Raw genomic sequence first — 57,671 nt, 5'->3', positions numbered from 1 at the left:
CAGCTCCGCGGTCGCGGCCTTCGTGAAGGTGACGACGAGAATGCGCTCGACGCTCAACTGCTTCTCCAGCAGCAGGCGCACGTACAGCGCGCAGATGTTCCAGGTCTTGCCCGTTCCGGCAGACGCCTCGATCTGATTGACGCCATCGAGCCCACAGGCGAAGACGTCGAGTTCCTGCACGGATTCGTGATTCACAACGTCGGTCATGGTAGTCATGCGCCGCTCCGCAGATGCTCTCGAAGCGGTTCGAATACGATGCGCGCGAGCGCGGCGAAGCGTTCGTCGAGCGTTAAAGATTCGCCGCGAAACGCGATGCGATACGCCGGATCGTCGGCCTCGGCGCGCGTGCGCTCGGACTCCCATGCCGCTTGCGCACGGGCCTCGCCTTCTGTCAGCTTGAGCCACGCGCTCTTCGGAAAGAAACGCAGCGGCATGCGTCGCCCCGCGCGATAAAGCGCCGCGAGCGTGCCGAGATGCGCGAGCGGATCGGCGACGGGCGCGAGTTCGAAATCCGCCGACTGCGCGCCGCGACCATGCCAGACGGTGCGGCGCGGACCGTCCGGCAGCGCCGCGCAGTAGGCCAGATGCGCGAGCCACGCCGACAGGTAATCGCGGGCGCGCGGCTGGTCGTAGCGGTAGATCACCTGCCCTTGCGGCGTCAGGCGATTCAGCGTGCCGGCGAGCGTGAACGGCCGCTTGTCGACGAGGGCGTCGTCATAGGTTGCGAAGAGTGCCACGCCTGCGGTGTCGGGCCAGCGCGGCGCGATGTCGAGCACGAACGGCAGCCGCGTCACGCCTTCCGCCACCGACACGCGGATGCGGTCCGCCAGATGCGCGAGCGCGTGCATCTCGCGCGCCTGCCAGACCGCGCCCGTCGCGCCGCCCGGCATTTCGGGGCTCGTGCGCGCGACGTGGCGGGCGCGTTCGCGGGCGCGCGCGGCGGCATCGTCCGTGGCATCGAGCAGCGACGGCAGCACGCGGGCCGCGAGCGCATCGCGGCCCGCGAAGCCCAATTCGAACGGCTCGGTGATGTCGAGCTCCGCATCGGCATCGACGAGCGCAATACCCAGGCGATCGCGCAGCAGCGCCCGCGCCGGGTGCCGCCAGAAACGCACGAAGTCGTCAAAGGCGACGATGTCTTCGTCCTCTTCCGGCGGCAGCGGCGTGTCGAAGAACGGCGGGCTGCCCTGCGTGCGCCCTGCCGCGAGCGCGCGCGCCAGTTCCGCCCGCTCGGGCTCGTACGTGAAAAGGCGGCCGCCCGGCTCGAAGTACTCGGGCGCGAACGGCTGAAGCGGATGTTCGTGGACGAACAAGGCGCGCGCCTCGCGCAGGGCTTCCGGAGCCGCATGCTTGCCCGCGACCGCCTGCGCCAGATAATCCAGCAGTTCGTCGATCAGCGCGGCAGGCGGCAGCACGGCGTTGTCGCGAATGCTGCGCCCCGTGTACGCAATCAACAGCCGGTCGCGCGCGGCCAGCATCAGGTCGAGGAAAAGATTACGCTCGTCGTCGCGCCGCTGACGGTCGCCGAGCTTGCCGAAGCGCGCCATCAGATCGAACTCGTCGGCGCGCGCGAGGCTCGGCAGCATGCCGTCGTCCATGCCGAGCAGGCACACGACGCGATAGGGCAGGCCGCGCAAGCTCGTGAGCGACGAAAACGTGACGCCGCCCCACGGCACGCCGCCGCGCGCCGGATCGTCGAGCGTATCGGTGAGCGCGGTGCGGATCACGGCGGCGGGCACTTGCGTATCGCCCGCGCCTTCGTCGATAGCGGCGATCAGCGCGTCGATGGCGTGGCGCACGTCGCCGATGGTGTCGTTGAACGCGACGCCTGCGTCGAAGAAACGCTCGAGCGCGCCTTGCAGCAACTCGCCCCACGCACGCGCGTTGCGCGGCGTTTCGATCTCTTTCGCGAAGGCGTCGATGTCGTCGATGAAGCGCGTCAGACGCCCGAGCAGTTCCGCCTCCGAGCCTTGCGCGCCTTCCACCGGCAGCCAGTCCGCGACCGGCGCGCCGCCGCCGGGCAGCGCGTAGCCGAGGTAGAGCCGCGTGAGCGCGTCCGCGAACGTGTGGCGCGCGGCGGGCACATGCTCGCTCGTGACCTCGTCGGGCCGCAAGCCGCGTCGGGCGCCCGCCTGCGCGAGCCATTCCTGCGCCGTCTCGAGCGATGCGGCGTCGATGCCGTAGCGCGTGGCGATCGCATCGACACGCAGCCATTCGATCAACTCCGGCGCGCCGACGCCGCGCTCGGCAAGCGCGAGCCAGTCGAGCATCGCGCGCGCGACGGGGTTCGCCTGCGACGGCGGCAAGCCCGTGATGCGATACGGAATGCGCCGCCGCTCGTTGCTGGCCCCGGCGGGCGCGGTGCCGAAGATGCCGTCGATCAGCGGCCCCGCCACCGCGAGATCCGGAAACGCGACGAGCACGTCGGACGGTTCCAGGCCTTCTATCGAGTCGAACCAGTCGAGCAGGCGGTCGTGCAGCACTTCCAGTTGCCGCGAGAGGCTATGGCAAACGTGCACTTCTACGCCCGTATCGACGATTGCTTCCGGCTGCGGCGAAGCGTTGTCTTCATCGAGCGTGAGGATGCCGTTCTGCACGCGGGCGAGCCACGTCGGCGCGGGGTTCTCTTCGAACAGTTCGCGCTCGCTGGACGCGGCGCTCTCCGTCAGCTCGTTGAGCATATGCAGCTGTGCTTGCGTCTGCCGGCCCCACTCCGCGAGCAATGGATGACCGACTTCCTGAAAATCCGCCTCGCCCTTCAGTTGCAATTGCTCGACGCGCGCCTCGCTCACGATATCGAACCAGAATTCGCGGCACGGGTTGAGCGCGTAGATGCGCACGTCGATCCAGCGCGACAACTCGCGCAAGAGCGCGATATGCAGCGGCGGCATGGTCGGCAGCGCGAAGACGCTGATGCGCCGCGGCCACTCGGCGCGCATCGCGGTATCGAGATCGAAGCGCGGCGCTTCGGCCAGAAAGCGGTAAGCGGGCGGCGTCGGGTCGTGCTCGTGATCCGGCGCTGCGAGGTCTTCCAGCAGCGCGCGCCACAGCGCTGCCTGCCAGTGTTCGTCCTGGCGCTGGATGTCGCTCGCGCCGGCAAGACGCGGCCCGCGCGCCTCGATCTGCGCGCCGCCGCCCGCGAGAATCGAGCCGCCCGCCTGCCAGTGCGTGAGCCATTCCGGGCGATACGTCAGATAGTGATCGAACACCGTCGCGATGCGGCGCGCGAGTTCGTAGCGCATGGAATCGTCGGCGGCGTTCAGATATGTCGACAGGCGCGGCGCCTCGCGGAACGCGGGTTCGTCGAACAGGCGATAGCAGCGCCACGCCAGCCGGTCCGGCGCGAACGGCGAATGCGCGGGCACCGGCAGCACGCGGCCGATTTGCGCCCAGAGCCACTGCGCGAGATAGCAGAACTGCACGTTCGCGCAGATGCCGAAACGCTCGGCCATGTCGAGTTCCAGGCGGCGGCGCACGGCTGCGCTCGGCACGATCACGGCCTCGCTCGCGAAGGGATCGCTCTCGCGCATGGCGAAGGCGTCGAGGTCTTCGAAGAGCGCGGCGGCAAGCGTTTCGTGACGGTTCGAGTAGAAGAGTTCGAGCATGAAAGGCGATCGGGATGCGCTCTGAAAGCCGCGAAAGGCAAAGCTTTGTCAAATCAAGCGCCAGCATAACAAAGGGTCGCGCGTGCCGAGAACTCGGCCATTCGGCCGAGGTCCGAAGGCCCGGTAAGTTGGGTTAGACTCGACAACGCCCTTGCCCGCCCCGCGAGCGTCCAGACAGGAAGTCGATGCGTTACTCGTTCGAAATCAGGAAGTTCATCTATAGCCAGTACTTCTTTGGCGGCTTGCGCTGCGCGCTCGGCATCTCGCTGCCAGCGGTGCTCATGCTCACGGTGTTTCACAACCGCGAGCTCGGCTTCACCATCGCGACGGGCGCGCTCGGCGCATGCGTCGTGGACATGCCCGGCCCGCTCAAGCACAAGCACAACGAGATGCTGGCGTGCACGTTCATCGGCTTCTTCTCGGCCCTTGCCACCGGCATCGCGACGGCGAATCCGCTTACGCTCTGGCTGACCGTGGTGCCGCTCACCTTCGTGCTCTCGCTGATCGTGGTCTACGGCAACCGCTGGCCGCAGATCAGCTTCGCCACGCTCTTCATGATGATCGTGACGCTGGAAGAGCATTTCACGCCGATGCAGGCGCTCATCAACGCGTCGTGGATTCTGCTAGGCGGGCTCTGGTACACGTACTGGGCCACGCTCGTGTCGCATCTGCTCGTCTACCGGATCGAGCGGCAGGCGCTCGCGCAGAGCATCTTCAGTTGCGCGGAATACCTTCAGGCGCGCGCCGAGTTCTACGACAACGACGCCGATCTCGACGAGTGCTACAGAAAGCTGATCGAAAAGCAGATCGCGGCGGTCGAGCAGCAGGAAGGCGCGCGCGACATCGTGCTGCGCAATCTGCCGAAGGTGAAAAGCGGCAAGCTGGATGCGCGGCGCGCGCGGCTTTTCAATCTGTTCATCAACATCGTGGATCTGCACGAATTCTTCGTCGGCGCGCACACGGACTATCCGCTTGTGCGCAAGACGTTCGCCGGTTCGGACGTGCTCGTGTTCTATCGCGACCTGATGCGCAAGGCGGGCGAGGACTTGCAGGAGATCGGGCTCGCGGTGCTGCAGAATCGTCCGGCGCCGAAGCAGGTCAGCACGAAGGCCGAGCTGCGCGCGATCGAATACGAACTGGAACTCATGCGCAAGCACGCGCTGCCGGAGAAAAATCCGGAAGCGTATGCCGCGGCGACAGCGGTGTTCCGGCGGCTCTGGAGCGCGACGCGTCTCATCGACAAGATGCGCCGCCGCACGCGCGACGAGGCGAGCCCGACCGAAACTGAATTGCAGATCGACCACGCGCTCTCGCGATTCATCTCCAGCCGGCGCGTGCCGTTCAGGCAGATCTTCTCGAACCTGACCATGGCATCGCCCAGCTTTCGCCATGCGCTGCGCGTGACCATCGCGGTGGGCGTCGGCTTCTGGCTCGGCAGGCTCTTGCCGCTCACCAATGCGTACTGGATCGTGATGACCACGGTCATCATCCTCAAGCCCGGCTATTCGCTCACCAAGCAGCGCAACACGCAGCGGATTATCGGCACGGCGATCGGCTGCGCGGTCACCATCGCGCTTATTCTGCTCGTGAAGGACCCGCACATTCTGCTGGTCGCCATGTTCGCGTCGATGGTGATGAGCTACAGCCTGCTGCTTTTCAATTACGCGGGCAGCGTCGTGTTCACGTCCAGCTACGTGCTGCTGATGTTCCACCTGCTCGCGCCGGGCAGCTTGCGGCTCATCGGCGAGCGGGCCATCGATACCGTCGTCGGCTGCGCGATTGCCATCGCGGCGAGCCACCTGTTCCCGTACTGGGAATATCGGCTGATGGGCAAGCTCGTGAAGGACCTGCTGGGCGCGACGCGGAATTACCTCGAAGCCAGTTGGGGCTGGAAGGCGAAGGCGGCAGCGGGCGCAGCACGCGCGGCGGCCACGGCAACCGCCGCAGCAACGACCAGCGCGCCGAGCGCCGTCTTTGCCGACGGTCAGGCGCGCGCCGCGTTCGCCTCGTCGATGCAGCCGGCCTCCGTCTCGGCGGAAGCGGCCAGCGAGCCAGCGCAAGCCACCACGACGGCAGAAGCCGAAGCCGTCGCGGCCAGCGCGATCAAGGCCGCGAGCGCAACGGCCGAGCGGCTGTCGTCGGCGGGCATCGGCGAGAGCACGGCTGCGACCGCGAGCAAGGGCGCATCGGCCGCCGCCACGGTCGTCGCGTCCGCGCTCGACCGCGACTACGGCTATCGCCTCGCGCGCAAGAACGTGCACGTGGCCTTCGCCAACCTCGCGCAGGCTTTTCAGCGCATGATGCTGGAGCCGAAGGCACAGCAACGGTATGTCGCCGAACTCAACGATCTGCTCGTGCAAAGCCACGTGCTCGCGTCGCAGATCACGGCGGCCGCACCGCTCTTGCAGTCGCTCAACGGGGCCGACGGCCAGTCATTCGAACCGGTGCAGCGCGCGTTCGCCGTCGTGCGGGACAACTTGTCGGAAGCGCAGGCGGTCGTCTCGGAAGAAGACGGCGCTGCATCGCCCGATGCGATCAAGACGCTCCGCCGCGATCTGGATTCCATGGTCGCCGCAGCGGAACGCGCGCAGAGTCTGCCCGCCGATGCCATTCAGGATCTGAAACTGCTCGCGCATCAATGCAAGCAGATGCTCACGGCGTCGGCGCTCATCCGCAAGGACGCGACGCAGATTCACCTGCCCGCGTGATCGCGAACGCCTTACTGCGAGGCGCCGGTGGCCGGCAGTGCCGGACGCGCGTCGCTCGCGGCGGCGGGCGGCGCGTTGTGCTCGTCGAACTCGCGCTTGTCGCGGATCGCGTTGAAGAGCAGCGTGAAGATCACGAGCAGCACCACGACCACGATGAACACGGTGATGCCCAAGGTCGGATTCTTCTTGCGCGGGAGGTGCGGGCGATCTTGGCGGGGGTTGTCGGTCATGGCGGCGCAGCGGCTCGTTGCGGTTATCGAGATAAAGCCAGCATCGTACCCGCACTGCTTTTCAGTTGGATTGCGACCGGCCGCGGTCATTTCGCTGCGCGAACGAGGCCCGCGAAATTCACTGCTGCATCGCCCGGCTTGTAAGAGGCGCGCCCGAATGACCATACTCAACGCGATTCCATGCGCGTCCGATTCCGGCGAGGGCTTGAAGGGGCAAGACCGGAATACCTAGTGACCGGACGTGTTGCGCCGCCCTCCCCGGGCGGCTTTTTCTTGCGCGTTTTTTATGCGACGCGGTCAGGCGTCGGCGGCGGGCCGCACCGGCAGCGCCGTCGAATATTTGATCTGCTCCATTGCGAAGCTCGAACTCACATCGTAGAGCGGCACCGCGCGAATGAGCTGTTTATAGACGCGGTCGTAATCGTCGATGTCGGATACCACCACGCGCAGCAAGTAATCCGTCTCGCCGCTCATCCGGTACACCTCGACCACTTCCGGTATATCGCGCACGGCGCGCGTGAATTCGTCGGCCCAGCTTTGTGTGTGCTGATTCGTGCGCACCGCGACGAACACCGTCGTGCCGACGCCGAGCTTCTTCGGATCGCACAGCGCGACCTGGGCGCGAATCACGCCCGTCTCCTTCAGACGCTGCACCCGCTTCCAGCACGGCGTCTGCGACAGATTCACCCGCGACGCCAGTTCCGCAATAGGCATCGTCACGTCGCCTTGCAGCAGTTCCAGCAGCTTGCGGTCGATGAGGTCCATTCCCATACTGCACCCCCGATAGGAAAATTTTCTATTTTTGCTTCTCCGAGCGGAATTATATGGAAACCGTTTCCGGATGCAAGCCGGTATAAATTCGTGATCGACATCACCGGCACGCACGTCATCATGGAACTCGAATTAGCCACTCAACGCAGCGTGCATTTTCCGGCTGACCGGAACGCTGCCGTCGGCCGCCTCTGTCACGAAATCGATACCGCGCTCGATGCGGCGCAAGCCGATGGCGGCATCTCGTTCGGCGTGCGCGTGCATGCGGCACTTTCCAGAGCGATCGCCGATCCGGCGCTTCTGCGTGCCGATCAGCGCGCCGGCAGTCCGCAGGGCTATCAGCGTCATCTGCTCGCCGCCGATCCGCTCGGCCGTTACGCGATCGCCGCGCTCGTCTGGGAGCCGGGGCAGTCGAGCCCCGTGCATGCGCATCGGACATGGTGCGGTTATGCGGTCATCGACGGCGCGCTCGCCGAGACGCAGTATCGTTGGGACGCGAATTCGCATCGCGCCATCGAGACGCGCCGGCATCCGCGCGAAGCGGGCGCGGTGTCGTATGCGGACGCGGGACGCGGCGCGATTCATCAGCTCTGCAATCCCGCCGATGCCACGACGCGCGCCGTATCGATCCACATTTACGGCGTGGCGGGCGAGCACATCGCCACGCACGTCAACGATCTTCTCGCCGCCTGAGCGACCGGGTCGACTCAGCCCTTGCCGGGCTCGGGCGCCGTCGTGATCTGCGGCGGAATCGGCACCGAGAGGTCCGTGGCGGGCGGCGCGGGCCGCGGCTCGTGCGACACGTCCACGGCCTTGACCGTCGCCACCGGGCCCGACTCGGCATCGGCGAGCGGCGGCTCTTCGTCCAGCCAGATGCGCTTGGCCTTTGCGGCGTGCGCCGCATCGCCCGCACCGTGCACGCCGTTTTGCGCCATCTGCACCTGCATCTGCGGCACGGGAATCTCCATGCCGGCTGCGTCCATTTTCCGCTTGATGCGCAAGTTGAACGCACGCGCGACGCTCCATTGCAGAAGCGGCCGCGTCTTGATTTGCCCTTTCACGACCATCCAGTTCGGATCGAACCGGTCCAGTCCCCACACCTCGACCGGCCCCAGCATCTCGCGCCGATAGCGCAGATCGTCCATGAGATCGGCGCCGACCTCGCGGATCATCTCCGTCACTTCGTCGACGTCCGCCGAGAACGGCACGCGCACTTCGAACACCGCGTACGCGAAGTCGCGCGACAGGTTCTTCACCGTCTTGATCTGCGAAAACGGAATGGCGTGGATCGCGCCCTGCCCGTCGCGCAGCCGCACGGTGCGTATCGTCAGGCTCTCGACGATGCCCGCGTGCCCGCCTTCCACTTCGATCGAGTCGCCGACCGAAATGGTGTCTTCGATGATGATGAAAAGCCCCGTGATGAGATCCGCGACCAGCGATTGCGCGCCGAAACCGACCGCAAGACCGATCACGCCCGCGCCGGCGAGCAGCGGCGTCACGTTCAGCCCGAGATTGGCCGCCGTCACGATGGCCGCGACCAGGAAGAGCACGACGAACACGACGTTGCGCAACAACGGCAGCATGGTGCGCGCGCGCATGCTCGGCCCGCGTCCGCTGCGCCGCGCCGAATCGGGCCTGAGCGCCTCCTGAATGCCGGTGTCGATCAGAATCCACACGAGCCATACGACGAAGAACGTCAGCACGATCATGCTGACCGCGTGCGTGATGCCGCGCGCCGCCACGCTGCGCTCGGCCATCTGCGCGAGCGAGAAGCCCCAGAAGCGCGATGAGACTTCGAGGAACGCGAGCCATATGCCGACGACGATCATCGTGCCGACGAACTTCACGAGCCGCCGCACATACGCCGATTGGCGGCGCGGCCTGCGCGATTTGGGCCGCGTGATGCGAATGACGATGGCCGAGAGGAAGAACGCGACGACGAGCAAGCCGGCCGTGGCGATCGCCATTTGCAGCACGTTTTCGGACGTGCCGATGCCCGCGAGCGTCGCGACCACCGACGCGCACGCGAGCAGCAAGAGCGGCAACTGCCACAACGACGCGACTACCTCGAACGTTTCGGTCGCGGCCTTGCGCGTGTTGCGCTGCTCGTAAGTGCGGCTGCGGATCAGATGCGCGACGGGCCGCTGGAACGCCAGCGCGAAGTACGCGGTGAGTCCGGCCGCGACCATGTTCGCGAAGGTCGAAATGAGCGCCGAGAGATTGGTGCCGAGTTGCTGGGCGACGTCGTAATTGGCGGCGGCATCGCCGAGCGCGCCGAACGTGCCGATGGCGAAAAGGAGGCGCCGCGCGTGAACGATCAGCACGTTCACCGCGACACGCCGGTGCGCCGACCCGAAGAGCGAGAACATGATGAGACAGATCGCCGAGAACACCGCGCCCGCGACGATCGCGTAGGCGGTGACCATCGCGAGCGTGCGGCCGAGCGACTGCGGCATCATGTGCACGAACGTCAGCGCCGCGACGAACGCGAAGACATAGGGTGCGACACGCCGCATCGTGAAGAGAAGCAGCTCGCGCGTGGTCGGATTCGAATGCAGCCCGGCTTCGATGCCGTAGCGCCTGTGCATGCGGCGCTGCAGGCTCACGAGCAGAAACGCGCACGCGCCCCAGCCCGCGAGCGTCGCGAAGTAGTTGAAGAGCGTGCGGCCGAACGGCTCGCGGCTCTGGCTCGTGACGATGGTAAAGAGCTCGTTGCCTGCCGCGTTGAAGCGCCCGCTCCAGTACGCGACCGGCGTCTTGCCGCGCTTCACGTCCGCTTCGATGCTCGTCAGCGCCGACGCAATCGCGCCGAGCAAACCGGCGTTCTGCGCGATGGCGGCCACCACGGATGAGGCCGCGGACGTCGTTGCGGTCGGCGGCGTGGCCGGCGGCGGCGCGGCAGCGTCCGTCGATGCCGCCTGAGCGGCGGCTGCGGTCGGCGGCGCGGTCGCAGCGGCTTCGGCCGCGCGCTTGGCGTCGCGTAGCTTTTTCAGTTGCGCAACGAGCGCGCTGCGCTGACGGTCGCTGTCGAGCGTCGAAATGACGGTGTCGAGCGATCGCACCATGTCGGCATCGGAGGGAACGGACGCGGATGCACCCGACGACGCGTCCGCCGACGCCGCTGCCGGCGCGGGCGGCGCGATCAGTTCCTGGAGCGACGGCAGGTCGAGCGCCGGGGCGGCTTGTGCGGCGGGAATCGTCAGCGAGAAAAGCGCGATGAGGATGAGCGTCGTCAAGAACGATATCGCACGGGTTCCGGGGATGCCCGCCTGCTGTACGCCGCGCCGCAGCGCGAGAGCGGAGATCCGGGATATCGCGACAAACGCCAGCGCGCCGCGATCCGCGAGCTTGCGTGGTTTCATAACGGTCTCGATTTCCGAAAGACCGCCAGTTTAGCGGCTGACGTGCACGCGCCGCGCACTGTCGAGGTAACCGAATGTTAAGCGCGCGCCGGCTCGACCGGCCGCTTATTTATCCATGTCCGTGCGGGTGCCGGCGGCATCGCTCGCCGAGTCCGAGCCCGACGCCTGCGTGCCGGATGCGCCGCCGTCCTTGGCCGACCACTCCTGCAGCTTGCGACCCGCCGTTTGCAATCCCGCGCCGGTTGCGCTCGCGGCATCGGCGATGGCGGCGTTCGTCGCGCTCGCCGCGTTCTGCAGATTCGCGCGCGCCGACGCGGCCACGCCGCTCGCGGATAAGTCCGGCGCGGAGCCGGCGTGATCGAAACTCTGTTGTGCCGACTGCTTTGCCGCGTCGACCTTCTGGCCGACATAGCTCGCCGCCTGATCCAGCTTCTGCGTCGTCTGACTCGCCAGATTGTTGTAGGCGTTCGCGGCCTGGCCGGCGGCGGCGTCGTGCTTCTCGCATGCGGCGAGCACGCCGAGCACGGCGAGCGCGAATGCGATACGCGCGACCGGAGTCATCGAGTGGGTCTTCATGGTGCTGCCTCCTGCTTGGTGCTGAAATTCGGGCGCGTTCCGAAACGCGGGCTCATCATACGCCTCGAACCCGGCAACTCGCGAAAGCTTGCATTGCAAGCGAACTGCGGCAGCTTCGGCACAGCGTCAGACGCGCTCAATAGAATGTTTCCTCTACATTTAGGACACTTCTGCTTTTGGCATTGTCCGGTCCGGTCTATATTCGCCGCAGTCTCGCCCCTCCCACCGAAACCCCGCCATGATTTACATGAACCTCGCCATCGCCCTCGTCGCTGGGTTGATGCTCTTCGAACCTTTCACGCGCGCCCCCGTCTCCCGTTTCACCACGCATCGCATGCGTCGCATTCTCGCGAAGCGCTCGTACTATCAGGCGGGCGGCGCCTTCTTCGCCGCGCTGGTCGTCGCAACCAGCCAGCCCGCGCCCGAGCGGGTATCGCCGCTCCTCGTGATGGGCGTCGCCTCGGCGCTGCTGGCTGCGAGCCTGTACTGGATCGTGCGCGGCAAGCTGCTGCTCCGGCAACGCCGTGTGTTCACCGAACTGAACTGACCTCTCTTCGCGCGGCGCATTTTGACGCCGCGCTCGCCTGTCGCGTAAATTCAATAAACACTCCATACGTTTTCGGCGTATATTCGGGCCAAGTCTCGGCTCAAAAGCACCCGACGAAAAAAAAGGCGCCACGTTTCCGTAGCGCCTTAAAAGTTCTAGCCATTCCGAGGGCCGTGCTAGAACCTGAGAGACTGTATTCGAAGCCTGAAGCGGAAAGCGGTCGCGCACGTCGCCCAGTGCTTTCGAAATCGGATTCCATTTTTTCCGGGATCACTGCTCAAGTCAAGCAAAATTTCAGCGTCCGGGCATCTGCCCAACGGTGTCTTCCGGAATCGGTTCCGATTACACCGACTCGGCGCGCGCGGCTTATCATCGGGCCTTGCATCGCTTGCAAGCTTCAGGCGTCGCCTGAATGGAATGTTCCACTCAGCATTCGAAACGATGTTTCACAAAAATAAATGCCCACGATGAGCGACCGGTCGTCGAGCCGCACAAAAACGAAAGACAGGGATAGCGACGAAGTCACCGCCCTTGCGCGCGGTCTCGATGTGTTGCGCCGCATTGCCGCTGCGGACGCCCCGGTCAGCAACCGCGAACTGACCGAATGGACCGGCATTCCCAAACCTACCGTATCGCGGATCACGGCCACGCTCGTCGGCGCCGGACTGCTGCTGCGTCTGCCCGACAGCGAGCGCTTCGTCCTGACCGCGTCGGTGCTCGAACTCAGCAACGGCTTCTTGCGCAACTTCGACATCCGGGCGCGAGCGCGGCCGTTTCTCATTGCGCTGGCCGAGCGGACGGGACTCAGCGTGCATCTGGCCGTGCGCGACCGGCTCGAAATGGTCGTCATCGACGCCATCCGGCCGCGCTCCGCCGTGCTCGTCTCGCGGCTCGAAGTGGGAGGCCGAATGGACCTGAGCCGCACGGCGGTCGGGCGCGCGTATCTCTCCGTTCTGTCGGACGCCGACCAGCAGGCGCTGATCGGCAGCCTGCAGACCGCATCCGGCGACGACTGGCCAAGCATATCCGGCGGCTTGCAGCGCGGTCTCGACGACGCGCGCCGCCGTGGGTTCGCGATTTCGCTCGGGGAATGGCATCACGGCCTCAACGCGGTGGCTGCGGGCTTCGTCGGGCCTTCGGAGGAGCGCTATTCAGTCAACTGCGGCGGTGCGGCGCATCAGTGTCCGCACGAGACGCTGATCACGACCGTGGTGCCCGCCCTGCTCGATTGCGTCGCCCAGATCGCGCGCGAGATCGGCGGCACGGCGGCCGCCGCGCCGTCTGCCGTAAGCAATTAAACTTACGCGCTTTGCCGCACGCGTCAGGGCCTTCGCCAACGCGTGTAACGCTCGTAATCATCCGAAAGAAAGCCCGGTGGACGGGCATGGGCGCGCGACGTAGCATCATGCTTCGCGCGCACCGGGGCCGCGCCGGGACCTATGGCTATGGCTCTGTCCAGCCTTGAACGCACGGGCCGCGCCCGCTGCCGCTCCCGGGCATCAGCCCCGACCGCATCGCGAGATGCCGCCCATCCGCGCCCCGTACGACAGACTTGGAAAGACCCAGCCACCACACGATGGACGACCGAAAGAACCCTCCCGCCGAGCCGCGCGCGACGCCCGCGCGCCCCGCCGATCCCGCACCGCCCGTCACTACCGCCGCGCCGCGCCGCCGCCGTCTCGTGCCGCTTGTCGTGGCCGTGTTGATCGTCGCGGGAGCCGTCGCATGGTGGCATCCGTGGAATCGCGGCGGCACAGCGGGTTCGCCGCAGCAGGCGCAACAGGGCGGACGGCGCGGCGGCGCGAACCCGATGAATCAGCCGCAGCCGGTGCACGTGGCAACCGTGTCGCAAGGCGAGATGCCGGTCGTCATCAATGCGCTCGGCACCGTCACGCCGCTCGCGAACGTCACCGTCAAGACGCAACTCAACGGCACGCTGATGGAAGTCGCGTTCCGCGAAGGCCAGATGGTCAAGAAGGGCGATCTCCTCGCGCAAATCGACCCGCGCCCCTACGAGATTTCGCTGCGTAACGCGCAAGGCACGCTCGCCCGCGACCAGGCGCTGCTGCAAACCGCGCGGCTCGACTTGCAGCGGTATCAGACGCTGCTTTCGCAAGATTCCATCGCCAAGCAGCAGGTGGATACGCAGGCGTCCCTCGTCAAGCAGTACGAAGGCGCGGTGAAGTCCGACCAAGCCAACGTCGACACGTACAAGCTCGACCTCGCCTATGCGCGCATTACGGCGCCGGTGTCCGGGCGCGTGGGCTTGCGTCAGGTCGATCCGGGCAACTACGTGACGACGGGCGACACCAACGGCGTCGTCGTCATCACGCAGTTGCAGCCGATCAGCGTGATCTTCACGACCTCGGAGGACAACCTCGCCGCGATCATGAAGCCGCTGCGCGCGGGCGTGAAGATGTCGGCAACGGCCTATGACCGCGCGAACACCAGGGCGCTCGAATCCGGCTATCTCGAAACCGTCGACAATCAGATCGACACGGCCACGGGCACCGTGAAGCTGCGCGCCACCTTCGACAACAAGGAAAACGGGCTCTTCCCGAATCAGTTCGTGAACACGAAGCTGCTCGTCGACGTCATCAGGAACGCGACCATCGTGCCGACATCGGCGGTGCTCAACGGCTCGTCCGGTTCGTTCGTGTATGTCGTGAAGCCGGACAACACGGTGAGCGTGCGCAACGTGAAGACCGGCCCGGTCGATGGCGAGCGCACGAGCATCAAGTCCGGCCTGCAAGTGGGCGAGCGCGTGGTGATCGACGGCTCCGACCGCCTGAAGGAAGGCGCGAAGATCACGATTCCTGCCGAGCGCGCAAAGGGCGCGTCGGGCGCATCCGCCGCGGCGGCGGCTTCGGGCGCATCGGGCGCATCGGGCGCGCAGCATGGCGGGCATCACCGCCGTCAGCAACAGCAGCAGTGAACTCTAAGCCTCGCGCATGAATCCCTCCCGCATATTTATTCTGCGACCGGTCGGCACGGCGCTGCTGATGGCGGCGATCATGCTCGTCGGCCTCGTCGCGCTGCGCTTTCTGCCGCTGTCCGCGCTGCCCGCCGTCGACTATCCGACTATTCAGGTACAGACCTTCTACCCCGGCGCGTCGCCGGACGTGATGACTTCCAGCGTCACCGCGCCCCTCGAAAAGCAGTTCGGGCAGATGGCGAGCCTGAACCAGATGTCGTCGCAGAGTTCGGCGGGGGCATCGGTCATCACGTTGCAGTTCAGCCTCGACTTGCCGCTCGATATCGCCGAGCAGGAAGTGCAGGCCGCCATCAATGCGGCCGGCAATCTGCTGCCGTCCGACCTGCCCGCCCCGCCGATCTACGCGAAAGTGAACCCCGCCGACGCGCCGATCATGACGCTCGCGATCAGCTCGAAGACGCTGCCGCTTACGCAGGTGCAGGATCTCGCGGACACGCGGCTCGGGCAGAAGATCTCGCAGGTGGCGGGCGTGGGCCTCGTGTCGGTGAGCGGCGGCAACCGGCCGGCCGTGCGCATTCAGGCCAATACGCGCGCGCTCGCCTCGTACGGGCTTAATATCGACGATCTGCGCACCACGATCTCGAACCTCAACGTCAACACGCCGAAGGGCAATTTCGACGGCCCGACGCGCGCCTACACCATCAACGCGAACGACCAGCTCACCGACGCCAACGCGTACAAGAGCGCGGTCGTCGCGTACCGCAACGGGCGGCCGGTGATGCTGACGGACGTCGCGACCATCGTGCAGGGACCGGAGAACACGAAGCTCGGCGCGTGGGTCGATTCCACGCCCGCCATCATCCTGAACGTGCAACGTCAGCCGGGCGCGAACGTCATTCAGGTGGTGGACGGCATCAAGAAGCTGCTGCCACAGTTGCAGCAGTCGCTGCCGGCCGCGCTCGACGTGCGCGTGGTCACCGACCGCACCACGACCATTCGCGCCTCGGTGCGCGACGTGCAGTTCGAGCTCGCCCTGTCCGTCGTGCTGGTCGTGCTCGTCATTTATCTCTTCCTCGCCAACGTCTACGCGACCATCATTCCGAGCTTGTCGGTGCCGCTCTCGCTCGTCGGCACGCTCGCGGTCATGTACCTGTGCGGCTTCTCGCTCGACAACCTCTCGCTGATGGCGCTGACCATCGCGACAGGCTTCGTCGTGGACGACGCCATCGTGATGATCGAGAACATCGCGCGTTACGTGGAAGAAGGCGAATCCCCGCTCGAAGCGGCGCTGAAAGGCTCGCGGCAGATCGGCTTCACGATCATTTCGCTCACGGTGTCGCTCATCGCGGTGCTGATTCCGCTGCTCTTCATGGGCGACGTCGTCGGGCGGCTCTTCCATGAATTCGCGATCACGCTCGCGGTGACCATCGTCATTTCGGCGATCGTGTCGCTTACGCTTGTGCCGATGATGTGCGCGAAGCTGCTGCGCCATACGCCGCCGAAGGACAGCAAGCGATTCGAGGCGCGCGCGCATCGGTTCATCGATTACGTCATCGGCCGCTATGCGGTGGCGCTCGAATGGGTGCTCGACCGGCAACGTTCGACGCTCGTGGTCGCGCTGCTCACGCTCGTGCTGACCGGCGTGCTCTACGTGTTCATTCCCAAGGGCTTCTTCCCGACGCAGGACACGGGCGTGATTCAGGCGATTACGCAGGCGCCTCAGGCGGCGTCGTATCAGGCGGTCGCGGAACAGCAGCAGGCGCTCGCGGCAAAGATTCTGCAGAACCCGGACGTCGAGAGTCTCACCTCGTTTATCGGCGTGGACGGCACGAACATTACGCTCAACAGCGGCCGCATGCTCATCAACCTGAAGCCGCGCGACGACCGCAGCAATACGTCGAGCGAGATCATCCGCTCCATTCAGAACGAAGTGGCGGACATTCCGAGCATCAAGCTCTACATGCAGCCGGTGCAGGACTTGACGATCGACTCCACGGTCAGCCCGACGCAGTATCAGTTCATGCTGACGGACCCGAATCCTTCCGAGTTCGCGCAATGGGTGCCGAAGCTCGTCGACCGGCTGCAACATACGTCGATTCTCACGGATGTCGCGACCGATCTTCAGCAGAACGGCCAATCGGTGTACGTGGAAATCGATCGCGAAACGGCGGCGCGCTTCGGCATCACGCCCGCGACCGTGGACAACGCGCTCTACGACGCGTTCGGCCAGCGCATCATTTCGACCATTTTCACGCAGTCGAACCAGTACCGCGTGATTCTGGAAAGCGAGCCGACCGACGCGCACTACAGCGAGACGCTCAACGGCATCTATCTGCCCTCTTCCACCGCGACGAACGGACAGGTGCCGCTCTCGGCCATCGCCAGGTTCCACGAACGCGCCGCGCCCTTGCTCGTCACGCACCTCGGGCAGTTCCCGGCGACCACCGTCTCGTTCAACCTCGCGAAGGGCGCGTCGCTCGGCGCGGCGGTGAAGGCGATCGAAGAAGCGAAGAACGAGATCGGCTTGCCGGCTTCGTTTCAGATCCGCTATCAGGGCGCGGCGCTCGCGTTCCAGGCGTCGCTGTCCAACGAACTGTTCCTGATTCTCGCGGCCATCGTCACGATGTATATCGTGCTTGGCGTGCTGTACGAGAGCTTCATCCATCCGATCACCATTCTCTCGACGCTGCCTTCAGCCGGTGTCGGCGCGCTGCTCTCGCTGATGATTACCGGGCACGATCTGGACATCATCGGGATCATCGGCATCGTGCTTTTGATCGGCATCGTGAAGAAGAACGCGATCATGATGATCGACTTCGCGCTCGAAGCCGAACGGGAACAAGGCAAGCCGCCGCGGGAGGCGATTTTTCAGGCGTGTCTGTTGCGCTTCCGCCCGATTCTCATGACGACCATGGCGGCGCTGCTCGGCGCGCTGCCGCTGATGCTCGGCTGGGGCGCGGGTTCGGAGCTGCGCCATCCCCTCGGCATCGCGATCGTCGGCGGGTTGATCGTGTCGCAGTTGCTCACGCTCTTCACGACGCCCGTCATTTACCTCGGCTTCGATTCGCTCGGCCGCAGGCTGCGCGCCCGCTTCGGCGGCGACGGCATGAGCGCGCCGCGTCCGGCCGGCGACGTGGAGTAACGCATGAACCTGTCGCGCCTTTTCATCGACCGGCCGGTGGCGACGACGCTGCTCGCCGTCGGCATCGCGCTTGCCGGCATGTTCGCGTTCGTGAAGCTGCCGGTCGCGCCGCTGCCGCAGGTGGACTTTCCGACCATTTCCGTGCAGGCGTCGCTGCCGGGCGCGAGCCCGGAGACGGTGGCGACGAGCGTGGCGAGTCCGCTCGAGCGCCATCTCGGCAGCATCGCGGACGTGAGCGAAATGACGTCGATGAGTTCCGTCGGCAGCACGCGCATCACGCTGCAATTCGGCCTGAATCGCGATATCGACGGCGCCGCGCGCGACGTGCAAGCTGCGATCAACGCCGCCCGCGCCGATCTGCCGACGTCGCTGCGCAGCAATCCGACGTACCACAAGGTGAATCCCGCCGACGCGCCGATTCTCGTGCTCGCGCTGTCGTCGCCCACGCGCACGGCGGGCTCGCTCTACGATTCCGCGGCGACCGTGCTGCAACAGACGCTTTCGACGGTGCCGGGCGTCGGCGAAGTCGACGTGAGCGGCTCGGCGAATCCGGCGGTGCGCGTGGAACTGGAGCCGGGCGCGCTGTTCCACTACGGCATCGGGCTGGAAGACGTGCGGGCGGCGCTCGCATCGGCGAACGCGAACAGCCCGAAAGGCGCGATCGAGTTTCAGGGCACGCACGTCCAGCTCTACACCAACGATCAGGCGAGCAAGGCCGCGCAGTACAAGGACCTCGTGATCGCGTATCGCAACGGCTCGGCGGTGAAACTCTCGGACGTCGGCGAAGTGGTCGATTCGGTCGAGGACCTGCGCAATCTCGGCCTCATCAACAACAAGCACGCGGTACTCGTCATTCTGTACCGGCAGCCGGGCGCGAACATCATCGAGACGATCGATCGCGTGAAGGCGATGGTGCCGCAATTGCAGGCCGCCCTGCCCGCCGACGTGGAGATCACGCCGACGGCGGACCGCTCGACCACCATCCGCTCGTCGCTGCACGACACCGAGCTCACGCTGGTGATCGCGGTCGCGCTGGTCGTAATGGTCGTGTTCCTGTTCCTGCGCAACTGGCGCGCGACGCTCATTCCGAGCGTCGCGGTGCCGATCTCGATCATCGGCACGTTTGCCGCGATGTACCTGCTCGGCTTCTCGCTCGACAATCTCTCGCTGATGGCGCTGACCATCGCGACGGGCTTCGTGGTCGACGACGCGATCGTCGTGCTGGAAAACATCGCGCGGCATGTCGAAAAAGGCGTGCCGCGCATGCAGGCCGCGATCATCGGCGCGCGGGAAGTCGGCTTCACGGTGCTGTCCATCAGCGTGTCGCTCGTCGCCGTGTTCCTGCCGATCTTGCTGATGGGCGGCATCGTCGGGCGGCTGTTCCGCGAATTCGCGCTGACGCTGTCGCTCGCCATCGCGGTGTCGCTCGTCGTGTCGCTCACCGTCACGCCGATGATGTGCTCGCGCCTGCTCGACGAACCGCGCGAGAAGCGCGAGGAAGGACGCGTCGCGCGCTGGCTCGAACGTCAATTCGAGCGCATGCAGCGCGGTTACGCGCGCACGCTCGGCTGGGCGCTCGGGCATCCGCGCACCATCCTGCTGATTCTGCTCGCGACCATCGGCCTCAACTTCTATCTGTACGTGATCGTGCCGAAGGGTTTCTTCCCCCAGCAGGACACGGGGCGCATCATCGGCGGCATTCAGGCGGACCAGAGCACGTCGTTTCAGGCCATGAAGGTGAAATTCTCGGAGATGATGCGCATTGTCGAGGCCGATCCCGCCGTGGACAGCGTCGCGGGTTTCACGGGCGGACGCTCTACCAATTCGGGCTTCATGTTCATCTCGCTCAAGCCGAAAAGCGAGCGCAAGATCTCGGCGGATCAGGTCATCAACCGCCTGCGCCGCCCGCTCGCCAATGTCGCGGGCGCGCGCACGTTCCTTCAGGCGGTGCAGGACATTCGCGTGGGCGGCAGGCAGTCGAACGCGCAGTATCAGTTCACGCTGCTCTCGGACACGACCTCCGACCTGTACACATGGGCGCCCAAAATCACCGAGGCGCTGCAGCACCGCCCCGAGTTGACCGATGTGAATTCGGATCAGCAGCAAGGCGGCCTGGAAGCGATGGTCACGTTCGACCGCGCGACCGCCGCGCGTCTCAACATCAAGCCCGCGCAGATCGACAACACGCTCTACGACGCGTTCGGCCAGCGGCAGGTGTCGACCATCTACAACCCGCTGTCGCAGTATCACGTCGTCATGGAAGTCGCGCCGAAGTACTGGCAAGACCCGGAAATGCTGAAGCAGATCTACATCAGCACCTCGGGCGGCACGGCAAGCGGCGCGGCATCGACCAATTCCACGACGACCTCCAGCGCGACGAGCACGGCATCCACATCCGCGACGGGTTCGACCGGCGCGGGCGGATCGTCGACCAGCACGGCCGACACCACCGCCGCGCTCGCGCTCGAATCCGTGCGCAATTCCGCGACCAACGCCATTGCGGCGAGCGGCAAGTCGGGATCGTCGTCGGGCGCGGCGGTGTCCACGTCGAAGGAAACGATGGTCCCGCTATCGTCCATCGCGAAGTTCGGGCCGGGCAACACGCCGCTTTCGGTGAATCACCAGAGCCAGTTCGTCGCCTCGACTATTTCGTTCAACTTGCCGCCGGGCCAGTCGCTCTCGGCCGCGACCGCCGCGATCTACGAAACGATGGCCGAACTGGGCGTGCCGCCGACCGTTCACGGCAGCTTTCAGGGCACGGCGCAGGCCTTCCAGCAATCGCTCAACGACCAGCCGCTTCTCATTCTCGCGGCGCTCGCGGCGGTGTATATCGTGCTCGGCATCCTGTACGAGAGCTACATCCACCCGATCACTATTCTTTCGACGCTGCCGTCCGCCGGCATCGGCGCGCTGCTCGCGCTGCTGCTCTTTCACACGGAGTTCAGCATCATCGCGCTGATCGCGGTCATTCTGCTGATCGGCATCGTGAAGAAGAACGCGATCATGATGGTGGACTTCGCGATCGAGGCGACGCGCCACGGCGCGAAGACTTCGCGCGATGCCATCGAGGAAGCGTGCCTGCTGCGCTTTCGCCCGATCATGATGACGACCGCCGCCGCCCTGCTCGGCGCGCTGCCGCTCGCATTCGGCACGGGCGAAGGCTCGGAGATGCGCGCGCCGCTCGGCATCGCGATTGTCGGCGGCCTGATCGTGAGTCAGATGCTGACGCTCTACACCACGCCTGTCGTCTATCTGTATATGGACCGCATTCGCGTGCGCGGCGAGGCGCGGCGGGCGCGTCGCAAGGGCGGCGCGAGTCCTGCAGGCGCGGTCGAATGAAGTTACGCTGGCATGGGCCGCGAAAATGGCCTACGGTGTTCTGACCGTCCACGCAAGGAGCGTCTCGAATGAAGGCGATGAAAGTCCTGCTGATCGGCGCGCACGGCCGCACGGGCCGCCATGTCGCGCGGCGTTTGCATGAAGAAGGCATTCCCTTTCGCGCGCTGTTGCGCAAGTCCGCGCACAAGAGCGAGTTCGCCGCGCTCGGCGCGGAGATCGTGCTCGGCGATCTGACACACGACTTCTCGCATGCTCTCGACGACATCACGCATGTCGTCTACGCGGCGGGCTCCGCCGAATCGGAAGGCGTGAGCGAGGAGCGCGACATCGACCGCGACGCCGTCATGCGCACCGCCGATTACGCGAAGCGCCGCCGCGTGCGGCAGCTGGTTGTGGTGAGCGCGTTGTCGGCGTATCAGCCGCAGCGCAGTCCGCTCGCGCTGCGCCACTATTCACGCATGAAGCGCGAAGCCGACGATTACGTCGCCCGCCGCGGCGTGCCGTACACGATTCTGCGGCCGGGGCCGCTTTCGGATGCGCCAGGGCGCGGGACGATCGCGCTCGCCGACGAACGCGTCGAACAGATGCCGGCGGTGTCGCGCGAAGACGTCGCGCAAGTGGCGATGCGATGCCTGCTGCTCGGCGTGACGAATCGCACGATCGGCTTCGTGGGCGGCGACGAACCTATCGACGATGCGCTCGATGCGCCCGCTGCCGCTACGGCGTAAGCGCTTTCAGTCCGCGCCGACCAGCCGGTAGCCGACGCCGGTTTCAGTGACGATATGTTCCGGCTGCGCGGCGTCGCGTTCGAGCTTCTGCCGCAGATGCGCCATGTAGATGCGCAGGTAATGCGGACTCTCGACATGCGACGGCCCCCAGACTTCGCGCAGCAAATGCCTGTGCGTCAGCACGCGTCCTGCGTCGCGCACGAGCGTCGCGAGCAGGCGGTATTCGATCGGCGTCAGATGCACGCTCTCGCCGCTTCGCGTGACGCGCCGTAGCGCAAGATCGACCGTGACATTGCCGAAGCTGATCACGGGGGTTTCGCTCGCCGCAGCCTGATTGCGCCGCCGTAAGTGCGCGCGGATACGCGCCATCAGTTCGGAGACGCCGAAGGGCTTGGTCAGATAATCGTCCGCGCCGGCATCGAGCGCGGCAACTTTCTCTTCTTCCTGCGTGCGCGCCGAGAGCACGATCACCGGCACTTCGGTCCAGCTTCGCAATTCGCGGATCACGTCGATGCCGTCCGTGTCCGGCAAGCCGAGGTCTACGATCACGAGATCGGGCTTGCGCGTGGCCGCCGCGATCAGCCCCTGCTGGCCGGTTTCGGCTTCGAACACTGTCATCTGCTGCGCTTCGAGCGACACGCGCACGAAGCGCCGGATCTGCTTTTCGTCTTCGATCAGGACGACGGTGAAGGACGGCTCGCTCATCGTTCTTTATTTGGTTGTGGTGGCGAGCCGGCCGCGCGGCGTGCCCGCGCTCAAGGCAAAAGTATCGTCGAGCCGGTCGTCTTGCGCGCTTCGAGTTCTTCGTGGGCGCGCGCCGCGTCCGCGAGCGTATAGCGCTGGCGCACGTTCGTCTTCACCTTGCCCGACGACACGACGTCGAACAGTTCGGCGGCCATCGTGTCGAGATCGCTGCGCTTCGCGATATAGCTGAAGAGCGTCGGACGCGTGAAAAAGAGCGAGCCGCGCCCGGCGAGTTCCGACGAATCGATCGGCGGCAGCGGCCCCGACGAATTGCCGAAGCTCACGAAGAGGCCGAGCGGCGCGAGGCAGTCGAGCGAGCCCACATAGGTGTCCTTGCCGATGGAATCGTAGACCACCGGCACGCCCGCGCCGTTCGTAATCTCGCGCACCCGTTGCGTGAAATTCTCGCGCGTGTAGACGATCGGGTGATCGCAGCCGTGCTCTTTCGCCAGCGCCGCCTTTTCGTCCGATCCGACCGTGCCGATGACCGTCGCGCCGAGCGCCTTCGCCCACTGGCACGCGAGCATGCCGACGCCGCCCGCCGCCGCGTGAATGAGCACGGTGTCGCCCGCCTTCACGCGGTACGTCCGGCGCAGAAGATATTGCGCCGTCAGCCCTTGCAGCATGATGGACGCGGCGTCTTCGTAGCCGATCGCATCCGGCAGCTTGACGACGTAATCCGCCGCCATCACGCGTTCTTCCGCGTAGGCGCCCGGCGGACGCGACGCATACGCCACGCGATCGCCCGGCTTGAACTGCGTGACGCCCTCGCCTACCGCCGTCACTTCGCCCGCGCCTTCCATGCCGAGGCCGCCGGGCAGCGGCATCGGGTACAGACCGGTGCGAAAATACACGTCGATGAAGTTGAGCCCCACCGCATGATGCTTCACGCGGATTTCGCCCTTGCCCGGCTCGCCCACGTTCACATCGACCCATTTCATGACTTCGGGGCCGCCAGTTTTGTCGAATCGGATTGCCTTGGTCATCGCTCGAACGCCTCCTTCGTTTCGTGGATGCTTCAGCGCGCCCTCACCAGCCGGGCGCGCAACTCGTCGAGAATCATGCGCGCGGTCGACACGTTGGTCGCGCACGGCACGTTATGCACGTCGCAGGCGCGCACCAGCGCGTTGATGTCGGGCTCATGCGGCTGCGGCGTCATCGGATCGCGCAGAAAGATCACGACGTCGACGCGCCCTTCCGCCAGTTCGCCGCCGATCTGCAAGTCGCCGCCATGCGGGCCGGACAGCTTGCGCTCGACGTCGAGCCCGTGCGCCGCCGCGATGCGCGCGCCCGTCGTGCCGGTCGCGACCAGCTGGCATTGCGCCAATGTGTCGACATACTCGCCCGCGAGTGCGACGATGTCGTCCTTTTTCATGTCGTGCGCAATCAGCGCGACGCGTGTGCTCATGTGCTGCCTTCTCCCCTCTTGTGATGTCGCCGGTCAGTAGGTGCCAGGATAAGCGCCGCCGTCGATCAATATGTTCTGGCCGATGATATAGCCAGCATGCACGCTGCACAGAAACGCGCAGGTCCGCCCGAACTCGTCCGGATTGCCGAAGCGCCCCGCCGGAAGACTCTGCGCGCGACGCGCGCGTGCCTCTTCGATGGAGATGTTCTGCGCCTTGGCCTGCGCCTCGAAGGTGACCGCGACGCGGTCCGTGTCGAACGTGCCCGGCAGCAGGTTGTTGATGGTGACGCCGGTGGCCGCCACCTTGCGCGCCACGCCCGCGACGAAGCCCGTGAGCCCCGAACGCGCGCCGTTCGACAGACCGAGCACGTCGATAGGCGCCTTTACCGACGAACTCGTGATATTGACGATGCGCCCGAAGCCGCGATCGATCATGCCGTCTAGCGTCCGCTTGATGAGCTCGATCGGCGTCAGCATGTTCGCTTCGAGCGCCTTGATCCACATCTCATGCGTGAAGTTGCGGAAGTCGCCCGGCGGCGGGCCGCCCGCGTTGTTCACCAGAATGTCCGGCTGCGGACAGGCCGCGAACGCGGCGTTGTGGCCTTCGGGCGTCGTGATGTCGCAGGCGACGGCCTGCACGTTCACGCCATACTGCGCGCGGATGCTCGCCGCCGTCGCTTCGAGCGTCTCGGCCGTGCGCGCCGTGATGACGAGATTCACGCCCTCGGCCGCCAGCGCCTCGGCGCAGCCGCGCCCGAGTCCCTTGCTCGCCGCGCACACGAGCGCGGTGCGCCCTGCGATTCCCATATCCATCGTCCGTCCTCCATGATCGTCGTTTAGTGTTCGAATCGGTTCGAAGCGTTGCAGCGTGGCATCGTTGCACGCGTCGAAACCCTCTCGCGCATTCTAGAAGAATCGGGGCGGCAACGTCGGCGCCTGCATGGCCGCATCGCGGGCGATTATTCTTAGGTCATGGCGGTCTTTTCGGTAAACTGTCGCCACTGTCGGCGCGGCGCTCTGTGAAGGGCGCCGCGCGCGACCGCCCACGCAGGACCATCACCCGAGCAGGACGCGCACTGCGCGAGACCCATGAAACAAGACAGCCGCTTTCCCAATCTCTTCATCCTCAATCACCCGCTGATCCAGCACAAGCTCACGCACATGCGGGACAAGGACACGTCGACGCGCACGTTCCGCGAGTTGCTGCGGGAAATCACGCTGCTGATGGGCTATGAAATTACGCGCAACCTGCCTTTGACGACCAAGCGCGTGGAAACGCCGCTCGTGGAAATCGACGCGCCGGTGATCGCCGGCAAGAAGCTCGCGATCGTGCCGGTGCTGCGCGCGGGCATCGGCATGTCGGACGGCCTGCTCGACCTCGTGCCGTCCGCGCGCGTCGGGCATATCGGCGTGTATCGCGCGGACGATCATCGGCCGGTGGAATATCTCGTGCGCCTGCCGCCCGATCTGGAAGAGCGCGTCTTCATTCTCTGCGATCCGATGGTCGCCACCGGTTATTCGGCCGTGCACGCCGTCGACGTGATGAAGCGGCGCAACGTGCAGGACGAAAACATCATTTTCGTGGCGCTGGTCGCCGCGCCCGAGGGCGTAAAGGTGTTCCAGGACGCGCATCCGAACGTGAAGCTCTATGTAGCGTCGCTGGATTCGCATCTGAACGAGCATGCGTATATCGTCCCCGGTCTCGGCGATGCCGGCGACCGCCTCTTCGGCACGAAGAACTGACCGCGCGTCCGGCTTTCCCGCCCCGAGCGCCGCCCGAGCGCCGCCTGACCGCCCCCTGACCGCCGCGCCTGTGCGCGGCGGTTTCGTTTTCACGGCGGGCCGGCGCGCACGGCCGCTGTCCGGGCGTTGCGCCATGCTAAAATTTTGGTCTGTTTCCGGTCCGGAATCGACGCGCGTTCGAGCATCGCGGACGCGCGTTCGAGCATCGCGCCGCGTCGCCGGGCGGACCCGGCAGCCGCTTCGAAGCACTCAGCGAGGCAGCGCGCAGGCCGGTCGATAATCACGCATCACAGCACACTAGGCGCGCGAATTCACGCGCCGCGCGACGGAGAACGGTAATGGCGGGTCATTCGAAATGGGCCAACATCAAGCATAAGAAAGCAGCGGCCGACGCGAAGAAAGGCAAGATCTGGACGCGCCTCATCAAGGAAATTCAGGTCGCGGCCCGCATGGGCGGCGGCGACATCGACTCGAATCCGCGCCTGCGGCTCGCCGTCGACAAGGCCTACGACGCGAACATGCCGAAGGACAACGTCAACCGCGCGATCCAGCGCGGCGTCGGCGGCGTCGATGGCGCGAACTACGAAGAAATTCGCTACGAAGGCTACGGCATCGGCGGCGCGGCGATCATCGTCGACACGATGACGGACAACCGCACGCGCACGGTCGCGGAAGTGCGCCACGCATTCTCGAAGTTCGGCGGCAACATGGGCACGGACGGCTCGGTGTCGTTCATGTTCGACCACGTCGGACAGTTCCTGTTCGCGCCGGGCACGCCCGAAGACAAGCTGATGGACGCAGCCCTCGAAGCAGGCGCCGACGACGTCGTGACGAACGAAGACGGCAGTATCGAAGTGCTCTGCCCGCCGAACGACTTCCAGAAGGTGAAGGACGCGCTCGAAGCCGCGGGCTTCAAGGCCGAACTCGCCGAAGTCACCATGAAACCGCAGACGGAAGTCGAATTCAGCGGCGAGGACGCCGTGAAAATGCAAAAGCTGCTCGACGCACTCGAAAACCTCGACGACGTGCAGGAAGTCTATACGAACGCCGCAATCAACGACGAGTAACGAGGAGCAGGCAGCCGCCGCGCTGGGTGGTTTCGCCGCGCCACGACTGGAACGGCTTTCGCTTTGCTTCGACGATTGAAAGGCGCGTGACGCAGCCGATGTCCGCGCGAGCCGCCTTTCGACCGCTCTGACTGCGCCGCAACCAGGCGCGTAGCGTGCGCGGCCACAGTTTTCATTCAAGCTTTCGGGGATTTAAATGAAGTTACTCGTCGTCGGTTCGGGCGGTCGGGAACATGCACTGGCATGGAAGCTCGCGCAGTCGCCGCGCGTGCAGATCGTCTATGTGGCGCCCGGCAACGGCGGCACCGCGCAGGACGAGCGCCTGCGCAACGTCGATATCACGGACCCGGCCGCGCTCGCCGATTTCGTCGAGAAGGAGCACGTCTCGCTGACCGTCGTCGGCCCGGAAACGCCGCTCGCCGCGGGCATCGTGAACCTGTTCCGCTCGCGCGGGCTGAAGATCTTCGGGCCGACCAAGGAAGCCGCGCAGCTCGAAAGCTCGAAGGACTTCGCGAAGGCGTTCATGAAGCGCCACAACATTCCGACGGCCGAGTACGAGACCTTCACGGACGCCGCCGCCGCGCACGCCTACATCGACGCGAAAGGCGCGCCGATCGTCGTGAAAGCGGACGGACTCGCCGCCGGCAAGGGCGTGGTCGTCGCGATGAGCGCCGAAGAAGCGCACGCCGCCGTCGATTCCATGCTCGCGGACAACCAGTTCGGCGATGCGGGCGCGCGCGTGGTCATCGAAGAGTTCCTGACCGGCGAGGAAGCCAGCTTCATCGTGATGGTGGACGGCAAGCACGTGCTTGCCCTCGCCTCCAGCCAGGACCACAAGCGCCTGCTCGACGGCGACAAGGGCCCGAACACCGGCGGCATGGGCGCGTATTCGCCCGCGCCCATTGTCACGCCGCAACTGCACGCCCGCGTGATGCGCGAAATCATCCTGCCGACGGTGCGCGGCATGGAGAACGAAGGCATCCGCTATACCGGTTTTCTGTACGCGGGCCTGATGATCGACGCGAACGGCAATCCGAAGACGCTCGAATTCAACTGCCGAATGGGCGACCCGGAAACGCAGCCGATCATGGCGCGTCTCAAGGGCGATTTCTCGAAGGTCGTGGAAATGGCGATCGACGGCAAGCTCGACGGCGCGGAACTGGAGTGGGATCGCCGCACGGCGCTCGGTGTCGTGCTGGCCGCCCACAACTACCCGGACGCGCCCCGCAAGGGCGACCGCATCAACGGCATTCCGGCCGAAACGGACAATGCCGTGACGTTCCACGCGGGCACGACGCTGGCTGACGGCAAGCTGACGACCTCGGGCGGACGCGTGCTGTGCGTCGTCGGGCTGGCGGATTCGGTTCGCGGCGCGCAATCCGTGGTCTACGATACAGTCAATCAGATCTCGTTCGACGGCATGCAGTATCGCCGGGACATCGGTTACCGGGCGGTGAGCCGCAAACAGGCTGATCGCCACGGCTGACGCGGAGTTTTCCGCTTCGCCGAACCCGCGCTGCCGGACCTCGTGTCCGGCAGCGCGTTTTGAAGAGAACCACGACTTACGCGCCAGCCGGCTGGCGCAGTGCATCCATCGATGAGTGAACCGAAACGCAGCGCGGACCGCGAGGCACAAAGAGACGCATCGCACGATATCGCGGCGGTGCGCGACTATCTGACCGGCCTGCAAACGCGCATCGCCGACACGCTCGGCGCGTTCGACGGCACGCCTTTCGCCACCGACGCCTGGACCCGCGAGCCGGGCGCGCATTTGCGCGGCGGCGGCGTGACCCGCATTCTCGAAGGCGGCGGCTTCTTCGAGCGCGCCGGCATCGGCTTCTCGGACGTCGCGGGCGACGCCCTGCCGCCTTCGGCCAGCGCGGCGCGTCCGCAACTGGCGGGGCGCGGCTTCGAGGCGCTCGGCGTCTCGCTCGTCATGCATCCCCGCAATCCGCACTGTCCGACCGTTCACATGAACGTGCGCATGCTGACGGCGGTTGCGCCCGGCGAAGCGCCGATTTTCTGGTTCGGCGGCGGCATGGACCTCACGCCCATCTACGGCTACGAGGAAGACGCGGTGCATTTTCATCGCGTATGCCGCGAAGCATTGCAACCGTTCGGCGCGGGCCTGTACCCGCGTTTCAAAACCTGGTGCGACGAGTATTTCTACCTGAAGCATCGAAACGAACAGCGCGGCATCGGCGGGATCTTTTTCGATGATTTCTCCGAGCCGGGCTTCGAGCGTTCCTTCGCGATGATGCAAAGCGTCGGCGATGCATTTTTGAAGGCATATCTGCCGATCGTCGAGCGGCGGCGCGACACGCCGTACACCGAGCGCGAGCGCGAATTTCAGGCCTACCGGCGCGGGCGCTACGTGGAATTCAACCTCGTCTTCGATCGCGGCACGCACTTCGGTCTGCAAAGCGGCGGCCGCACGGAGTCGATTCTCATGTCGATGCCGCCGGTCGCGAACTGGCGCTACGACTGGCAACCGGAGCCCGGAACGCCGGAAGCGCGGCTGTACCGGGACTTTCTGGTGCGCCGCGAATGGCTGTGACGCACACCGCCGCTTCGGACGTGCCGAGCGAGAAGCGCGTCGGCCTGCTCGGCGGCACGTTCGATCCGATCCACAACGGACATCTCGCGCTCGCCCAGCGCTTCGCCGCTCTATTGCATCTGACCGAGCTCATGCTGCTGCCCGCAGGCCAGCCGTGGCAGAAGGCGGGCGTATCGGCGCCGCATCATCGGCTCGCGATGACGCGCGCGGCGGCGCAATCGCTCGATCTCGGCGGCGCGAAAATCACCGTCGCAACCGATGAAATCGAGCGCGACGGCCCCACTTACACCGTCGACACGCTCGCTCAGTGGCGCGAGCGGGAAGGCGCAAAGGGGTCGCTTTCGCTTCTGATCGGCGCCGATCAGCTCGTGAAGCTGGATTCATGGCACGACTGGAAGCGGCTCTTCGACTACGCGCACATTTGCGTCGAGGCGCGGCCGGGCTTCGATATGCGCGTGCTGCCCGATGAAGTGGCGCAGGAAGTGGCCGCGCGCCGCGCGTCGGCGGACGTGCTGTGCGCGAGTCCGCACGGCCATGTGCTGATCGACGAATCGCTTCACATCGACGTCTCCGCCACGGCGATCCGCGAGCACGCTCGCGCGCAAGACGGCACGCGCGAACTGCGCGCTCAGGTCCCTTCCGCCGTATGGGACTATATTGTTCAACATCACCTGTACCGGACACGGTAAAGACACAGCAACCATGGAACTTCAAAAGCTGCAACGCGCGATCATCGACGGTCTGGAAGACGTCAAGGCGCAAGACATCAAGGTGTTCAACACGAGCCACCTGACGTCGCTGTTCGACCGCGTGGTCGTGGCGAGCGGGACGTCGAACCGGCAGACCAAGGCGCTCGCCAACAGCGTGCGCGAAAAGGTCAAGGAAGCGGGTGGCGACATCATCAGCACGGAAGGCGAAGAGATCGGCGAATGGGTGCTGGTCGATTGCGGCGACGCGGTCGTTCATATCCTGCAACCCGCGCTGCGCCAGTACTACAACCTCGAGGAAGTCTGGGGCGACAAGCCCGTGCGCGTGAAGCTGCAAAAGCCGAACATGTTCGGCGGCGCGAGCGTGTCCGATGACGACGAGGACGAGGAAGAAGACGCGCCCGCGGTCAAACGCCCGGCGCGCAAGACCGCGCGCAAACAAGCCTGAAGGCTCGCGCCTTCATGAAGCTCTATATCCTGGCCGTCGGACACAAGATGCCCGACTGGATCGGAACCGGCTTCGACGAGTACGCGAAGCGCATGCCGCCCGAGCTGCGCATCGAACTCAAGGAAATCAAGCCCGAGCAACGCTCGTCCGGACGCAATGCCGAGAGCGTGATGACTGCCGAGCGGCAGCGAATTGAAGCCGCCTTGCCGAAGAACGCGCGCGTCGTCGCGCTCGACGAACGCGGCCGCGACTGGACCACGATGCAACTCGCGAACGCCCTGCCCGGCTGGCAGCAGGACGGACGCGATGTCGCGTTCGTGATCGGCGGCGCGGACGGCCTCGCGCCCGAAGTGAAGGCGCGCGCCGAACTGATGTTGCGCGTCTCCAGCCTCACGCTGCCTCACGGCATGGTTCGCGTGCTGCTGGCCGAACAGCTTTACCGCGCGTGGAGCATCACGCAGAATCATCCCTACCATCGCGCGTGAGTCCGGGCCGCTGGGCTTTCCGCTCAGGTCTTCGTTCAGGCTTGCTGTGCGGTCCGGCCGCGCGCGCATTTCTTCGAGACCTTTTCGCCGATGTCCGCTTACCCCTTCGTTTATCTCGCCTCGCAAAGCCCGCGCCGTCAGGAGTTGCTTCGGCAACTGGGCGTTCAATACGAACTGCTGCTGCCTCGCCCCGATGAAGACGCCGAAGCACTCGAAGCCGAGCTTCCGGGCGAGACCGCGGATGCGTATGTCGTGCGCGTCTGCGCGCTGAAGGCGAAGGCGGCCCGCGCGCGTTTGCTTGCCGGCGGACATGCACCCGCGCCGATTCTTGTCGCCGATACAACCGTCACCATCGACGGCCTGATTCTCGGCAAGCCTTTGCATGAAGCTGATGCCGTCGCGATGCTCGAACGCTTGGCCGGCCGCGAGCACGAAGTGCTGACGGCGCTTGCCGTCGTGGATGCCGAAGGCACGCTGCTCGAAGTGGCGCTGTCGCGTTCGACGGTGCGCTTCGCCGCTGCCGGGCGTGCTGCGCTGCAACGCTATGCCGCGACCGGCGAGCCGCTCGGCAAGGCGGGCGCGTATGGCATTCAGGGCCGCGCGGCGGCGTTCATCGAGCGAATCGAGGGGTCCTATTCGGGTATCATGGGTCTGCCCCTTTTCGAAACCGCAGCACTCTTGCGCGTGGCGCGCGTCGAATTCTAAACAGGCCATGAACGAAGAAATCCTGATCAACGTCACACCGCAGGAAACCCGCGTCGCACTGGTTCAGCAAGGCGCCGTTCAGGAGCTTCACGTCGAGCGCACGCTTTCGCGCGGGCGCGTGGGCAATGTGTATCTCGGCAAGGTCGTGCGCGTGTTGCCGGGCATGCAGTCCGCGTTCATCGACATCGGTCTGGAGCGCGCCGCGTTCCTTCATGTGGCCGATATCTGGCATCCGCGCATCGCGGGCGAGGCGCATGGGTCCGCCGCGCATGTGCCGATCGAGAAGATCGTGTTCGAAGGTCAGGCGCTGATGGTGCAGGTCGTGAAGGACCCCATCGGCACAAAGGGTGCGCGGCTGTCGACGCAGGTGAGCATCGCGGGACGCACCCTCGTGTATCTGCCGCAGGAGCCGCATATCGGCATCTCGCAGAAGATCGAGAGCGAGGCGGAACGCGAGGCCGTTCGCGCTCGCCTTACCGCCGTGTTGCCCGCCGACGAGAAAGGCGGCTATATCGTGCGCACCATCGCGGAAGATTCGTCGAGCGAAGAACTCGCCGCCGATGTCGCCTATTTGCGCAAGACGTGGGCGACCATCGTGACGCAGGCGCAGCGCGTGCCCCCGACCACGCTGCTCTATCAGGACCTCAACCTCGCGCAGCGCGTGTTGCGCGATTTCGTGAACGACGAGACCACGCGCATTCAGGTCGATTCGCGCGAGACCTATCAGATGCTCGCGGACTTCGCGGCCGAGTTCACGCCTGCGGTGGCGTCGCGCGTGCATCACTACACCGGCGAGCGGCCGCTCTTCGACCTGTACAACATCGAAGCGGAGATTCAGCGGGCGCTGTCGCGGCGCGTCGATCTGAAGTCGGGCGGCTATCTGATGATCGACCAGACCGAGGCGATGACGACCATCGACGTGAACACAGGCGGTTATGTGGGCGCGCGCAACTTCGATGACACCATCTTCAAGACCAACCTCGAAGCGGCGCATACCATTGCACGGCAACTGCGTTTGAGAAATCTCGGCGGGATCATAATCATCGACTTCATCGACATGGAAAATGTCGAGCATCGCGATCAGGTGCTGGGCGAACTCAAGAAAGCGCTGTCGCGGGATCGCACGCGCGTGACGGTCAACGGCTTCTCGCAACTGGGGCTTGTCGAGATGACGCGCAAGCGCACGCGTGAATCGCTCGCGCATGTGTTGTGCGAGCCTTGCCCGACCTGTCAGGGCAAGGGACAGGTCAAGACGCCGCGCACTGTCTGCTACGACGTGCTGCGCGAAATCATGCGCGAATCGCGGCAGTTCAATCCGCGCGAGTTTCGTGTGGTGGCGTCGCAGCAGGTCATCGATCTGTTTCTGGAAGAAGAGTCACAGCATCTTGCGATGCTGATGGATTTCATCGGGAAACCGGTTTCGTTGCAGGTGGAGTCGAATCTGAGTCAGGAACAGTATGACATTGTGCTGATGTAGACCAGTGCCCTTAGGCCCCGACGCATTCGCAACGGGGCGCGGCACTGATCAGTATGCCGATGAGAAAGATGAACAGGTTGCCCTCGGTGAAATTCAGCAACAAGGAATTGGCGAGACAGCCGAAGACGAAGGCGAAGAGATAGCCGTTCGCCACATCGCGCGAAGGCTGGACCAGGCGCTGACATTCCCTGCCAACCGCGATCAGAAACCACACGAAAAGCGCGACGCCGATCAGCCCGAGCTGCACGCCCATCAGAAAGAACTCATTGTGCGGGTTGCCCGCCATCGCCGCGCGCCCGCCGGTCTGCGTGCTGGCAAGCCGCTCGAACTGCATGCGCACGCTTCCCACGCCATAGCCTGCAATGGGCCGGTGCGCGATCAACTCGATGCTGCGCCGGTAGAACTCGAGCCGCACGCCCATCGACGTATTCTTGTTCTGCGTCTCGAATTGCGTGACTTCCTGCGCCGTATCGGCAAGACGCGAGTCTTTCGCATAGAACACGAACGCAGCGACGCACGCGCACACCGTCAACGCGCCGAGCGCCACGATCCAGCGCGTGCGTTTGTCGTAGCGACGAAACCGCGCCGCGTGCACCACCAGAAAAATGGCGATATAGGCAATCGCCACCACTTGCCCCGTGCGCCCCTGCAGCACGAAGAGAACGTTCACCATCGCGGCCAGCGCAACCAGATACAGCGCCTTGCCACCCGCGTTCTTCGTCGCTTTGGCAAGCGAAAACGACAGGCATACGAGAAACGCCATCATGAGGCCGCCTGAGATGTGGTCCTTGAACACCCAAGGTCGGGTCATGGCGTCGGTGCCGTGCATCGGGCCCACGGCCGTCCAGCCGAAGTAGTTCGTGTACGTGAGCACCATTGTCAGAACAAGCGTCGCGAAAAGGCCCCACACCGCCGCCTTCGCCCAGGCGGACGAGTTGTCATCGCCGAAAACGAGAACGAGCAGCGGTATGAACAGGAGCTTGCGGTACTTCATCAGGAAGTCGAAGGCTTCGTGTATGCCGGGCGAGCTATACGCGAGGCTTAACGTCAGCGCGGCGAAAAGCACGAGAGCGGCGAAGCCGGCTGGCGAGCGCATGCGCAACGCGGGCGCGCGCCGCCAGACCTCCGGTGACGTCAACGCCAGCAAGGCGAACGCGCCCGAGGCGAGATTCACGCCCGCGGTCGAGATAGGTACGAGCCAGAGCGTGACGATGGCGAACCATCTCGCCAGAACCAGCTGGTAGGACTCGGTGCCCGTGCGGCCCAGCCTCGAAATTGTGTTGACTTGCATTATGTTGTTCCACTACCCCGTTTGTCGGGCGTCGTCGCGTCCGCCTCGATTCTTGTGTTCACCGCGCCGGCCGCAAGTAGAAGTCCGCGCGGCGTCGTAACGCCTCGTCCGAATATAGCGATTCGGCCGTGCGCCGCGCGCGCTCCCCAATCGATGCACGCAGCGCCGAATCCGCGAGCAGGCCGTCGACGAGCCCGCGCGCCTGCTCGGTGGTATCGAAGAGAAAGCCGTTCTCGCCATGCCGGATCCAGTCCGCATAACCGCCGCGCCGGTGACATACCACCGGCAGGCCGCATGCCATGGCTTCAAGCACGACGCGCCCGAACGTTTCCACATGCGCGCCGGTGCGGTAATAAAAGATATCGATGCCGCGCAGAAAGTCGACTGCTGCGATCGCCCCTTCAGGCAGGATCTCGACGTTCGGTGTCCCAGTGAGCGCGTCCGACGCCGCCGCGCGCAGGCTCGTTGCGCCTTGGAGCCGTATGTCCGCGCCCCCGTCGGCCCACGCGCGATAAAGCGGTACGTCGTCGAGGTCGTGCTTGTCGAGCGTGTCGCGGCTCAGGCGCCCGATGACGAGCCGTCCACCGGACCGCGGCCGAGGCATGGGCGCGAACTGTGCGATGTCGATAGGGGAAGGCTGCACCTCGCCTTCCACGCCTAGCAGCTTGCGCTGGAACTCGGAAATGAAAACGTATTCGGTCCGCGGCCAGCGGAGCATCGGCGGATGCGTCGCGGTAAGCGCCAGTATCTTCGGGTGAAACGTGTTGAAGACATAGATCAGGCGTTGCGGCGCCCGGCTCAGATACGGCCACAGCTTGTTGCGCCAGTGCGTGCCGACGAAGACGAACGTGCCGCCGTGAGGACGGTCCGCCCCGCCGAGACCCATGCGGATGCGCCGAATTCCGTGGCGACGGGCCAGCTCCGGCGAGCACCGCGACGAAGGCGACCACAGCGACAGTTCGCTGCGGTCCCGCAACAGACGCGCGAGATGCAGGGCTTCCTGCTCGCTGCCGCCATATTCATTCATGAATCCGTTGATGATGTGAATGACCGGCTTCGGCATTGAGTTGGGCACCCTGTTGGACACTGAAAAGAACGGTGACCGAGCGCGTCAGCCGGCGAGCGCCGCTGCGGCACGCCGATACACCGCCTCGGTCGCCGCGACGAAGCGATCGCTCGAGAACTCGCGTACGGCTTTCTCGTGCGCACGAGCGCCCATCACCGGCACGCCCGCGCGATCGGCGACAATTTTTTGCAGTAACGCTCCGATGTCACTCACGTCGCGCGGCTCGACGATCCAGCCGTCGATGCCGTCGTCGATATTCTCCGGCAGGCCCGCGTAACGCGTGACCATCACGGGCTTGCCCATCGCCATCATCTCGCGGCAGGCGAACGACACCGTCTCGACGGCATACGAAAGCACGAAACCGATGTCGAACGTGGCGATATAGTCGGGCACATTCTCCACGAATCCGACGACGTGCACGTTATGTTGCATGCCGAGGGTTTCGATGGTCCGCCGTTGCTCCGCGCTCGGCTCCGTGCCGACCACGACTACGATCACCCGTTCGCGCACCTCGCCGGGAAGGCCCGCGACGGCCGCAATCATGTCCATGGTTCCCTTATACGAATCGAAGCCGGTGACCGTGCCGAGCACGAGCCGGCTCGCGCGGTCCGGACCGAGCATCGTCAGCCGCTTCGCCGCGGCGCTTGCCGCATCGCGCGGCGCGTACTTCGCCATGTCGATGCCGTTCTTCACCACCGTGAGCGGACAATGCGCGTACACCGATTTCCGCACGAGTTCCGCCGTGGAGTCGGACACGGCGATCACTTCGTCCGTCGCGCGGGTGGCGCGCAGCCGGGTCAGGAAGTCGCTCTTGATGGCAATGGAGTTGTGCTTCGTAAAAACGATACTCGGTCGCGGCCCCTTCCACCACAACATGACGAGCAAAAGCAGGCGGTGATCGGGCGAGCCGTTCACGTGGATGACATCGAACTGCTCTCGCTGGAGCAGCGCCCGCAGCGCGCGCCACGCTCCGCACAAGCGCGAGACGTCCTTCAGTTTCGCGGGAAAGTCCATCGGCACGGCAGTGACGCCTTTCGCTGCGCACGCGTGTTCGTAGAGACGACTGGATCCCGGCGCGGCGACGAAGACCTGATGACGGGCGGACAGCCCGCGTGCGATTGCGACGATATACGTGTCGTGGCCGCCACCGCGGCCACAGTGAAAATTGACAAACAAAATCTTCAACGGCTTGGTCTCACTGAATCAATAGCTGAAAGCACCTCCTGGACCGACGGCGGATTGCCGCTGTCGCCGACCGAGACGGACACGCCCGGCACATTCACACCGAAGTGCGGCCGCGAGGTGGCGCTGAAAATCATCACGGTCGGTCGCCGAAGTTCGCTTGCGAGGTGCACGAGGCCGGTGTCGGTGCCGACGACGAGCCCCGCACGCGCGATATGCTGCGCGACCTCCTCGATGCTCAGCTTCGGCAGCACGCGCGCGCTCGGCACGCCCGCGGCGATGGCCTCCGCGTCGAGGCGTTCGGCATCCGAGCCCCACGGCAAAAGCGGCGTCATGCCTTGCTCGACGATAGCCTTCGCCACCGCGATCCAGTTTTCTACCGGCCACTTCTTTTCCGGCTTCGACGTCGCGTGGAACAACAGCGCGAAACGCACGTCGGCGCTCACGGCGAGCGGCTTCGCCGGCTTCGGAATGGCGAACACGCTGGGCGGAGCGGCGTCGATGGAATAGCCGAGCGTGTCGGCGAGCGTCTGACGCATGCCCTGCCAGGCGTTCGAATCGTGACGCGGCGCGAAGCGATGCGTGTACGCGAAGGCCGCGCCTCGTTCCCCGAGGTTGACGTTCGCGTAGCCGAAGCGGCGCCGCGAACGTGCGAGAAAAGAGATGATCGCGCTCTTGTAGACGCCGTGCAGATCGAAGATCGCGTCATAGCGTTCGCGCCGCAAATCGTGAATCGACGACCAGATGGCTCGCAGGTCAGCGAGGTTGCGCGCCTTCTTGAAGCGTCGCAGCGGCGCGCACAGCACGCGGGCGACGCCGGGATTCCAGCGCGGGATATCGGCGAAGTTCTCGTCCACTGCCCAATCCACTTGCACGCCGGGAAACGCGCGATGCAGGTCGCCGACGACGGCCTGCGCCTGAATCACGTCGCCCAATGAGCTGACTTTCACTATCAGAACCCGCTTCATTCTGCGATCGCTTGCATGTGGTGGAACCGGTCGTTCGTCAAAGGCGAGTTTCGGAAGCGGCCGACAATATGTCAGGCCGCCTGCTGCTGGTACTGGATGCGATGAAGATGCGCGTAGAGGCCGTTGTGGCGCAGCAGTTCCGCGTGGCTGCCCTGCTCTGCGATCTTGCCCGCCTCCAGCACGAGGATGCGGTCCGCGCGCTCGATGGTCGAAAGCCGGTGTGCGATGACCAGCGTGGTGCGCCCTTTCATCAGCGTTTCGAGCGCGGACTGAACGTGCCGCTCGGATTCCGAATCGAGGGCCGACGTGGCTTCGTCGAGAATCAGGATCGGCGCGTTCTTGTAGATGGCGCGCGCGATGGCAAGACGCTGACGCTGGCCGCCCGACAACCGCATGCCGTTGCCGCCGATCAAGGTGTCGATGCCGTCCGGCATGGAAGCGACGACATCAGCCAGGTTCGCGGCTGCCAGCGCGGCGAGCACGCGGTCGCGGTCCGGCACCGTGCCGTATGCGACGTTCGCGGCGATGCTGTCGTTGAAGAGCACGACGTCCTGACTCACCATCGCCATTTGCGAGCGCAGATCCGCCAATGCGTAGTCGGTGAGCGGCACGCCGTCGACGAGCACTTCGCCCTCGGCCGGATCGAAAAAGCGCGGCAACAAATTGACGAGCGTGGTTTTGCCGCTGCCCGACGGACCGGCGAGCGCGACCATCTCTCCCGGCGCGACCTTGAACGAAACGTGATCCAGCGTGGCGCGCTCCTGCGTGCCGTAGTTGAACGAGACGTTGCGAAACTCGATGCTGCCCTGCGCGCGCTCGAGCCGCCGCCCGCCGCCCGCCGGTTCCGGCGGCTCGTCGATGAGACCGAAGATGAGTTCCGCCGCCGTCATGCCTCGCTGCAGCGGCTGGTTCACGTCGATCAGATGCTTGAGCGGCGAAATGACGAGCAGCATGGATGTGACGAACGCCACGAAACCGCCGACCGTCGTCTGATCGCTCGCGGATTGCAGCACGGCGATCGTGATGACGATGGCGAGCGCGATCGAAGCGAGAAACTGCGTGAGCGGCTGAGCGAGACCGCCCGACACCTGCATGCGCATGGCGTAACCGCGCAGGCGGCTGCTCATTTCGGTGAAGCGCCCCATCTCGTACGGCTCGCCGTTGTGGACCTTGACGACCTTGTAGCCGCCCACCGTCTCTTCGACGATGTAGGAAAGGTCGTTCGTGAGCATCTGATGCTCGCGGTTCAGACGCCGCAAGCGCCGGTTGATCTTCGACACGAGCCAGCCGATGCCCGGCAGGATAAGCGCGACGATCAGCGTGAGCCGCCAGTTGAGAATGAAGAGGTAGCCGAGCAGGAACACGACCGTGAGCGAATCGCGCACGAGGGTGACGACGACGCTCGACAGCACTTGCAGGATCTGGTTGACCTCGAACACGATCGCGTTGATGACCGTGCTCGCCGTCTCGCGCTGAAAGAAGCCTGCGCCCGTGTGAATCATGCGCTCGAACATCTGCAGCCGCAGTTGCAACAGGATCTTGTTCGACACGTACGAGAGCAGATACCCCGACGCATATTGCGCGACGCCTCGCACGAGCGCGAGGCCGATCACCGCGACGGGCACGATCCACTTGGCGCTCTCGCTGCCCCGGGTGCCGAAACCGTGGTCGAGCAGCGGCTTAAGCAGCATGGGAATGCCGGCTTCGCTGGCCGCGACGAAGCCCATTGCCACGAGTCCGAGGAGCACGATGCCCATGAGCGGCCGCAGATACGGCCAGAGCCGCTTCATGACGGCTGCGGGCGTCGTCGTGCTGCCTTCGCCGATGGTCTTTCTCAGTGTCTGCTTTTCGCTCGAGTTCTCGCTCAAATCGTCCTCTGCGTTGCGATGCCCCGGCCGCCGCACCCGCCAGCCAGGAAGAAGGCCGCGCCAGCGGGTAACGCCGGACGCCACAACAATCCGCCATTGTAAACCGCCGGGCGTGCCGGACTCAGGAAGGCACGCGCCTGGCCGGTCGATGGTTCTACAATACGCGCCACGAACAGCACGGCCCGACGACATGACGCACGACAGCCTCGGCATCGCCATCATCACGCACAATGCAGCGGCGCGGCTCGCGCAATGCCTCGAATCCGTTTCCTTCGCCGACGATATCGTCGTGATCGACGGCGGCAGCACCGACGGAACCGCCGACATCGCGCGAAAACATGGCGCACGCGTGATGAGCGCGCCCGACTGGCCGGGCTTCGGGCCACAGAAGAATCGCGCGCTCGACGCGCTCTCGACCGACTGGGTGCTGTCCATCGACGCCGACGAAGTCGTGACGCCCGAGCTTGCCGCCGCCATCCGGCGCGCCATCGTGGAGCCGGACGCGGATGTCTACGCGATAGACCGGCTCTCCAGCTTTTGCGGCGACTGGATCCGGCACAGCGGCTGGTACCCCGACTGGATTCCCCGGCTTTTCAGGCGCGGCACGGCGCGCTTTTCCGACGATCTCGTGCATGAACGGCTCGTCATAGCGCCGGGCACGGCGGTGGCGCGGCTCGAAGGCAAGCTGCTGCACTACTCCTACGAAGACTTCGAAACGGTCCTGCGCAAGCTCGACGCCTACTCGACGGCCGGCGCGCGACAACGCCATGCAGCAGGCAAGCGCGCCAGTCTCGGCATGGCCGTGACGCGCGGCCTATGGGCCTTCGTCAGGACCTACGTGCTCCGGCGCGGTTTTCTCGACGGGCGCTCTGGCTTCATGATCGCTGTCTTCAACGCCCAGACGGTGTACTACCGATTCGTCAAGCTCGCCTATCTCAGCCGGCGACCGCATCAATAAACAATCTCGATTTCACTCCCCGCGAACTCCCCGCGCAGCGCGCTGATGAGATCGTCGGTCGGCTTGACGCGCCACGCGTCGCCTAAACGCACTTCGCCTTCGGCGTGTTCGCTGCGATAGACGATGCTCACGTTCAGCCCATTCGGAATCGGCGCGGCGCTCTGACGCTGACGGCCGTTGTCCCTGACCGGCATCGGCGGCGGCGCGGCCTGTTCACCTGCCGCATGCGCTTCCAGCACGCGACGCAGCCGCAAGGCGTCGGCATTGCCGTTCATCTCAACCTTCACCGATTGCGCGTACCGGCTGCGGGCGCGTTCCAGATCCATCGCTGTATCGACGGTGAAGCGAATGCCGCCCGTGAACGCGTCGTTGCGCGCCTGCCCTTGCACCACCAGCAGTTCGTCTTCCTTGAAAAGCGCCTTGTTCGCTTCGAACTGCTCGTTGAACACGGTCACTTCGCACTGGCCGGTGCCGTCGTCGAGATTGACGATCAGCATCTTGCCGCGCTGGGTCATCTGCGTGCGCATCGACGAAATCACGCCCGCGACGAGCTTGTCGCGCCCTTCCTTCAGCTCACCGATTTTCTGGCGCACGAAGCGGCGCACTTCGCCCTTGTAGGCGTCGAAAAGATGCCCCGACAGATAAAAGCCGAGCGCCGTTTTCTCTTCCTGCAGACGCTTCTTGTCCGACCACGCGGGCTCGTCGACGAGTTCGTGCTTCTGCAGCGGCGTGTCGCCCATGTCGAAGAGGCCCGCCTGCATCGCGTTGGCGGCGGCCTGTTCGGCGGCCTCCATCGCGAGCGGCACAGAAGCGAGCAGTTGTGCGCGGTTGGCGTGCAGCGCGTCGAACGCGCCGGCGCGAATCAGCGCCTCGACCGTGCGCCGGTTCACGACGCGCCGGTCGATGCGCTCGCAGAAATCGAACAGGTCGGTGAATGCGCCGTCTTCGCGCGCCCGCAGGATCTCCTCGATCGCGTTCTGGCCGCTGCCCTTCACCGCGCCCAGACCGTAGCGGATGGTGCGCGAGCGCTTGCCGTCCGCCTCCGCGACCGGTTCGAAGCGATACGCCGACTGATTGATGTCCGGCGGCAGCACGGTCATGCCGTTGGCGATGCAATCCTCGAAGAGAATCTTCACCTTGTCGGTGTCGTCCATGGCGAGCGACATGTTGGCCGCCATGAATTCCGCCGGATGATGCGCCTTGAGCCACGCCGTGTAGTAGGCGAGCAGCGCATACGCCGCCGCGTGCGACTTGTTGAAGCCGTAGCCCGCGAACTTCTCCATCAAGTCGAAGATCTCGTCGGACTTCTCGCGCGTGAGGCCGTTCTTCGCCGCGCCTTCCGCGAAGATCTCGCGGTGCTTCGCCATTTCCTCGGGCTTTTTCTTGCCCATCGCGCGACGCAGCAAGTCCGCGCCGCCGAGCGAGTAGCCGCCGATGATCTGCGCCATCTGCATCACCTGCTCCTGATAGACCATGATGCCGTAGGTCTCTTTCAGGACAGGTTCGACGCGCGGGTCCGGATATTCGACGATCTCGCGCCCGTGCTTGCGCGCGCAGAAGCTCGGAATCAGGTCCATCGGGCCCGGGCGATACAGCGCCACCAGCGCGATGATGTCCTCGAAGCGGTCCGGCTGCGCGTCCTTCAGCATGCCCTGCATGCCGCGGCTTTCCAGCTGGAACACGGCGACGGTGTTCGCTTTCTTGAGAATCGTGAACGAAGCCGGATCGTCCAGCGGCACCTGGCCGAGACTCCAATCCTTCTTCGACGGATCGAGCCGGCGGATATAGCGCTCCGCCCAGTCGAGGATCGTGAGCGTGGTCAGGCCCAGGAAGTCGAATTTGACGAGGCCGACGGCTTCCACGTCGTCCTTGTCGTACTGGCTGACGACGCCGCCGTCTTCGCCCTGCGTATAGAGCGGGCAGAAATCGGTGAGCTTGCCGGGCGCGATCAGCACGCCGCCCGCGTGCATGCCGACGTTACGCGTGAGGCCCTCGACGCGCTGTGCCAGCTCCAGCAACTGATGCACTTCGTCTTCGGTGTCGAAACGCTCCTGAAGCGCCGGCTCTTCCTTCATCGCGTCCGCGATGGTCACGTGCTTGCCCGGCTTGAACGGAATGAGCTTCGCGATGCCGTCCGTGAACATATAGCCCAAGTCGAGCACGCGGCCGATGTCGCGCACCGCCGCCTTCGCCGCCATCGTGCCGAAAGTCGCGATCTGCGAGACGGCGTCCGCGCCGTACTTGCCCTTCACGTACTGGATGACGCGGTCGCGCCCTTCCTGACAGAAGTCGATATCGAAGTCGGGCATCGACACGCGTTCCGGATTCAGAAAGCGCTCGAAGAGCAGGTTGTAGCGCAGCGGGTCGAGATCCGTGATGCCGAGCGCATACGCGACGAGCGAACCCGCGCCCGAGCCGCGCCCCGGGCCGACCGGCACGCCATTGTTCTTCGCCCACATGATGAAGTCGGCGACGATCAGGAAGTAGCCCGGAAAGCCCATCTTGATGATGGTCCCGCACTCGAAGTCGAGCCGCTTGTAATACGTGTCGCGCTGCGCGTCGCGCTCGGCCTCGTCCGGGTAGAGCTGCGCGAGCCGCACTTCGAGGCCTTCCTTCGACAACTGCACGAGGTAGTCGTCGAGCGACATGCCGTCGGGCGTCGGGAAAAGCGGCAGCTTCGGCTTGCCGAGCTCGAGCGTGAGATTGCAGCGTTTGGCGATCTCGACGGTATTCGCGAGCGCCGACGGAATATCCGCGAAAAGCGCGCACATCTCGTCCTGCGTGCGGAAATACTGCTCGGTCGTGAAACGCTTCTGGCGGCGCGGATTGGCGAGAATGTCGCCCTCGGAAATACACACGCGCGCTTCGTGCGCGGTGTAGTCGTCCGGGGTCATGAACTGCAGCGGATGCGTGGCGACCACCGGCAGGCGAAGCTTCGCGGCAAGCGCGACGGCCTCCAGAATGTACGCCTGCTCGCCCGGCTGGCCGGCGCGCTGCAATTCGATATAGAACGCGTTCGGAAAGAGCTTCGCCCAGCGCTCGGCGTGGCGCTCTGCGCTCGCCGTATTGCCCGCCGCGAACGCCATGCCGATGTCGCCTGTCTGCGCGCCCGACAGCGCCAGCAGCCCTTCTGCGAGCCCTTCTTCGAGCCATTCGACCATTACTTCCGCGCGGCCGCGATACTGGTTCGTAAGCCACGCGCGGCTCAGAAGTTCGCACAGATTCAGATAGCCGGTCTTGTCGCGCACGAGCAGCAACAGGCGCGAAGGCTTGTCGCGGTCGGCGGGATTCGTGATCCAGACGTCGCAGCCCGCAATGGGCTTCACGCCCCTGCCGCGCGCTTCCTTGTAGAAGCGCACGAGGCCGAAAGCATTGGCGAGATCGGTCAGCGCGAGCGCGCCCTGACCGTCTTCGGCGGCCGATTTGACGACGTCGTCCAGCCGCACGATGCCGTCGGCAATCGAGAATTCGGAGTGGACGCGGAGATGAACGAAGCGGGGATCTGACATGCCGATATTGTACATGCGGGCCGTCGCGAAATTGCCCGCGAGGGCTGCGTTGGCCGAACGGATAAGGCGCTCGCGGCTCTCGGAATTGCGCACGCGCAAGGGATCGCCGAACGACGCGGCGCGCCACGCCGGACGCGCTCGCCGTTTGCGGGATAATAGCGGTTTGCGCGGCGCAATCGTGCCGCGCCTGTTCCCGTTTTTCACGCGTTTCACCCGTATCCGATCATGAGCATACTGAACCTTTCCGCCTACAAATTCGTCACCATCGAGGACGGCGCCGCGTGGCGGCCGCTCGTCACCGAACGCTGCAATGCGCTCGGGCTCAAGGGCACGATCCTGCTGGCGCCGGAGGGCATCAATCTGTTCATCGCGGGGCCGGTTCGCGAAGTGCGCGAGCTCATCGACTACATTCGGACGGACGCTCTCTTTGGCGGCCGTTTCGCCGATCTGCAGTTCAAGGAGAGCTTCTCCGAGACGCAGCCGTTTCGCCGCATGCTGGTCAGGCTCAAGCGCGAAATCATTACGATGAAAAAGCCCGCGATCAAGCCGGAACTCGGCCGCGCGCCGTCCGTGGATGCGCCCACGCTCAAAGCCTGGCTCGACCGCGGTCACGACGACGCCGGCCGCCCCGTCGTGATGCTCGACACGCGCAATGCGTTCGAAGTCGATGTCGGCACATTCGAGAACGCGCTCGACTATCGAATCACGAAGTTCAGCGAGTTCCCCGAGGTGATCGAGCAGAACCGCGCCGACCTGGAAGGCAAGACCGTAGTGTCGTTCTGCACGGGCGGCATTCGCTGCGAAAAGGCAGCGATTCACATGAAGGAAGTTGGCATCGATCACGTTTACCAGCTCGAAGGCGGCATTCTGAAATACTTCGAGCAAGTGGGCGGCGCGCATTACACTGGCGACTGCTTCGTGTTCGACTACCGCACCGCGCTCGACCCGAATCTCCAGCCGACGGCGACCGCGCAGTGCTTCGGCTGCCGCGCGGTGGTGAGCATCGAAGACCAGATCTCGCCGTATTACAAGCCGGGCGAGACGTGCCCCGCGTGTCACCCGGACGCGAAAGTCGGCCAGGCGGCTTAAGCCTCGCTACATGATCTATCGCGGCCGCTTCGCGCCTTCTCCGACGGGCCCGCTGCACGCGGGATCGCTCGTCAGCGCGCTCGCGAGTTTTCTCGATGCTCGCGCGCACGGCGGAACGTGGATCGTGCGAATCGAGGACGTCGATTCGCCGCGCACGGTACCCGGCGCCGCCGACGACATTCTCGCAACGCTCGCCCGTTTCGGCATGCATTCCGACGAGCCGCCCGTCTGGCAGAGCCGGCGCGAAGACGCATACGCCCGCGCCTTCGAAGGATTGCAAGCCGACGGCCTCGTCTATCCGTGCGGATGCACACGGCGCGAGATCGCCGATTCCCTCGTGCATGCGCACGCGCGTCACGCGACGCTCGCGTATCCCGGAACGTGCCGCAGCGGGCTGAACGGCCGCCCGGCGCGCGCCTGGCGGCTGCGCGTGCCGGACAGCGACGCGGCGCGCGTTACGTTTGTTGATCGCTGGCAAGGGCCGCAGTCGCAAGATCTGGCTACCGAAGTCGGCGATTTCGCTCTGAAGCGCGCGGACGGCTTGTGGGCGTATCAACTGGCAGTCGTCGTCGATGACGCCGACGCGGGCATCACGCACATCGTGCGCGGCGCGGATCTGCTCGATTCGACCGCCCGGCAGATCTATCTCCAGCAGTGTCTCGGCGTGCCGACGCCCGCCTATCTGCACGTGCCGGTCGTCAACAATGACATCGGCGAGAAGCTCAGCAAACAGACCGGCGCGACGCCGCTCGACACCACTGCTCCGCTCGACGCGCTCATACAGGCAGGGCGGCATCTCGGGATCGATGCCGCGACGGCGTGTTCCCTGGATGCGTTCTACGCTCGGGCGGTCGCCGACTGGGCGAAGCGATTCGTGCCGTAAAACGAAAAACGGCAGCCGCGAAGGGCTGCCGTTTCGACGAACGCGCGCAGGCGTTCAGGACGTCTTGCGCGGCATACCGAGTCCGCCCAGGAGCGCCGCCAGCGGCTGCTTCGAGACGCTCTTGCGCTCCGGCTCGACGGTTTCCTCTTGACGCTTCATCGCCGCGGGCGACGGTTCGTACGGCTTCAGGAAGAACTCGTCCACCGGCTGCTGACGCCCGCGCGGCCGGTCGTATGCGCTCGACGTGCGGCGGCGTGAGCCCGACTCCTCCCGCGCGCCATGCCGATGCTCCGAGCGCTCGCCGCGCGCCGGCCGCTCGTCGCGGCGGGATGCGTCGCGCCGCATGGGCGTGGCGACTTGCAGCGTCTCGACTTCGAGCGGACGCTTGATGAGCTTTTCGATGTCGGCCAGTTGCTTGCGCTCGTTCGGGCTGCACAGCGACAGCGCGTCGCCCGAAGCGCCCGCACGCCCCGTCCGGCCGATGCGGTGCACGTAATCTTCCGCGTTGAACGGCAGATCGAAGTTGATGACCGCCGGCAGTTCAGCGATGTCGAGACCGCGCGCCGCGACGTCCGTGGCCACGAGCGCCTCGATCTCGCCGCGCTTGAACGCGTCGAGCGCCTGCATGCGCTCGCTCTGCGAACGGTCGCCGTGAATCGCGGTCGCCACGATGCCGTCGCGCTCCAGCACGCGCGCGAGCCGGCTCGCGCCGATCTTGCTGTTGCAGAACACGATCACCTGTTTCAGTCCGCGCTCGCGAATGATCTGCGCGACGGCGCCCGACTTGTCGCTCTCGTGGACCTCGTAGACGATCTGGCGGACGTTCGTCGCCGTCGAGTTGCTGCGGGCGACTTCGATGGTCTGCGGATTACGCAGATACGTCGCCGCCAGCTTCTTGATTTCCGGCGAAAACGTGGCCGAAAAAAGCAGCGTCTGTCGTTCCTTCGGCAGCAGATTCAGGATGCGTTGCAGGTCGGGCAGGAAACCCATGTCCAGCATGCGGTCGGCTTCGTCGAGCACGAGCATCTGCACCTGGCCGAGGTTCAGCGTCTTTTGCTGCACGTGGTCGAGCAGGCGGCCCGGCGTCGCGATGAGAATCTCGACGCCGCGGCGCAGTGCGTCGGACTGCGGGTTCATGTCGACGCCGCCGAACACGACCGTGCTGCGCAGCGGCGTGTGCTTCGAATACGTCTGCACGTTCGCGGCAACCTGATCGGCAAGTTCGCGCGTCGGCGTGAGCATGAGCGCGCGCACCGGATGCCGCGCAGGCGATGCGCTGGTGTTGGCGTTCGGCAAGAGACGCTGGATGATCGGCAGCGAAAAGCTCGCCGTCTTGCCGGTGCCGGTTTGAGCCGCGCCCATCACGTCGCGGCCCGAGAGCACGACGGGAATGGCTTGCGCCTGAATCGGCGTGGGCGTCGTGTAGCCCGACTCGCGCACCGCCTTGAGGATCTCGGGGGACAAGCCGAACTGGTCGAACGTCGGTGCGGCCGTGGCTTCTTCGGTGGACGTGTTCGGGGCGACGGAATCAGACATGGTGACTATGTTGGCTTTCGCTATAAAACCGCTGATGCGGCGCGCGTGAACGATCGTGAATTCGACTCGGCGTTACGCGCGTGTTTCGGTGGCGCGGAACGACCCGCGACGCAATCTGTTAGGGGTTGCACGCTTCTCGTGCGCATGATGCGTGCCTTGGCGCGCGACTGGACAGGCTGCCGGACGTCGGGCATCGGCGGCGCGACTTGTTTCACACGCCCCTTCGACGCACACCCGAATGGAACACGGCTTCGATGACGCTTTAGCGACACCGGGCGCTACGGCTGCGCGCGCCACTTGCTGCAGAGCGGTTGCCCGGGCGCTGGAAAGGTCCGCTGGCGACCGCCGCCCTCTCACTGCCGGAAAGCCGCACATTGTAGCACCGCCTGTCGAAGGCTTCGGCCGTTCGTCCCGAGGGCGAGCGCTCACATCCGGCTACTTCCCGCGCGCCTGACAGTCCGCCAGCAGCGGCGGCGACTCCTTGGCGGCCATCTCGTCGTACAGGTTCGCCTGCGGGCCCTTGGTCCACCAGACATATTGGTCGGCGGCGTATTTCGCGCCCGAACCGGCGATCACGGTCACGAACAGGAGCTTGCGCCCGTCCACGGTCAACGCCGCGAAGCTCTGGCGATTGCGCGTGGTCGTGTACTGCACGGTGACGCTCTTGCCGTCGCGGCAGTCGTAACGCGTGGATTGCGTCGATGCCGTCTGGATTTGCGGAACCGTCAGCGGCATGGCCCGCGCCGATTGAACGGCCAGCGCCGTCGGCAAGGCGATCGAGAGTGCGAAGAGCTTGTTCATCGTCAGGTTTTCGGTGTTGGAAAGGCCGCGCGCCGGTCAGGGATCGATCACGTCGGCGCACGCATCGGTGGGCGCGGCCGCGACGTGACCGACGACCGGCACGATCTTCAGGCCCGCGGATGCGATCCGGCACGGAGCGGCGGCAAGGCCGCAGCCCGACAGCCCCACGCAAGCCGCGACGAGCGCGGCGAAATACAAGACTTTCACTGGAATGCTCCTGTCTGTCGCACGGCTGCCGTCACTTGATGGAAACCGGACGCACCTTCGATGCCGCGAGCTTCGCCCGCTCGCGCGCCTCGTCCGTATCGACGCCCGTCGCCACCGCGACGCCCATGCGCCGCTTCACGAAGCTCTCCGGCTTGCCGAACAGCCGCAAATCCGCGCCCGGCACGGCGAGCGCCTCGCGCACGCCTTCGAAGGCGATGCCCGCTTCGTCCAGACCGCCGTAAATGACCGCGGACGCGCCCGGCGTGCTCAACGACGGGTCCACGGGCAGCCCGAGAATCGCGCGGGCGTGGAGCTCGAATTCGGAGAAACGCTGCGTCGCGAGCGTGACGAGGCCGGTGTCGTGCGGACGCGGGCTCACCTCGGAGAACCACACGTCGTCACCGCGCACGAACAGTTCCACGCCGAAAAGACCGCGGCCGCCGAGCGCCGTCGTCACCTTCTCGGCGACCTCGCGAGCTTTTTTCAGCGCCGCCGCGCTCATCGGCTGCGGCTGCCAGGATTCCACATAATCGCCCGCCACCTGAACGTGCCCGATAGGCTCGCAGAAGTAAGTCTGCGTTTCGCCGCTCGCCGGGTCCGCCGCGCGCACGGTGAGTTGCGTGACTTCGTATTCGAAGTCGATGAAACCTTCCACGATCACGCGGCCGTGATTGACGCGCCCGCCGGCCATCGCGTACTGCCACGCCGGCTCCACGTCAGCCTCGCTGCGCAGCACGGACTGCCCTTTGCCCGACGACGACATGACCGGCTTCACGACGCACGGAAAGCCGATTGTCGCGATCGCGGCCTTCATCTCATCGAGCGATTGCGCGAACGCATAGGGCGAGGTCGGCAAGCCGAGCGTTTCGGCGGCCAGCCGGCGAATGCCTTCGCGATTCATCGTGAGCTGCGTGGCCCGCGCGGTCGGAATGACGGTCGCGGCGCCCGATGCCTCGATGTCCGCGAGCGCGTCGGTGGCGATCGCCTCGATCTCGGGCACGATCAGATGCGGTTTCTCGCGTTCCACGAGCGCGCGCAGCGCGGCGGGGTCGGTCATGTCGATGACATGCGCGCGGTGCGCGACCTGTTGCCCCGGCGCGTTCGCGTAGCGATCGACCGCGATGACTTCGACGCCGAGGCGCTGTAGCGCAATGATCACTTCCTTGCCCAGCTCGCCCGCTCCGAGAAGCATGACGCGCGTGGCGCCCGGAGAAAGCGGCGTGCCGATGCGCACGGCGATATCGTGCGGTGCGTTCTTGTCGGCTGAGTCGGTCTGCATGCGTGCTCCGGAAGCGTTTCGGTTGTGCGTCGGCAGTGAGTCTCTTCGATGACTCGAACGCCGATTATCACGATTCGGCGGGGATGTTAACACGCAGCGCAGCCGCCGACTGCTATGCCATTCGGCCTATTGACAACGCATATGGACTCGCGCCCGCGCCGCAAATTCCCGCATGCGTTGATGGCCCGCCGCGCGACAAATGATTTGTTGCATCTCGATGCTAGACAAACGATACGACGCCTGCGGTACCCTTACGGCTTTCGCCAGCTCTGGAATTTTCGATGTCTTCGCATTTTCGCCGCGCTTTATCCTCACGCTCGATGCCGCGTCCGCTGGCAATCCTTGCACCTTGCGCCGGCGTCGCTTTTTTGATGGCAAGCCTCGTGAGCGGGTGCGCCATGCCGAAGCACTCGGACGCGAGCGCGCCGCCCACCGATCCCTACAACCCGGCCGCGACTCAATTGCTCGACGACACGCATTGGGAACTGACGAGCTGGACCGAGGCGAACGGCCAGCCGCGCGCCGTGCCGAGTCGCGCGGCGGGCAGTCAGCCGATCACGCTCGATCTTTCCACGGAGAGCGGCCGTCGCCGGGCGAGCGGCTTGTCGGGCTGCAATCGCTACACCGGCCCGTACGCGCTCAAGGACGGCAAGTTAAGCTTCGGCCCGCTCGCCGGCACGCGCATGGCGTGTCCATCGAGCGTCGGCGGCGCTCTGGAGCAACCTTATCTGGACGCGCTCGCTCATGTCGCGAAGAGCGGCGTGCAGATGAACCCGCCGCAATCGCTTCAGTTGACGCTCGACAACGGCGGCGTGCTGACGTTCGCGCAGCGCGCTGAATGACACGCGGCCGCGTCGCGCTCGCGCGGCGCGCGACAGGCTGAATGTTGCCGACAATTGCCGAGTGTTGCGCGCTTGCGCCATGCGCGTCCGGTTCAGCCCGCAACCGTTAAACTGCTCAGTCGATACGCCCGGCCAGTGCGCGACACACGCACGTTGCCCCCACTACGCGACCGGGCAGCCGTCTCTCACCCGTCTCATCCAACCTTGGTTCGATCCTTAGCATGCACACGGTAGTTCTCGGCTGGTTCGGTGCATCAGTCATCTGGTTTCTCGCTCTCTTCTGGCGCGTCGTCAAATCGGTGCTTCCGGGCGGCGCGGGGCTGCGCGGTCCCGGCACGATCCGCCTGTGGCTCGGCTTCTTCACCGTTCTGCTGTCGAGCGCCACGCTGGAAGGCGCGCTCGCCGGCGCGCTCGAAGCACAGGAGAATGTCAATCGCGCCGGCCGCGCGCTCGCGGGGGCGCTCGCCGGCCTCGCGCATGCGCCGGGGGCCATCGCCATCGCGGGAGCCGTGTTTGCGATCAGCCTGCCGTGGCTCGTCGAATTCAGCTGGCGCTCGGTGCTCGCCTGGGCCGACGAAGCGTTCGGCTTCGGCCTCCCGCAAAGCTGGCTGACGCCGCGCGAGCCGTCCGACCGCGAGTCGCGCGCTCGCGAGCCCGAGCGTGCGAAGTCGAGGTCGAAGTCGACGTCAAGGCGCAGCGCGCAGGCCAGCGCGAAGCCGACCGGCATGCGTTGGCGCGAGCGCCGCACGCGGGAGACGACGACTGCGGACGCGCCGTTGCGAGGCATCGGCGGCGAGCGTTTCGATGCCACGGCCTCTCGCACGTCGCACGACGAGCCGACGCTCGGCATGCCTACCGGGCAACGCAGCGGACGTTATCAGCGGCCGACGCCGTGGCGTCCGCCAGCGACGGCCGGGCGCGTCGCGAAGGGCGCAGAGGCATCGGCGGCAGGCATCGCGGCGACGGCGGAGGCGTATTCGCGCCGCCCCGCGTTCGAGCGCGCCGGCACGCCGGTGTCCACGTTCGTCGAGCCGGTCGCGCCTGACGGATGGCTCAATTCCCTGTCGACGGCAGCGGCGGCGCTCGGCTCGACGGCTTCGCGTGCCAACGTGCCGTCGGGCTCGCCTGGCCGAAACGAGTCCGGCGCGGCCGCTTCGACGCGTTCCGCAGCTTTTTCCACCGGTTCTGCTTCTTCTGCGTCGGCCGGGGCGCAGCAGCGTCCGATGCCCACGCAAACCGCGCAGACCACGCCGGCACGCGCCGCCGTGCCCACTAGCGGCCCGGCTCCCGCGCCGAGGAACGGCGTTCCGGCGCGCAACCCGGTATCGGCGTCCGCTGCGGCGTCGACTCAGATATCGCGTGGCCCGACAAGGCGCCCGTTGTCTACGGAGATGACCGGCGATGGACGCTCGTCGGCTTTCGCGCCGCCCGCGTTCTCGCGTCCGCCTTCGCCGCCTGTGCCGCCGCCCGCGCCCGACGCCATTCAGGCGACGCTGCGTTCCATCGAGGAGAAAGCAGCGCTCTGGACGTCGCTCGCAGGGGCGAGTCTCGCGCGTCATCACGAGGCGCAGGCGTCGCCGTCGACTGATGCGTCGTCGCTGATCCGGGATCGCGCGGTGGCCGCGAGTGCGTTGGGGGACGGCGTTTCGGGCGATCGTGCGCCGCTCGGTCTGCGCGCTTCAACCGAATCTCCGTCTGACACGCGCGCCACGGCTGCACGCGTTGAAGAAGCAGTCTCGTTCAGCTTGCCTGTTCAACGCGAAGCAAGCGCGGAAGCGCCCGTTGCGCCACCGACCGATGCGATGCAATCAGCGGCACTGCGAACGCTGCAGAGCGGGTCCGCGAGCGAGGTCGAAGCGCTGCCGGCAATGCTGGACGCCAGTGCACGCGCCCAGCGCGAACTGAGCGCAACAACGCCTTCGATGCCGTCGTCGATTTCCGATGAGCCGTCGAGCGAACCGATCGCCACGGACGAAGCGCCGCTGGCAATCCCGGAAGCAGGCGAAGAACCGCCCGCTATCGCGGAAACGCCCGCGAAGCCATCGGCGGGCGCGCCCGCATCCGTTCCGCAATCAGCAGTCGTCGACGCCCGCGCCGCTTTCGAGACAGCCGAAGACAGCCGACGCCTCACCGACGGCGAGCCATCAAGAGTTGATGAGGCTCCGGCCGACGCGCGGGAGCAAGCGACCGCCGCTTCATCGCTCGCTCAGGCACCCGCATCGCACGAAGTCGCCCACGCGTTTGCCAGCGCTGTCGAACAGAGTGAGAGGCTCGGCGAGCAACGCGCGTCGACCGACCCTGCGCCTTTCATGGCAACGCAGTCGCCGACGCCTGTCACAGCAGTGACTACGGCGACCACCGTCGGGCATGGGGCAGAACCACCCGCCGGCGTGCCAAGCATGGAACCGACGGCAACATCGCCGGCGCACATCGTCCCTGACGCACCGGCCACGCTCGAAGCACGCTCCGATGCCGAACGTGAGACTCACGCGCCGTCATGGAAAGTGTCCACGGCGACCGCGCCCGGACATGCCGCAGAACCGCTCTCCCCCGCCGACGCGCCAAGCATGGAACCGACGGCGACATCGCCGGCGCACATCGTCCCTGAGGCACCGGCCACGCTCGAAACACGCTCCGATGCCGAACGTGAGACTCACGCGCCGTCATGGAAAGTGTCCACGGCGACCGCGCCCGGGCATGCCGCAGAACCGCTCTCCCCCGCCGATGGGCCAAGCATGGAACCGGCGGCAACATCGCCGGCGCACATCATCCCTGACGCACCGGCGACGCTCAAAGCACGCTCCGATGCCGAACGTGAGACTCACGCGCCGTCATGGAAAGTTTCCACTGCAACCACGCCCGGGAATGCCGCAGAACCGCTCTCCCCCGCCGGCGTGCCAAGCATGGAACCGGCGGCAACATCGCCAGCGCACATCGTCCCTGACGCACCGGCCACGCTCGAAACACGCTCCGATGGCGAACGTGAGACTCACGCGCCGTCATGGCTGATGCGCGAACCGCTGTCCGACGAGCCCGCGCGTCCGGGCATGGACGCAATCGCCACCGCAGCCGCCGCGCCCGCCGCCCTGAACGGCGCATCGGAGGCCGTCGTGCCACACGCCAGCGCACGGGACTCCGCGCCCCCTTCGAGCGTCGACGTCTCGCGAGACGCCCGGCCGATGCCTGCGAGCACGCCACCGCGAGAAACACGCGAACCATCGCCCTTCGAACCGGACACTGCGCCGGACAGACCGGACTATCCGTTCGATTCGGCGCCCGTCCTGCCGCCGCCGCTGCCCCGCGCGCTGTCCGAGCCTGGCGAGCCTCAGCCGTCGTTCAACGAAGCACCGCCCTGGCTCGATCACGAGCCGCAGACGTTGCGCGTGTTGCCTTCGCCCCCCGCATTCGACGCCCCATCCACGCGCGCAAGCATCGACGAAACCCGCCCCGCCGCCGCTCCCGAGCCGCGTCAGCCGCTGCGCGGCTTCGCGCCGACCGAGTTCGAATTCCACGCGCCGCAGGCGTCGGCCGTCGAGTTGCCGACGCTCGATCTGCTCGAACCCGCCTCCGACGAAGTCGAGCCCGTGTCCGAGGAACGCCTCGCCGATACGGGCCAACTGATCGAACAGCGCCTCCAGGAGTTCAAGGTGCCGGTGACGGTCGTCGGCGCGTCCGCGGGTCCGGTCATCACGCGCTTCGAAGTGGAACCGGCGCTCGGCGTGCGCGGCAGCCAGATCGTCGGGCTGATGAAGGATCTGTCGCGCGGGCTCGGGCTCACGTCGATCCGCGTCGTCGAGACGATTCCCGGCAAGACCTGCATGGGCCTGGAATTGCCGAACGCGCGGCGGCAGATGATCCGCCTCTCCGAGATTCTCGAAGACGACGTGTATCGCGCGTCGAAGTCGAATCTGACCATCGCGATGGGCAAGGACATCGTCGGCAATCCGGTCGTGACCGATCTCGCGAAAGCGCCGCACATGCTCGTCGCGGGCACGACCGGCTCGGGCAAGTCCGTCGCCATCAACGCGATGATCCTTTCGCTGCTCTTCAAGGCGAAGCCCGAGGACGTGCGCCTCATCATGATCGACCCGAAGATGCTCGAACTGTCCGTCTACGAGGGCATTCCGCATCTGCTCGCGCCGGTCGTCACCGACATGAAACTGGCCTCCAACGCGCTGAACTGGTGCGTCGGCGAAATGGAAAAGCGCTACCGGCTGATGTCGGCCGTGGGCGTGCGCAACCTGCAAGGCTTCAACCAGAAGGTGCGCAACACCGAAGCCGCGGGCAAGAAGCTCACGAACCCGTTCTCGTTGACGCCGGACGCGCCGGAGCCGCTCTCGACGCTGCCGCTGATCGTCGTCGTGATCGACGAACTCGCGGATCTCATGATGGTTGCCGGCAAGCAGATCGAGCAGTTGATCGCCCGCCTCGCGCAGAAGGCGCGCGCCGCCGGCATCCACCTGATCCTCGCCACGCAACGGCCGTCGGTGGATGTCATCACCGGGCTCATCAAGGCGAACATTCCGACGCGCGTGGCGTTTCAGGTGTCCTCGAAGATCGATTCGCGCACGATCCTCGACCAGATGGGCGCCGAATCGCTGCTCGGCGCCGGCGACATGCTTTTCCTGCCGCCCGGCACCGGCTACCCGCAGCGCGTGCACGGCGCGTTCGTCGCGGACGACGAGGTGCATCGCGTGGTGGAATATCTGAAGCAGTTCGGCGAGCCGGAGTACGAAGAAGGCATCCTCTCCGGTCCCACGCCGGAAGGCGGCTCGCAGGATCTCTTCGGCGAATCGCCCGATGCGGAAGCCGATCCGCTCTACGACGAAGCCGTCGCGTTCGTCGTGCGCACGCGGCGCGCGTCGATTTCGTCGGTGCAACGGCAGTTGCGCATCGGCTATAACCGCGCCGCGCGTCTCGTCGAGCAGATGGAATCGGCCGGGCTCGTCTCGCCGATGGGCAGCAACGGCAATCGCGAAGTGCTCGCGCCGCCCGGCCCGGCCGACTGAACCTCAGCTCACCAGACGCGCAGTTTGCGCAGCAGGAAGATCGTGATGGCGGCGCAGCCCGCCATCACGCCGATGACGATCCAGAACGACGCCGGATCGTGCGTGCCCGGCAAGCCCGCCACGTTCATGCCGAAGATGCCGGTGAGAAGCGTCGCGGGCATCAGCAGCGCGGACATGATCGCGAGCCACAGCAGCTTGCGGTTGATGTCCTCCGAGAGCAGCGCCGCGATTTCATCCTGCAACAGTTTCGCGCGCTCATAGAGTCCTTCCAGCCCCGCGCCCAGGCCGTTCAGCACCTGAATGGCCTGCACGAGCGCCTCCATGGAACGCGGCTCGGCCCAATCCAGACGACGCGTGACGAGCTGCGTCAGCGCGTTGCGCTCAGGATCGATAAAGCGCTTTACCTCCACGAGCCTGCGCCGCACGTCGCCGAGATGCGCGCGCCAGTTCGCCTGACCGTTTTCGAGCACGCCCTCTTCCACGTCGTCGAGCCGGTCGCCAATGTCGTCGATGCGATCGACGAAGGTCTCGTTCAGCGCGCGAATCAGGCCCGCGAAGAGGTCGACGGTGTCGCGGAACGTCGCGCCTTCGAGCACGGCGTGGCGCAGACGGTCGGTCGATTGCAGCGGACGCGCCCGCACCGTAATCATGCGATGACGGTCGACGTAGAAGCGCAGCGCGCTTGTCGCGCGATTGGCCTCGCGCACGCCCGGCGAGGCCGCATCCGGCGCGGCCGCGACGAGTTCGAGATCCGCGACCACGCCGTACACGAAGTTCGCGCCCATGTGCACGCGCGGCCGCTTGTCCTCGCCGTTCAGGAACTCACGCGCGACGTCCGGCATCGACGTGACGCCTTCCAGCCAGCTTTCCACGGTGTCGTCGTTGGCCGAAAGATGCAGCCAGGTAAAGCCGTCGCCCGCCACGGCCCGGCGCGCCTCGTCCCACGAGAGCCGCAACGCGTCGCCGCCCGCGAAGTCGAACGCGCTGATGAATCCCGGCGGCGCTGGTTGGTCGCGACCGGCGCGCGCGCGCTCGGCCGGGTCTTGCGTACGGGTCGTATCCAATGTTGCTTCCCTGCTGTTACCTTACGAATTGATCGGGACACCTTTCGATTCCCGATGCGATGCAACTCCACGCCCGCATGAAGCGGGCCGCCCGGCCATCGTACTAGAACTCGTAGCGTCCCCAGAAGAAGGCGACGTCGCCGTCGTTCAGGCCGGGCAGGCGCGGAATGAACGTGCCCATGAGCGATGCGCGCTTGTAGCGGATCGAGCCGATGGGCAACGCGAGCGGCAACGGGAAATAGTGCGCGACGTCCGAGCGCGCGGTGAGGCCGGCAAAGAAGCCGCCGCCGGCCTGCAATCCGCCCAGCACCGGCTTCGTGAACCACTGCCGCGCATAGCCGCCTATCGGCTGGAAGTTGTGATGAGAGTCCGAGAACCCGAACGCGAACAGGATGTCCTCGTGGCCGTTCGCGTCGGTCCAGTGCTTGCCCGCGCCGCCGCCCCACGACCACGGATTCAGCTCGCTGCGGTTGTGATAACCGTCGATGTGCCAGCCGTAGCCCGTCACATAGAGGTCCCAGGTGCCGTCGCGCGCCACGCGCATCACGCGCTGGCACGCAGACGACATCCAGTCGCGCTTGAAATCGCATTGCGTGTCGTCGGCTCGGGCCGCGAACGCGGTGGTAAAGCACAAGCTCGCCAAAGAAACCGTGACCGCCCTGACCGCTGTTTTTTTTGTCATCGTCGATGGACTGCGCATCGCTGTGAAGGTAAGACGCCGGGGCGGGGGGGGGGGGGGGGGGTGGGGGGGGGGGGGGGGTGGGGGGGGGCGGGGGGCGGGGGGGGGGGGGGGGGGGGGGGGGGGGTGGGTTTTGGGGGGCTTTAGGGGTGGGGC

At 65.7% G+C, this 57,671-nt stretch carries 45 protein-coding genes (1 of these 45 running past the window's edge); 22 read left to right on the top strand and 23 right to left on the bottom strand.

What is annotated here, in order from left to right; genetic code table 11:
• Both NCR37_RS04640 and recC read right to left on the bottom strand, forming a co-directional pair.
• The coding region annotated (locus NCR37_RS04640; protein ID WP_250471983.1) for a UvrD-helicase domain-containing protein crosses the window boundary (this coding region is incomplete at its 3' end): on the bottom strand, positions 1-207 show 207 of its 2,471 nt. 2,264 nt of the annotated region lie to the left of the window's left edge.
• 5 nt (positions 208-212) lie between these two features.
• Positions 213-3,605, bottom strand: a complete 3,393-nt coding sequence (gene recC, locus NCR37_RS04635) for an exodeoxyribonuclease V subunit gamma (protein ID WP_250471978.1) — start codon at positions 3,603-3,605, stop codon at positions 213-215.
• Between the two features lie 185 nt (positions 3,606-3,790).
• Between recC and NCR37_RS04630 the strand changes: the two genes are divergently transcribed.
• Complete coding sequence (locus tag NCR37_RS04630; RefSeq protein WP_250471977.1) at positions 3,791-6,313, top strand: FUSC family membrane protein; 2,523 nt, start codon at positions 3,791-3,793, stop codon at positions 6,311-6,313.
• A gap of 11 nt (positions 6,314-6,324) precedes the next feature.
• Here NCR37_RS04630 and NCR37_RS04625 read toward each other — a convergent pair whose 3' ends face one another.
• A complete protein-coding gene (locus NCR37_RS04625) occupies positions 6,325-6,543 on the bottom strand; it encodes a hypothetical protein (protein WP_250471982.1) in 219 nt (72 codons plus the stop codon).
• 297 nt (positions 6,544-6,840) lie between these two features.
• Positions 6,841-7,314: an Lrp/AsnC family transcriptional regulator gene (locus tag NCR37_RS04620; RefSeq protein ID WP_502800043.1), complete on the bottom strand. Its 474-nt coding sequence runs from the start codon at positions 7,312-7,314 to the stop codon at positions 6,841-6,843.
• A 90-nt stretch (positions 7,315-7,404) separates the two neighbouring features.
• On the opposite strand from NCR37_RS04620, the gene NCR37_RS04615 reads away from it, so the two are divergent.
• Complete coding sequence (locus NCR37_RS04615; RefSeq protein ID WP_250471976.1) at positions 7,405-8,007, top strand: cysteine dioxygenase family protein; 603 nt, start codon at positions 7,405-7,407, stop codon at positions 8,005-8,007.
• Between the two features lie 14 nt (positions 8,008-8,021).
• Here NCR37_RS04615 and NCR37_RS04610 read toward each other — a convergent pair whose 3' ends face one another.
• Both NCR37_RS04610 and NCR37_RS04605 read right to left on the bottom strand, forming a co-directional pair.
• A complete protein-coding gene (locus NCR37_RS04610; protein ID WP_250471975.1) occupies positions 8,022-10,676 on the bottom strand; it encodes a mechanosensitive ion channel family protein in 2,655 nt (884 codons plus the stop codon).
• A 105-nt stretch (positions 10,677-10,781) separates the two neighbouring features.
• Positions 10,782-11,252 carry a BCAL1086 family glycoprotein gene (locus NCR37_RS04605; RefSeq protein ID WP_250471974.1) on the bottom strand — a complete coding sequence of 157 codons (471 nt, stop codon included), beginning with the start codon at positions 11,250-11,252 and terminating at the stop codon, positions 10,782-10,784.
• Between the two features lie 238 nt (positions 11,253-11,490).
• Here NCR37_RS04605 and NCR37_RS04600 point away from each other — a divergent pair, with 238 nt between their 5' ends.
• From NCR37_RS04600 to NCR37_RS04575, 6 genes are all read left to right on the top strand, one after another.
• A complete protein-coding gene (locus tag NCR37_RS04600) occupies positions 11,491-11,799 on the top strand; it encodes a hypothetical protein (RefSeq protein WP_250471973.1) in 309 nt (102 codons plus the stop codon).
• A gap of 458 nt (positions 11,800-12,257) precedes the next feature.
• Positions 12,258-13,097, top strand: coding sequence for an IclR family transcriptional regulator (locus NCR37_RS04595; protein ID WP_250471972.1), 840 nt, complete (start codon positions 12,258-12,260; stop codon positions 13,095-13,097).
• Positions 13,098-13,375: 278 nt separating this feature from the next.
• The gene (locus tag NCR37_RS04590) at positions 13,376-14,734 is read left to right on the top strand and encodes an MdtA/MuxA family multidrug efflux RND transporter periplasmic adaptor subunit (protein WP_250471981.1); all 1,359 of its coding nucleotides are present in this window, start codon (positions 13,376-13,378) and stop codon (positions 14,732-14,734) included.
• A 16-nt stretch (positions 14,735-14,750) separates the two neighbouring features.
• On the top strand, positions 14,751-17,876 hold the full coding sequence (locus NCR37_RS04585; RefSeq protein WP_250471971.1) for an MdtB/MuxB family multidrug efflux RND transporter permease subunit: 3,126 nt from the start codon (positions 14,751-14,753) through the stop codon (positions 17,874-17,876).
• Positions 17,877-17,879: 3 nt separating this feature from the next.
• On the top strand, positions 17,880-21,215 hold the full coding sequence (locus NCR37_RS04580) for an efflux RND transporter permease subunit (RefSeq protein WP_250471970.1): 3,336 nt from the start codon (positions 17,880-17,882) through the stop codon (positions 21,213-21,215).
• A gap of 68 nt (positions 21,216-21,283) precedes the next feature.
• Positions 21,284-21,943, top strand: coding sequence for an SDR family oxidoreductase (locus NCR37_RS04575; RefSeq protein WP_250471969.1), 660 nt, complete (start codon positions 21,284-21,286; stop codon positions 21,941-21,943).
• A gap of 6 nt (positions 21,944-21,949) precedes the next feature.
• Here the strand turns inward: NCR37_RS04575 and kdpE are convergent, their stop codons facing one another.
• From kdpE to NCR37_RS04555, 4 genes are read right to left on the bottom strand one after another with little or no spacing between them, the layout of a single operon-like run.
• Complete coding sequence (gene kdpE, locus NCR37_RS04570) at positions 21,950-22,648, bottom strand: two-component system response regulator KdpE (protein ID WP_250471968.1); 699 nt, start codon at positions 22,646-22,648, stop codon at positions 21,950-21,952.
• 50 nt (positions 22,649-22,698) lie between these two features.
• A complete protein-coding gene (locus NCR37_RS04565; protein WP_250471967.1) occupies positions 22,699-23,673 on the bottom strand; it encodes a quinone oxidoreductase family protein in 975 nt (324 codons plus the stop codon).
• Between the two features lie 32 nt (positions 23,674-23,705).
• Positions 23,706-24,095 carry a methylglyoxal synthase gene (locus NCR37_RS04560; RefSeq protein ID WP_175939930.1) on the bottom strand — a complete coding sequence of 130 codons (390 nt, stop codon included), beginning with the start codon at positions 24,093-24,095 and terminating at the stop codon, positions 23,706-23,708.
• A 33-nt stretch (positions 24,096-24,128) separates the two neighbouring features.
• Complete coding sequence (locus NCR37_RS04555) at positions 24,129-24,908, bottom strand: SDR family oxidoreductase (protein WP_250471966.1); 780 nt, start codon at positions 24,906-24,908, stop codon at positions 24,129-24,131.
• 276 nt (positions 24,909-25,184) lie between these two features.
• Between NCR37_RS04555 and upp the strand changes: the two genes are divergently transcribed.
• The 9 genes from upp to rng all read left to right on the top strand — a co-directional run bounded on the left by upp (position 25,185) and on the right by rng (position 33,284).
• A complete protein-coding gene (upp, locus tag NCR37_RS04550) occupies positions 25,185-25,838 on the top strand; it encodes a uracil phosphoribosyltransferase (protein ID WP_175939928.1) in 654 nt (217 codons plus the stop codon).
• Positions 25,839-26,176: 338 nt separating this feature from the next.
• Positions 26,177-26,905, top strand: coding sequence for a YebC/PmpR family DNA-binding transcriptional regulator (locus NCR37_RS04545; RefSeq protein ID WP_250471965.1), 729 nt, complete (start codon positions 26,177-26,179; stop codon positions 26,903-26,905).
• Positions 26,906-27,101: 196 nt separating this feature from the next.
• Positions 27,102-28,391: a phosphoribosylamine--glycine ligase gene (gene purD, locus NCR37_RS04540; protein ID WP_250471964.1), complete on the top strand. Its 1,290-nt coding sequence runs from the start codon at positions 27,102-27,104 to the stop codon at positions 28,389-28,391.
• Positions 28,392-28,502: 111 nt separating this feature from the next.
• On the top strand, positions 28,503-29,462 hold the full coding sequence (gene hemF / locus NCR37_RS04535; RefSeq protein WP_250471963.1) for an oxygen-dependent coproporphyrinogen oxidase: 960 nt from the start codon (positions 28,503-28,505) through the stop codon (positions 29,460-29,462).
• Positions 29,453-30,151 carry a nicotinate-nucleotide adenylyltransferase gene (locus tag NCR37_RS04530; RefSeq protein ID WP_250471962.1) on the top strand — a complete coding sequence of 233 codons (699 nt, stop codon included), beginning with the start codon at positions 29,453-29,455 and terminating at the stop codon, positions 30,149-30,151. Before hemF ends, NCR37_RS04530 begins: the two co-directional genes overlap by 10 nt.
• A 13-nt stretch (positions 30,152-30,164) precedes the next feature.
• Positions 30,165-30,617, top strand: coding sequence for a ribosome silencing factor (gene rsfS, locus NCR37_RS04525; protein ID WP_250471961.1), 453 nt, complete (start codon positions 30,165-30,167; stop codon positions 30,615-30,617).
• A 14-nt stretch (positions 30,618-30,631) separates the two neighbouring features.
• Positions 30,632-31,102 (top strand): 23S rRNA (pseudouridine(1915)-N(3))-methyltransferase RlmH, encoded by a 471-nt coding sequence (gene rlmH / locus NCR37_RS04520; protein ID WP_206467877.1) that lies wholly within the window; start codon positions 30,632-30,634, stop codon positions 31,100-31,102.
• A gap of 90 nt (positions 31,103-31,192) precedes the next feature.
• Positions 31,193-31,807 carry a Maf family protein gene (locus tag NCR37_RS04515; protein ID WP_250471960.1) on the top strand — a complete coding sequence of 205 codons (615 nt, stop codon included), beginning with the start codon at positions 31,193-31,195 and terminating at the stop codon, positions 31,805-31,807.
• Between the two features lie 7 nt (positions 31,808-31,814).
• Positions 31,815-33,284 (top strand): ribonuclease G, encoded by a 1,470-nt coding sequence (rng, locus tag NCR37_RS04510; RefSeq protein WP_206467875.1) that lies wholly within the window; start codon positions 31,815-31,817, stop codon positions 33,282-33,284.
• Positions 33,285-33,294: 10 nt separating this feature from the next.
• Here the strand turns inward: rng and NCR37_RS04505 are convergent, their stop codons facing one another.
• From NCR37_RS04505 to msbA, 5 genes are all read right to left on the bottom strand, one after another.
• A complete protein-coding gene (locus NCR37_RS04505) occupies positions 33,295-34,575 on the bottom strand; it encodes an O-antigen ligase family protein (protein ID WP_250471959.1) in 1,281 nt (426 codons plus the stop codon).
• Positions 34,576-34,633: 58 nt separating this feature from the next.
• A complete protein-coding gene (locus tag NCR37_RS04500; RefSeq protein WP_250471958.1) occupies positions 34,634-35,638 on the bottom strand; it encodes a glycosyltransferase family 4 protein in 1,005 nt (334 codons plus the stop codon).
• Between the two features lie 48 nt (positions 35,639-35,686).
• Positions 35,687-36,826, bottom strand: coding sequence for a glycosyltransferase family 4 protein (locus tag NCR37_RS04495; RefSeq protein ID WP_250471957.1), 1,140 nt, complete (start codon positions 36,824-36,826; stop codon positions 35,687-35,689).
• Entirely contained in the window at positions 36,823-37,791 is a 969-nt protein-coding gene (waaC, locus tag NCR37_RS04490; RefSeq protein ID WP_250471956.1) for a lipopolysaccharide heptosyltransferase I, read from the bottom strand. The genes NCR37_RS04495 and waaC overlap by 4 nt, the downstream gene beginning before the upstream one ends.
• A 71-nt stretch (positions 37,792-37,862) precedes the next feature.
• On the bottom strand, positions 37,863-39,581 hold the full coding sequence (gene msbA / locus NCR37_RS04485) for a lipid A export permease/ATP-binding protein MsbA (RefSeq protein ID WP_250471980.1): 1,719 nt from the start codon (positions 39,579-39,581) through the stop codon (positions 37,863-37,865).
• Positions 39,582-39,849: 268 nt separating this feature from the next.
• On the opposite strand from msbA, the gene NCR37_RS04480 reads away from it, so the two are divergent.
• Complete coding sequence (locus NCR37_RS04480; RefSeq protein ID WP_250471955.1) at positions 39,850-40,617, top strand: glycosyltransferase family 2 protein; 768 nt, start codon at positions 39,850-39,852, stop codon at positions 40,615-40,617.
• Here the strand turns inward: NCR37_RS04480 and dnaE are convergent.
• On the bottom strand, positions 40,611-44,126 hold the full coding sequence (dnaE, locus tag NCR37_RS04475) for a DNA polymerase III subunit alpha (protein ID WP_250471954.1): 3,516 nt from the start codon (positions 44,124-44,126) through the stop codon (positions 40,611-40,613). The genes NCR37_RS04480 and dnaE overlap by 7 nt on opposite strands.
• Positions 44,127-44,351: 225 nt before the next feature.
• On the opposite strand from dnaE, the gene NCR37_RS04470 reads away from it, so the two are divergent.
• Entirely contained in the window at positions 44,352-45,215 is an 864-nt protein-coding gene (locus NCR37_RS04470; RefSeq protein ID WP_250471953.1) for a sulfurtransferase, read from the top strand.
• A 10-nt stretch (positions 45,216-45,225) separates the two neighbouring features.
• Positions 45,226-46,098, top strand: coding sequence for a tRNA glutamyl-Q(34) synthetase GluQRS (gene gluQRS / locus NCR37_RS04465; protein WP_250471952.1), 873 nt, complete (start codon positions 45,226-45,228; stop codon positions 46,096-46,098).
• A 54-nt stretch (positions 46,099-46,152) separates the two neighbouring features.
• Here gluQRS and NCR37_RS04460 read toward each other — a convergent pair whose 3' ends face one another.
• The 5 genes from NCR37_RS04460 to NCR37_RS04440 all read right to left on the bottom strand — a co-directional run bounded on the left by NCR37_RS04460 (position 46,153) and on the right by NCR37_RS04440 (position 50,321).
• Positions 46,153-47,634 carry a DEAD/DEAH box helicase gene (locus NCR37_RS04460; RefSeq protein ID WP_250471951.1) on the bottom strand — a complete coding sequence of 494 codons (1,482 nt, stop codon included), beginning with the start codon at positions 47,632-47,634 and terminating at the stop codon, positions 46,153-46,155.
• Between the two features lie 435 nt (positions 47,635-48,069).
• A complete protein-coding gene (locus NCR37_RS04455; RefSeq protein WP_250471950.1) occupies positions 48,070-48,435 on the bottom strand; it encodes an MliC family protein in 366 nt (121 codons plus the stop codon).
• Between the two features lie 36 nt (positions 48,436-48,471).
• The gene (locus NCR37_RS04450; protein WP_250471949.1) at positions 48,472-48,642 is read right to left on the bottom strand and encodes a DUF6726 family protein; all 171 of its coding nucleotides are present in this window, start codon (positions 48,640-48,642) and stop codon (positions 48,472-48,474) included.
• A 31-nt stretch (positions 48,643-48,673) separates the two neighbouring features.
• Complete coding sequence (gene purT / locus NCR37_RS04445; protein WP_250471948.1) at positions 48,674-49,921, bottom strand: formate-dependent phosphoribosylglycinamide formyltransferase; 1,248 nt, start codon at positions 49,919-49,921, stop codon at positions 48,674-48,676.
• Positions 49,922-50,141: 220 nt separating this feature from the next.
• Positions 50,142-50,321, bottom strand: coding sequence for a hypothetical protein (locus tag NCR37_RS04440; protein WP_250471984.1), 180 nt, complete (start codon positions 50,319-50,321; stop codon positions 50,142-50,144).
• On the opposite strand from NCR37_RS04440, the gene NCR37_RS04435 reads away from it, so the two are divergent.
• Together NCR37_RS04435 and NCR37_RS04430 are read left to right on the top strand one after the other, a co-directional pair.
• Positions 50,242-50,763, top strand: a complete 522-nt coding sequence (locus tag NCR37_RS04435) for an META domain-containing protein (RefSeq protein ID WP_250471979.1) — start codon at positions 50,242-50,244, stop codon at positions 50,761-50,763. The genes NCR37_RS04440 and NCR37_RS04435 overlap by 80 nt on opposite strands.
• Positions 50,764-50,984: 221 nt before the next feature.
• Complete coding sequence (locus NCR37_RS04430; protein WP_250471947.1) at positions 50,985-55,772, top strand: DNA translocase FtsK; 4,788 nt, start codon at positions 50,985-50,987, stop codon at positions 55,770-55,772.
• Between the two features lie 8 nt (positions 55,773-55,780).
• Here NCR37_RS04430 and NCR37_RS04425 read toward each other — a convergent pair whose 3' ends face one another.
• Together NCR37_RS04425 and NCR37_RS04420 are read right to left on the bottom strand one after the other, a co-directional pair.
• Positions 55,781-56,836 (bottom strand): transporter, encoded by a 1,056-nt coding sequence (locus NCR37_RS04425; protein ID WP_250471946.1) that lies wholly within the window; start codon positions 56,834-56,836, stop codon positions 55,781-55,783.
• 103 nt (positions 56,837-56,939) lie between these two features.
• Positions 56,940-57,671, bottom strand: a 732-nt coding sequence (locus tag NCR37_RS04420) for a hypothetical protein (RefSeq protein WP_250471945.1), incomplete at its 5' end; no start/stop codon positions are given.

The organism is Caballeronia sp. GAFFF1 (genome assembly GCF_023630705.1).
Taxonomy (GTDB): Bacteria; Pseudomonadota; Gammaproteobacteria; order Burkholderiales; family Burkholderiaceae; genus Caballeronia.
Note: the sequence above shows the minus strand (reverse complement) of the source record. Positions and strands in the feature narration are given on the sequence as shown.

What these genes read in the sequence shown, in the direction of transcription:
- recC (WP_250471978.1), bottom strand. Translation starts at nt 3,605, where the DNA reads ATGCTCGAACTCTTCTACTCGAACCGTCACGAAACGCTTGCCGCCGCG.
- NCR37_RS04630 (WP_250471977.1), top strand. Translation starts at nt 3,791, where the DNA reads ATGCGTTACTCGTTCGAAATCAGGAAGTTCATCTATAGCCAGTACTTC.
- NCR37_RS04625 (WP_250471982.1), bottom strand. Translation starts at nt 6,543, where the DNA reads ATGACCGACAACCCCCGCCAAGATCGCCCGCACCTCCCGCGCAAGAAG.
- NCR37_RS04620 (WP_502800043.1), bottom strand. Translation starts at nt 7,314, where the DNA reads ATGGGAATGGACCTCATCGACCGCAAGCTGCTGGAACTGCTGCAAGGC.
- NCR37_RS04610 (WP_250471975.1), bottom strand. Translation starts at nt 10,676, where the DNA reads ATGAAACCACGCAAGCTCGCGGATCGCGGCGCGCTGGCGTTTGTCGCG.
- NCR37_RS04605 (WP_250471974.1), bottom strand. Translation starts at nt 11,252, where the DNA reads ATGAAGACCCACTCGATGACTCCGGTCGCGCGTATCGCATTCGCGCTC.
- NCR37_RS04600 (WP_250471973.1), top strand. Translation starts at nt 11,491, where the DNA reads ATGATTTACATGAACCTCGCCATCGCCCTCGTCGCTGGGTTGATGCTC.
- NCR37_RS04595 (WP_250471972.1), top strand. Translation starts at nt 12,258, where the DNA reads ATGCCCACGATGAGCGACCGGTCGTCGAGCCGCACAAAAACGAAAGAC.
- NCR37_RS04590 (WP_250471981.1), top strand. Translation starts at nt 13,376, where the DNA reads ATGGACGACCGAAAGAACCCTCCCGCCGAGCCGCGCGCGACGCCCGCG.
- NCR37_RS04585 (WP_250471971.1), top strand. Translation starts at nt 14,751, where the DNA reads ATGAATCCCTCCCGCATATTTATTCTGCGACCGGTCGGCACGGCGCTG.
- NCR37_RS04580 (WP_250471970.1), top strand. Translation starts at nt 17,880, where the DNA reads ATGAACCTGTCGCGCCTTTTCATCGACCGGCCGGTGGCGACGACGCTG.
- NCR37_RS04575 (WP_250471969.1), top strand. Translation starts at nt 21,284, where the DNA reads ATGAAGGCGATGAAAGTCCTGCTGATCGGCGCGCACGGCCGCACGGGC.
- kdpE (WP_250471968.1), bottom strand. Translation starts at nt 22,648, where the DNA reads ATGAGCGAGCCGTCCTTCACCGTCGTCCTGATCGAAGACGAAAAGCAG.
- NCR37_RS04565 (WP_250471967.1), bottom strand. Translation starts at nt 23,673, where the DNA reads ATGACCAAGGCAATCCGATTCGACAAAACTGGCGGCCCCGAAGTCATG.
- NCR37_RS04560 (WP_175939930.1), bottom strand. Translation starts at nt 24,095, where the DNA reads ATGAGCACACGCGTCGCGCTGATTGCGCACGACATGAAAAAGGACGAC.
- NCR37_RS04555 (WP_250471966.1), bottom strand. Translation starts at nt 24,908, where the DNA reads ATGGATATGGGAATCGCAGGGCGCACCGCGCTCGTGTGCGCGGCGAGC.
- upp (WP_175939928.1), top strand. Translation starts at nt 25,185, where the DNA reads ATGAAACAAGACAGCCGCTTTCCCAATCTCTTCATCCTCAATCACCCG.
- NCR37_RS04545 (WP_250471965.1), top strand. Translation starts at nt 26,177, where the DNA reads ATGGCGGGTCATTCGAAATGGGCCAACATCAAGCATAAGAAAGCAGCG.
- purD (WP_250471964.1), top strand. Translation starts at nt 27,102, where the DNA reads ATGAAGTTACTCGTCGTCGGTTCGGGCGGTCGGGAACATGCACTGGCA.
- hemF (WP_250471963.1), top strand. Translation starts at nt 28,503, where the DNA reads ATGAGTGAACCGAAACGCAGCGCGGACCGCGAGGCACAAAGAGACGCA.
- NCR37_RS04530 (WP_250471962.1), top strand. Translation starts at nt 29,453, where the DNA reads ATGGCTGTGACGCACACCGCCGCTTCGGACGTGCCGAGCGAGAAGCGC.
- rsfS (WP_250471961.1), top strand. Translation starts at nt 30,165, where the DNA reads ATGGAACTTCAAAAGCTGCAACGCGCGATCATCGACGGTCTGGAAGAC.
- rlmH (WP_206467877.1), top strand. Translation starts at nt 30,632, where the DNA reads ATGAAGCTCTATATCCTGGCCGTCGGACACAAGATGCCCGACTGGATC.
- NCR37_RS04515 (WP_250471960.1), top strand. Translation starts at nt 31,193, where the DNA reads ATGTCCGCTTACCCCTTCGTTTATCTCGCCTCGCAAAGCCCGCGCCGT.
- rng (WP_206467875.1), top strand. Translation starts at nt 31,815, where the DNA reads ATGAACGAAGAAATCCTGATCAACGTCACACCGCAGGAAACCCGCGTC.
- NCR37_RS04505 (WP_250471959.1), bottom strand. Translation starts at nt 34,575, where the DNA reads ATGCAAGTCAACACAATTTCGAGGCTGGGCCGCACGGGCACCGAGTCC.
- NCR37_RS04500 (WP_250471958.1), bottom strand. Translation starts at nt 35,638, where the DNA reads ATGCCGAAGCCGGTCATTCACATCATCAACGGATTCATGAATGAATAT.
- waaC (WP_250471956.1), bottom strand. Translation starts at nt 37,791, where the DNA reads ATGAAGCGGGTTCTGATAGTGAAAGTCAGCTCATTGGGCGACGTGATT.
- msbA (WP_250471980.1), bottom strand. Translation starts at nt 39,581, where the DNA reads ATGAAGCGGCTCTGGCCGTATCTGCGGCCGCTCATGGGCATCGTGCTC.
- NCR37_RS04480 (WP_250471955.1), top strand. Translation starts at nt 39,850, where the DNA reads ATGACGCACGACAGCCTCGGCATCGCCATCATCACGCACAATGCAGCG.
- dnaE (WP_250471954.1), bottom strand. Translation starts at nt 44,126, where the DNA reads ATGTCAGATCCCCGCTTCGTTCATCTCCGCGTCCACTCCGAATTCTCG.
- NCR37_RS04470 (WP_250471953.1), top strand. Translation starts at nt 44,352, where the DNA reads ATGAGCATACTGAACCTTTCCGCCTACAAATTCGTCACCATCGAGGAC.
- gluQRS (WP_250471952.1), top strand. Translation starts at nt 45,226, where the DNA reads ATGATCTATCGCGGCCGCTTCGCGCCTTCTCCGACGGGCCCGCTGCAC.
- NCR37_RS04460 (WP_250471951.1), bottom strand. Translation starts at nt 47,634, where the DNA reads ATGTCTGATTCCGTCGCCCCGAACACGTCCACCGAAGAAGCCACGGCC.
- NCR37_RS04455 (WP_250471950.1), bottom strand. Translation starts at nt 48,435, where the DNA reads ATGAACAAGCTCTTCGCACTCTCGATCGCCTTGCCGACGGCGCTGGCC.
- purT (WP_250471948.1), bottom strand. Translation starts at nt 49,921, where the DNA reads ATGCAGACCGACTCAGCCGACAAGAACGCACCGCACGATATCGCCGTG.
- NCR37_RS04435 (WP_250471979.1), top strand. Translation starts at nt 50,242, where the DNA reads ATGCCGCGTCCGCTGGCAATCCTTGCACCTTGCGCCGGCGTCGCTTTT.
- NCR37_RS04440 (WP_250471984.1), bottom strand. Translation starts at nt 50,321, where the DNA reads ATGGCGCACCCGCTCACGAGGCTTGCCATCAAAAAAGCGACGCCGGCG.
- NCR37_RS04430 (WP_250471947.1), top strand. Translation starts at nt 50,985, where the DNA reads ATGCACACGGTAGTTCTCGGCTGGTTCGGTGCATCAGTCATCTGGTTT.